This window comes from Stenotrophomonas sp. YJH_SMC_127 (assembly GCF_059372445.1).
Genome location: NZ_JCAFVO010000004.1, coordinates 1 through 55074, shown reverse-complemented (window position 1 = coordinate 55074; position 55074 = coordinate 1). Strand labels below are relative to the sequence as shown.

Annotated in this window: 52 protein-coding genes and 4 tRNA genes (1 of these 56 only partly in view); 29 read left to right on the top strand and 27 right to left on the bottom strand. The window is 67.5% G+C overall.

The genetic code is table 11. From position 1 onward, the window contains the following. The 5 genes from rlmM to AC5QAB_RS10875 form a co-directional block, all read right to left on the bottom strand. Positions 1–983, bottom strand: partial view of a 23S rRNA (cytidine(2498)-2'-O)-methyltransferase RlmM gene (gene rlmM / locus AC5QAB_RS10895; RefSeq protein WP_046428937.1) — the 5' portion only. Its footprint begins 85 nt before the window's first position; 983 of the gene's 1068 nt are visible here — the first part of the coding sequence; it begins with the start codon at positions 981–983; its stop codon lies off the left edge, out of view. Then, positions 967–1527, bottom strand: coding sequence for a nucleoside deaminase (locus AC5QAB_RS10890; protein ID WP_004154307.1), 561 nt, complete (start codon positions 1525–1527; stop codon positions 967–969). Before AC5QAB_RS10890 ends, rlmM begins: the two co-directional genes overlap by 17 nt. A 99-nt stretch (positions 1528–1626) precedes the next feature. Further along, on the bottom strand, positions 1627–2349 hold the full coding sequence (locus AC5QAB_RS10885) for a DUF6348 family protein (protein ID WP_014645997.1): 723 nt from the start codon (positions 2347–2349) through the stop codon (positions 1627–1629). 48 nt (positions 2350–2397) lie between these two features. Further along, positions 2398–3051: a hypothetical protein gene (locus AC5QAB_RS10880; protein WP_164167567.1), complete on the bottom strand. Its 654-nt coding sequence runs from the start codon at positions 3049–3051 to the stop codon at positions 2398–2400. A 43-nt stretch (positions 3052–3094) separates the two neighbouring features. Beyond that, the gene (locus AC5QAB_RS10875; protein WP_049440148.1) at positions 3095–4843 is read right to left on the bottom strand and encodes a glutamine--tRNA ligase/YqeY domain fusion protein; all 1749 of its coding nucleotides are present in this window, start codon (positions 4841–4843) and stop codon (positions 3095–3097) included. A 190-nt stretch (positions 4844–5033) separates the two neighbouring features. Here AC5QAB_RS10875 and AC5QAB_RS10870 point away from each other — a divergent pair, with 190 nt between their 5' ends. Further along, positions 5034–5297, top strand: coding sequence for a putative signal transducing protein (locus AC5QAB_RS10870; RefSeq protein ID WP_032956987.1), 264 nt, complete (start codon positions 5034–5036; stop codon positions 5295–5297). Positions 5298–5327: 30 nt separating this feature from the next. Next, the gene (msrA, locus tag AC5QAB_RS10865) at positions 5328–5993 is read left to right on the top strand and encodes a peptide-methionine (S)-S-oxide reductase MsrA (RefSeq protein ID WP_032956996.1); all 666 of its coding nucleotides are present in this window, start codon (positions 5328–5330) and stop codon (positions 5991–5993) included. Positions 5994–6636: 643 nt separating this feature from the next. On the opposite strand, the gene AC5QAB_RS10860 is transcribed toward msrA, so the two are convergent. From AC5QAB_RS10860 to ahpC, 5 genes are all read right to left on the bottom strand, one after another. After that, positions 6637–7593 (bottom strand): transaldolase, encoded by a 957-nt coding sequence (locus AC5QAB_RS10860; RefSeq protein ID WP_100449361.1) that lies wholly within the window; start codon positions 7591–7593, stop codon positions 6637–6639. 50 nt (positions 7594–7643) lie between these two features. Then, a complete protein-coding gene (rnk, locus tag AC5QAB_RS10855) occupies positions 7644–8048 on the bottom strand; it encodes a nucleoside diphosphate kinase regulator (RefSeq protein WP_014036052.1) in 405 nt (134 codons plus the stop codon). Between the two features lie 123 nt (positions 8049–8171). Beyond that, positions 8172–9134, bottom strand: a complete 963-nt coding sequence (locus AC5QAB_RS10850; protein WP_495233386.1) for a LysR substrate-binding domain-containing protein — start codon at positions 9132–9134, stop codon at positions 8172–8174. A gap of 85 nt (positions 9135–9219) precedes the next feature. Further along, the gene (ahpF, locus tag AC5QAB_RS10845; protein ID WP_049408707.1) at positions 9220–10812 is read right to left on the bottom strand and encodes an alkyl hydroperoxide reductase subunit F; all 1593 of its coding nucleotides are present in this window, start codon (positions 10810–10812) and stop codon (positions 9220–9222) included. 224 nt (positions 10813–11036) lie between these two features. Next, entirely contained in the window at positions 11037–11600 is a 564-nt protein-coding gene (gene ahpC, locus AC5QAB_RS10840) for an alkyl hydroperoxide reductase subunit C (RefSeq protein ID WP_005408159.1), read from the bottom strand. 322 nt (positions 11601–11922) lie between these two features. Between ahpC and prmC the strand changes: the two genes are divergently transcribed. From prmC to AC5QAB_RS10825, 3 genes are all read left to right on the top strand, one after another. Further along, positions 11923–12780: a peptide chain release factor N(5)-glutamine methyltransferase gene (gene prmC, locus AC5QAB_RS10835; RefSeq protein WP_046429016.1), complete on the top strand. Its 858-nt coding sequence runs from the start codon at positions 11923–11925 to the stop codon at positions 12778–12780. A gap of 48 nt (positions 12781–12828) precedes the next feature. Further along, entirely contained in the window at positions 12829–13770 is a 942-nt protein-coding gene (gene pip, locus AC5QAB_RS10830) for a prolyl aminopeptidase (protein WP_164166863.1), read from the top strand. 266 nt (positions 13771–14036) lie between these two features. Beyond that, positions 14037–14633, top strand: a complete 597-nt coding sequence (locus AC5QAB_RS10825) for a hypothetical protein (RefSeq protein WP_164166865.1) — start codon at positions 14037–14039, stop codon at positions 14631–14633. A 267-nt stretch (positions 14634–14900) separates the two neighbouring features. Here the strand turns inward: AC5QAB_RS10825 and AC5QAB_RS10820 are convergent, their stop codons facing one another. Next, positions 14901–15785 carry a LysR family transcriptional regulator gene (locus tag AC5QAB_RS10820; RefSeq protein WP_164166873.1) on the bottom strand — a complete coding sequence of 295 codons (885 nt, stop codon included), beginning with the start codon at positions 15783–15785 and terminating at the stop codon, positions 14901–14903. Between the two features lie 105 nt (positions 15786–15890). Here AC5QAB_RS10820 and AC5QAB_RS10815 point away from each other — a divergent pair, with 105 nt between their 5' ends. Beyond that, entirely contained in the window at positions 15891–17309 is a 1419-nt protein-coding gene (locus AC5QAB_RS10815; RefSeq protein ID WP_049408494.1) for an MFS transporter, read from the top strand. A gap of 136 nt (positions 17310–17445) precedes the next feature. Here AC5QAB_RS10815 and AC5QAB_RS10810 read toward each other — a convergent pair whose 3' ends face one another. The 4 genes from AC5QAB_RS10810 to AC5QAB_RS10795 are packed head-to-tail and all read right to left on the bottom strand — an operon-like array spanning position 17446 to position 20300. Continuing rightward, positions 17446–18243 (bottom strand): N-formylglutamate amidohydrolase, encoded by a 798-nt coding sequence (locus tag AC5QAB_RS10810; RefSeq protein ID WP_049408492.1) that lies wholly within the window; start codon positions 18241–18243, stop codon positions 17446–17448. Continuing rightward, the gene (locus tag AC5QAB_RS10805; RefSeq protein ID WP_049408489.1) at positions 18236–18790 is read right to left on the bottom strand and encodes an NUDIX hydrolase; all 555 of its coding nucleotides are present in this window, start codon (positions 18788–18790) and stop codon (positions 18236–18238) included. Before AC5QAB_RS10805 ends, AC5QAB_RS10810 begins: the two co-directional genes overlap by 8 nt. Continuing rightward, positions 18787–19722, bottom strand: a complete 936-nt coding sequence (locus AC5QAB_RS10800; protein WP_049408486.1) for a 5'-3' exonuclease — start codon at positions 19720–19722, stop codon at positions 18787–18789. The genes AC5QAB_RS10805 and AC5QAB_RS10800 overlap by 4 nt, the downstream gene beginning before the upstream one ends. After that, on the bottom strand, positions 19719–20300 hold the full coding sequence (locus tag AC5QAB_RS10795; RefSeq protein WP_014646012.1) for a nitroreductase family protein: 582 nt from the start codon (positions 20298–20300) through the stop codon (positions 19719–19721). Before AC5QAB_RS10795 ends, AC5QAB_RS10800 begins: the two co-directional genes overlap by 4 nt. Positions 20301–20631: 331 nt before the next feature. On the opposite strand from AC5QAB_RS10795, the gene pacR reads away from it, so the two are divergent. Together pacR and AC5QAB_RS10785 are read left to right on the top strand one after the other, a co-directional pair. Then, complete coding sequence (gene pacR / locus AC5QAB_RS10790; RefSeq protein ID WP_041863077.1) at positions 20632–22953, top strand: PacR family protein; 2322 nt, start codon at positions 20632–20634, stop codon at positions 22951–22953. Between the two features lie 52 nt (positions 22954–23005). Further along, positions 23006–24085 carry an NAD(P) transhydrogenase subunit alpha gene (locus tag AC5QAB_RS10785; RefSeq protein WP_049408483.1) on the top strand — a complete coding sequence of 360 codons (1080 nt, stop codon included), beginning with the start codon at positions 23006–23008 and terminating at the stop codon, positions 24083–24085. A gap of 120 nt (positions 24086–24205) precedes the next feature. Here AC5QAB_RS10785 and AC5QAB_RS10780 read toward each other — a convergent pair whose 3' ends face one another. The 3 genes from AC5QAB_RS10780 to AC5QAB_RS10770 are packed head-to-tail and all read right to left on the bottom strand — an operon-like array spanning position 24206 to position 25572. Further along, a complete protein-coding gene (locus AC5QAB_RS10780) occupies positions 24206–24658 on the bottom strand; it encodes a DUF3106 domain-containing protein (RefSeq protein ID WP_014646015.1) in 453 nt (150 codons plus the stop codon). Between the two features lie 3 nt (positions 24659–24661). Further along, complete coding sequence (locus AC5QAB_RS10775) at positions 24662–24991, bottom strand: membrane protein (protein WP_032956964.1); 330 nt, start codon at positions 24989–24991, stop codon at positions 24662–24664. Further along, positions 24988–25572 carry an RNA polymerase sigma factor gene (locus tag AC5QAB_RS10770; RefSeq protein ID WP_080354563.1) on the bottom strand — a complete coding sequence of 195 codons (585 nt, stop codon included), beginning with the start codon at positions 25570–25572 and terminating at the stop codon, positions 24988–24990. The genes AC5QAB_RS10775 and AC5QAB_RS10770 overlap by 4 nt, the downstream gene beginning before the upstream one ends. Before the next feature lie 98 nt (positions 25573–25670). On the opposite strand from AC5QAB_RS10770, the gene AC5QAB_RS10765 reads away from it, so the two are divergent. Together AC5QAB_RS10765 and AC5QAB_RS10760 are read left to right on the top strand one after the other, a co-directional pair. Then, positions 25671–25991 carry an NAD(P) transhydrogenase subunit alpha part 2 gene (locus tag AC5QAB_RS10765; RefSeq protein WP_014646018.1) on the top strand — a complete coding sequence of 107 codons (321 nt, stop codon included), beginning with the start codon at positions 25671–25673 and terminating at the stop codon, positions 25989–25991. Beyond that, positions 25988–27448: an NAD(P)(+) transhydrogenase (Re/Si-specific) subunit beta gene (locus AC5QAB_RS10760; protein ID WP_032956961.1), complete on the top strand. Its 1461-nt coding sequence runs from the start codon at positions 25988–25990 to the stop codon at positions 27446–27448. Before AC5QAB_RS10765 ends, AC5QAB_RS10760 begins: the two co-directional genes overlap by 4 nt. Positions 27449–28027: 579 nt before the next feature. Here the strand turns inward: AC5QAB_RS10760 and AC5QAB_RS10755 are convergent. Continuing rightward, positions 28028–28447 (bottom strand): hypothetical protein, encoded by a 420-nt coding sequence (locus tag AC5QAB_RS10755; RefSeq protein ID WP_032956958.1) that lies wholly within the window; start codon positions 28445–28447, stop codon positions 28028–28030. A gap of 122 nt (positions 28448–28569) precedes the next feature. On the opposite strand from AC5QAB_RS10755, the gene sufT reads away from it, so the two are divergent. The 3 genes from sufT (at position 28570) to AC5QAB_RS10740 (ending at position 32486) form a co-directional block, all read left to right on the top strand. Beyond that, positions 28570–29121 carry a putative Fe-S cluster assembly protein SufT gene (gene sufT, locus AC5QAB_RS10750; protein WP_005415385.1) on the top strand — a complete coding sequence of 184 codons (552 nt, stop codon included), beginning with the start codon at positions 28570–28572 and terminating at the stop codon, positions 29119–29121. Between the two features lie 59 nt (positions 29122–29180). Beyond that, positions 29181–30275 (top strand): branched-chain amino acid aminotransferase, encoded by a 1095-nt coding sequence (locus AC5QAB_RS10745; protein ID WP_049440133.1) that lies wholly within the window; start codon positions 29181–29183, stop codon positions 30273–30275. A 471-nt stretch (positions 30276–30746) separates the two neighbouring features. Continuing rightward, the gene (locus tag AC5QAB_RS10740) at positions 30747–32486 is read left to right on the top strand and encodes a S8 family peptidase (protein WP_046429039.1); all 1740 of its coding nucleotides are present in this window, start codon (positions 30747–30749) and stop codon (positions 32484–32486) included. 88 nt (positions 32487–32574) lie between these two features. On the opposite strand, the gene AC5QAB_RS10735 is transcribed toward AC5QAB_RS10740, so the two are convergent. The 3 genes from AC5QAB_RS10735 to wrbA all read right to left on the bottom strand — a co-directional run bounded on the left by AC5QAB_RS10735 (position 32575) and on the right by wrbA (position 34065). Further along, complete coding sequence (locus AC5QAB_RS10735) at positions 32575–33060, bottom strand: asparaginase domain-containing protein (RefSeq protein WP_010481766.1); 486 nt, start codon at positions 33058–33060, stop codon at positions 32575–32577. A gap of 79 nt (positions 33061–33139) precedes the next feature. Beyond that, positions 33140–33475 (bottom strand): DUF2069 domain-containing protein, encoded by a 336-nt coding sequence (locus AC5QAB_RS10730; RefSeq protein WP_014646024.1) that lies wholly within the window; start codon positions 33473–33475, stop codon positions 33140–33142. Further along, the gene (wrbA, locus tag AC5QAB_RS10725; protein WP_014646025.1) at positions 33472–34065 is read right to left on the bottom strand and encodes an NAD(P)H:quinone oxidoreductase; all 594 of its coding nucleotides are present in this window, start codon (positions 34063–34065) and stop codon (positions 33472–33474) included. Before wrbA ends, AC5QAB_RS10730 begins: the two co-directional genes overlap by 4 nt. 77 nt (positions 34066–34142) lie before the next feature. Here wrbA and AC5QAB_RS10720 point away from each other — a divergent pair, with 77 nt between their 5' ends. Continuing rightward, positions 34143–35417, top strand: a complete 1275-nt coding sequence (locus AC5QAB_RS10720) for a YihY family inner membrane protein (RefSeq protein ID WP_032956948.1) — start codon at positions 34143–34145, stop codon at positions 35415–35417. Then, positions 35414–35989, top strand: a complete 576-nt coding sequence (locus AC5QAB_RS10715) for a TlpA family protein disulfide reductase (RefSeq protein ID WP_049408756.1) — start codon at positions 35414–35416, stop codon at positions 35987–35989. The genes AC5QAB_RS10720 and AC5QAB_RS10715 overlap by 4 nt, the downstream gene beginning before the upstream one ends. A gap of 493 nt (positions 35990–36482) precedes the next feature. On the opposite strand, the gene ppk2 is transcribed toward AC5QAB_RS10715, so the two are convergent. Genes ppk2 through hemA form a run of 4 tightly spaced genes read right to left on the bottom strand, consistent with a single transcriptional unit; the run spans position 36483 to position 41367 of the window. Continuing rightward, positions 36483–37265, bottom strand: coding sequence for a polyphosphate kinase 2 (gene ppk2, locus AC5QAB_RS10710; protein WP_049406807.1), 783 nt, complete (start codon positions 37263–37265; stop codon positions 36483–36485). A gap of 46 nt (positions 37266–37311) precedes the next feature. Next, a complete protein-coding gene (locus AC5QAB_RS10705; RefSeq protein ID WP_197561405.1) occupies positions 37312–39018 on the bottom strand; it encodes an O-linked N-acetylglucosamine transferase family protein in 1707 nt (568 codons plus the stop codon). Between the two features lie 5 nt (positions 39019–39023). Then, entirely contained in the window at positions 39024–40106 is a 1083-nt protein-coding gene (prfA, locus tag AC5QAB_RS10700; protein WP_014646030.1) for a peptide chain release factor 1, read from the bottom strand. Continuing rightward, positions 40084–41367, bottom strand: coding sequence for a glutamyl-tRNA reductase (gene hemA / locus AC5QAB_RS10695; protein ID WP_014646031.1), 1284 nt, complete (start codon positions 41365–41367; stop codon positions 40084–40086). Before hemA ends, prfA begins: the two co-directional genes overlap by 23 nt. A 63-nt stretch (positions 41368–41430) precedes the next feature. Here hemA and AC5QAB_RS10690 point away from each other — a divergent pair, with 63 nt between their 5' ends. The 8 genes from AC5QAB_RS10690 to ychF all read left to right on the top strand — a co-directional run bounded on the left by AC5QAB_RS10690 (position 41431) and on the right by ychF (position 48535). Continuing rightward, entirely contained in the window at positions 41431–43116 is a 1686-nt protein-coding gene (locus tag AC5QAB_RS10690) for a tetratricopeptide repeat protein (RefSeq protein ID WP_197561404.1), read from the top strand. Beyond that, the gene (gene lolB / locus AC5QAB_RS10685; RefSeq protein ID WP_053495025.1) at positions 43113–43772 is read left to right on the top strand and encodes a lipoprotein insertase outer membrane protein LolB; all 660 of its coding nucleotides are present in this window, start codon (positions 43113–43115) and stop codon (positions 43770–43772) included. The genes AC5QAB_RS10690 and lolB overlap by 4 nt, the downstream gene beginning before the upstream one ends. Next, the gene (gene ispE / locus AC5QAB_RS10680) at positions 43769–44638 is read left to right on the top strand and encodes a 4-(cytidine 5'-diphospho)-2-C-methyl-D-erythritol kinase (RefSeq protein WP_014646034.1); all 870 of its coding nucleotides are present in this window, start codon (positions 43769–43771) and stop codon (positions 44636–44638) included. Before lolB ends, ispE begins: the two co-directional genes overlap by 4 nt. Positions 44639–44649: 11 nt before the next feature. Then, positions 44650–44726 (top strand) — tRNA-Gln (locus AC5QAB_RS10675). Positions 44727–44866: 140 nt separating this feature from the next. After that, a complete protein-coding gene (locus AC5QAB_RS10670) occupies positions 44867–45826 on the top strand; it encodes a ribose-phosphate diphosphokinase (protein ID WP_005415400.1) in 960 nt (319 codons plus the stop codon). Between the two features lie 108 nt (positions 45827–45934). Next, positions 45935–46552, top strand: coding sequence for a 50S ribosomal protein L25/general stress protein Ctc (locus tag AC5QAB_RS10665; RefSeq protein ID WP_010481743.1), 618 nt, complete (start codon positions 45935–45937; stop codon positions 46550–46552). Between the two features lie 48 nt (positions 46553–46600). After that, positions 46601–47179: an aminoacyl-tRNA hydrolase gene (gene pth, locus AC5QAB_RS10660; RefSeq protein ID WP_049416981.1), complete on the top strand. Its 579-nt coding sequence runs from the start codon at positions 46601–46603 to the stop codon at positions 47177–47179. 264 nt (positions 47180–47443) lie between these two features. Then, positions 47444–48535: a redox-regulated ATPase YchF gene (gene ychF / locus AC5QAB_RS10655; protein ID WP_014646036.1), complete on the top strand. Its 1092-nt coding sequence runs from the start codon at positions 47444–47446 to the stop codon at positions 48533–48535. Between the two features lie 614 nt (positions 48536–49149). On the opposite strand, the gene AC5QAB_RS10650 is transcribed toward ychF, so the two are convergent. Further along, entirely contained in the window at positions 49150–51888 is a 2739-nt protein-coding gene (locus AC5QAB_RS10650; protein WP_495233385.1) for a TonB-dependent receptor plug domain-containing protein, read from the bottom strand. 169 nt (positions 51889–52057) lie between these two features. Here AC5QAB_RS10650 and AC5QAB_RS10645 point away from each other — a divergent pair, with 169 nt between their 5' ends. From AC5QAB_RS10645 to AC5QAB_RS10620, 6 genes are all read left to right on the top strand, one after another. Continuing rightward, positions 52058–53077, top strand: coding sequence for a cyanophycinase (locus AC5QAB_RS10645; protein ID WP_164167447.1), 1020 nt, complete (start codon positions 52058–52060; stop codon positions 53075–53077). Positions 53078–53186: 109 nt separating this feature from the next. Continuing rightward, a complete protein-coding gene (locus AC5QAB_RS10640) occupies positions 53187–54203 on the top strand; it encodes an isoaspartyl peptidase/L-asparaginase family protein (protein WP_014646043.1) in 1017 nt (338 codons plus the stop codon). Positions 54204–54340: 137 nt separating this feature from the next. Next, positions 54341–54426: transfer RNA gene (locus tag AC5QAB_RS10635), tRNA-Tyr, on the top strand. Between the two features lie 24 nt (positions 54427–54450). Next, a tRNA-Gly gene (locus AC5QAB_RS10630) sits at positions 54451–54524 on the top strand. Between the two features lie 49 nt (positions 54525–54573). After that, positions 54574–54649, top strand: a tRNA-Thr gene (locus AC5QAB_RS10625). A 41-nt stretch (positions 54650–54690) separates the two neighbouring features. Next, positions 54691–55074 (top strand): GTP-binding protein (locus tag AC5QAB_RS10620; RefSeq protein WP_495233384.1); only part of this gene is annotated, 384 nt, incomplete at its 3' end.

Below are 55074 nucleotides of genomic sequence, written 5' to 3'. Positions count from 1 at the left end.
TGGTCCTGGAACAGGTCCAGGCACAGCCGGGTTTCGTCCCAGCGCTTCTTCATCGGCAGTTTCAGATTGAAGATCGCATGCCGGCACCAGCCCTCGCGGAACCAGGTGGCCATGCGTTCGGCCACGCGGCGCGGCTGCTCGACCATGTCGCAGACCATCCAGTCCAGCGGCTGTTCCGGGTGCCAGTGGAAGCCATCGGCGCGCAGGTGCTCGACCAGGCCGGTGTCCAGCACATGCTGGCGCAACGGGCCGTTGTCGATGCTCAGAACATGCATGTGTTGGCGCGTCAGCACCCAGGTCCAGCCGCCGGGGGCGGCGCCCAGGTCGGCCGCACGCATGCCGGGCTTGGCCAGTGCTTCGCGTTCTTCCGGCGTCAGCAGGGTCAGCAGCGCCTCGTCCAGCTTCAGCGCCGAACGCGAAGGCGCCTCGGGCAGCAGCTTCAGGCGCGGGATGCCCAGCGCCCACGGTGCGCTGTCGGCCGGGTCGGCCACGCAGACGAAGGCATGGGTGCCATCGACGAACACCACATGCAGGCGCGGCAGGCGGTTGTTCGGCTTATCAGTGAGCTTGCCGGCCTTGCGCAGCGCCGGGCGCAGTGCATTGCCGAAGGCACGGGCCAGACCGGACAGTGGCTTGCCGGCGTCCGAATCGGGGTGTTCCACCCACAGGTCGCCGAAGCGCGGCGCATCGGCCAGCACTTCCAGCATCGGGGTGATCCGGTCCGCCGGGTCCAGCTGCGGCAGTTCGGCCAGCACCACCAGCTTCTGCCGCGCGAAGATCAGCTCGCGCCAGCGCAGGCGCGGCGCCAGCGCGGCGGCTTCGTCGCACATGAAAAGCACGTAGCCGTCATTGCGCTGGGTGCGCGCATAGCCGGCGAAACCGGCTTCACCGGCGCGGAACTGCAGCTCGCCGGCCAGCTCGGGCTCGAAGCCCTGCCGGCACAGGCACAGCAGGCCGATGCCGGTTTCAGTAACGGGCGCCATCGCTTTCCCCATAGGCACGCAGCACGCTGCGCGCGGCGTCGCGGTTCAGGCCTTGCACCACTTCGATGCCGCGCTTGTTGAGTTCACCCACCCAGTCGGCCGGCAGCGGGCCTTCATCGAACGGGGTCAGTTCCTCGACGTCGGCCGAGTTGGCACCGATCAGCAGGCGGTCGATGCCGGCCCACACGGTGGCGCCGTAGCACTGGCAGCACGGCTGCGAGCTGGTGGCCAGGGTGACCGGCGACAGCACCGCGTTCAGGCGCGGGGTCTGCAGGCGCTGCTGGGCCAGCATGTAGGCCATGTTCTCGGCGTGCGCCAGCGAGGTCGCGTGCGGCATCACCCGGTTCACGCCGGCGGCGATGACCTTGTCGTCCGGTCCGAACACCACCGCACCGAACGGACCGCCACTGGCGTGCTCGACGTTCAGCCGCGACAGCTCGATCGCCAGCGCGACCTTGGCCTCATCGCCCGGATATCGACGATCCAGGTCGATCTGGTCGTGGATCCAGGCGGGAAGGGTCAGGTGGACTTGCGCGTACAGCATCGCGGGGGTGCCTCGTGTGGGATGGGAAAAAGTGCGGTTGCTTGGGGGAAACCGGCGCGCAGTGTAGCCGCACCGGCCTGTACCGGGTGTGGGCGTGGCTCAGCCCGGCGAGCCGGTGCGGATCACCACGTACTGCTTGCGGAATTCCAGCCCGGCCTGCGGCCAACTGGCAGCATAGGCGCGCAGCAGGGGCAGGGCGGCGGCGAAGTCGTGGCCGTTGACCCGGCAATCGGCCTCGCACAGGCCGTCGGCATCGCGCGAGGCGAACAGGCGGATGGCGAGGAAATGGCGGGCTTTCAGCAGCTCGTCGAAGGCCTCCATGCTGCGGGTGAACAGGCAGCAGGGGCAGGAGCCATGATCGTCTTCGCTGCAGGTGGAGGCATCCACGTCCTGTGCACGGTAGTGCGCCAACGGCCCCAGCACCACGGTGCGCTGATGTTCCTCACCCTCGTCGCCGACCGGATAGGTCAGGCCCATCATCGGCAGGCCCTGTGCGTCTTGGGCGCCGATCGCGGTCTGCAGGGTCACCAGGTCCACCCGGGCCCAGGCCTGGAAGCCGGACAACAGCGATGCCTGCTCATCGGCACCATTTGCGTGCTGGTACTCGAACAGGCCATCGGCGAACAACTGCGGATGCTGGCTTTCAATGACGGTGGAGGTCTGCCAGCCGCCGTTGTCACGCGCTTGCGCGGCCATTGCATGCGGGGTCAGGCGCAGGCCGCTGTCGAGCAGCAGCGCGTTGCCGTCGATGCGGCTGGCGGTGCCGGTGTCCTGCAGGGCCTGCTGCAGCAGCGGGAGGAGGGCGGTGGCGCTCGTGGTCATGTCAGGCCTGTGGATGGATGGGGCGGAACATCCAGGCAGGGCCTGGGGCTAGCGGTCGAGTGCGTCGAGCTCGGCGCGATATCGCTGCGCGTCGGATTGCTGCTGCGGATCGTTGCCGTGGTCGCGCAGCCAGGTTTCCAGCTCGCGGCGATAGTCGGCGCGGAACTCGGCATTGCCCGGGCTGAAGTGCAGCTTGCGCGCCGCCACTTCCACCCGCTCGCGCGCGCTGGCCCGGGCCTGGGCGATGCCGTGCGGTGACTCGTTGGTGAGGATGACGATGTTGCGCGGGAAGCCCGGCGTGTACTTCACCACGAACGGCTGGTCGCGCGCCGGGATGCGGATGGCGTTTTCCAGCGGCCACAGCGAAGCGGTATTGGTGTGGAACACCACGTCCACGTCGCGCCCCTCGGCCGTGCGCAGCACCGCTTCGTAGCGCCAGATGTACTGTTCGTTGAGCGTGGAGCTGGTTCGCTCGGCCTTGACGATCACCGCTTCACCACGCTCGCCCACCACGTTGAGGAAGGCGGCGTTGAGGAAGTGGCCGAGGAACATGTTGAGCATCGCCAGCGGGAACACCACGATGGCGTAGCCCGGAAAGCGCCGCCACCACGAGACCAGCCCGGCCAGCACCATTGCTGCAAAGAACGTCAGCAGCGGATGCTGCGAGATGAACCAGAGCAGGACGGAAAGGGCGGTGATCATCGTCGCGGTCCTGCGGGCGCCATCCAGGCGCCCGCGCAGGTCCTCAGGCCGACCAGGTATCGCGCAGGGTCACGCTGCGGTTGAACACCGGCGTGGCTGCGGTATGGTCGCGGCGGTCGGCCACGAAGTAGCCGGTACGCTCGAACTGGAACGACTGCTCCGGCGCGGCGCTGGCCGCGGCCGGCTCGACATAGCCGGTGACAGTGCGGCGCGATTCCGGGTTGAGGTAATCGCGGTAGGTCTTGCCTTCCGATTCGTCGTCCGGGTTCGGCACCGAGAACAGGCGGTCGTACAGGCGGATCTCGGCCGGCACGCCATGCACGGCGCTGACCCAGTGGATGGTGCCCTTGACCTTGCGGTTGGCGCCTTCCATGCCCGGACGCGATTCCGGATCCAGCCAACCACGCAGCTCGGTGATGGTGCCGTCGGCATCCTTGATCACTTCGTCGCAGCGGATGATGCCGGCGCCACGCAGGCGCACTTCGCCACCCGGGACCAGGCGCTTCCAGCCCTTCGGCGGCACTTCGGCGAAGTCCTCGCGGTCGATCCACACTTCGCGTGCGAACGGTACTTCGCGGCTGCCAAAGCTTTCGTCCTTCGGGTGGTTGCTGAAGGTCAGCTGCTCTTCGTGGCCCTCCGGCAGGTTGGTCAGCACCAGCTTGACCGGATCGACCACTGCCATGCGGCGCGGTGCAGCACTGTCCAGGTCCTCGCGCAGCGCGCCTTCCAGCACGCTGAAGTCGATCAGCGAGTTCTGCTTGCTGATGCCTACGCGTTCGGCGAACAGGCGCATCGCGGCCGGGGTGTAGCCACGGCGACGCAGGCCCTGCAGGGTCGGCATGCGCGGGTCCTCCCAGCCGTCCACCAGCTGTTCGGTGACCAGCGCCATCAGCTTGCGCTTGCTCATCACCGTGTAGTTGATGTTCAGGCGCGAGAACTCGATCTGGCGCGGCTTGGCCGCTTCGCGCGGCAGGCCGGCATCGACCAGCGGCTGGGTCAGCGCGTCGTCATGGGCGAAGTCGACGTTGTCCACGCACCAGTCGTACAGCGGGCGGTGGTCTTCGAATTCCAGCGTGCACAACGAGTGGGTGATGCCCTCGATCGAATCACCCAGCGCGTGGGCGAAGTCGTACATCGGGTAGATCGGCCACGCGTTGCCGGTGTTCTGGTGCTCGACGTGCTTGATGCGGTACAGCGCCGGATCGCGCAGGTTGATGTTGCCGCTGGCCATGTCGATCCTGGCGCGCAGGGTGCGCGCACCATCCGGGAATTCACCGGCGCGCATGCGGCGGAACAGGTCGAGGTTTTCCTCGACGCTGCGGTCGCGCCATGGCGACGGGCGGCCCGGCTCGGTCAGGGTGCCGCGGTAGGCGCGCACTTCCTCGGCCGACAGGTCGCAGACGTAGGCCTTGCCCTGTTCGATCAGCTTCTCGGCGGCCAGGTAATAGGCCTGGAAATAGTCCGAGGCGTGGCGCAGCTCGTTCCACTCGAAGCCCAGCCAGCGCACGTCGTCCTGGATCGCGGCCACGTATTCCGGATCTTCCTTGGCCGGGTTGGTGTCGTCGAAGCGCAGGTTGCAGACGCCGCTGAACTCGCCGGCGATGCCGAAGTTCAGGCAGATCGACTTGGCGTGGCCGATGTGCAGGTAACCGTTCGGCTCCGGCGGGAAGCGGGTCTTGATCGCCTGGTGCTTTCCGCTGGCCAGGTCCTCGCGCACGATCTGGCGGATGAAATCGCGCTTTTCGTGGCTGTCGGCGGGGGTCTCGGGGCTGGCGGGGGTGTGCTCGGACATGAGTCGGCGAAAAGAAAGGCAGAAAGACCAACAGTCTAGCGCGTACGGGGCAGGGCTGCCCGGTGGGGTGTGGGGATGCCGGCCCCGCCCTCTGGTAGTGCCGGCCGCTGGCCGGCAACTCTCCGATCCCGCCCCCGGCACCATTCAGCCCCCGGGCGTATGCTGGAGCCCTGCCCCGAGGAGCCGCCGCATGCACATCGTGTACAAGGCCGACAACCTGTTCGACGCCCATCTGGTCAAGCACGCGCTGGAAAACGCCGGCATCCCCGCCTTCGTGTTCGGCGAGCAACTGCTGGGGGGCATGGGCGAGCTGCCGTTGTTCGGCGTGTTGCGGGTCGGCATCCCCGACGCGGCGCGGCCGCAGGCGGAGGACATCATCGCGGCGCTGGACTTGGGCCAGGCCGCCGCCGACCCCATTTCCGATGCAGACGATATGGCCGGACTGCCGGCGTAGGAGCGCATCATGTTGGGAATTGGCCAGGGCATCCTCGGCATCGGGGCCTTCAAGCAGCGCCTGCCGCGCCCGGAAGAGGCATTGCCGGGGCGCGAGCAGCCATTGCCGCTGCACAGCAACCAGCACTTCGTGAACAGCCATCCGCTGAAGGACCGCTTCGCGGGCCTGCAGCAGATCCGCTTCGCGCTGGGCTGTTTCTGGGGCGCCGAGCGCAAGTTCTGGACCGAGCCGGGCGTGTACAGCACCTCGGTCGGCTACGCCGGCGGCATCACGCCGAACCCGACCTATGAAGAAGTGTGCTCGGGCCTGACCGGGCACACCGAAGTGGTGCAGGTGGTGTTCGACCCGGCGGTGGTGAGCCTGGAACGGCTGCTGCAGCTGTTCTGGGAAAGCCACGACCCGACCCAGGGCATGCGCCAGGGCAACGACACCGGCACCCAGTACCGCTCGGCGATCCACGCCACCGACGAGGCACAGTACGCTGCCGCGCTGGCCAGCCGCGAGGCCTACCAGGCCCAACTGGATGCGGCCGGCTACGGCCCGATCACCACCGAGATCGTGTACCCGGCACCGGCGTACTACTACGCCGAGGACTATCACCAGCAGTACCTGGCGAAGAATCCGAACGGCTACTGCGGCATCGGCGGCACCGGCGTGAGCTGCCCGATCGGGTTGGATGTGGAGGCGCCGCGCTGACGCGCGGTGGTCCGCCTGCGGCGGGCAGAAGCCAAAGCCAAAGCCAAAGCGGCTCTGGGTTGCTGACGGTTTGGCGGGACGGGGGCGGCTGGCAGGACACGCCGTAAACCCATCCCTGGGGGCTCGATGGCGCCTTGCTCGTGTGCGCTGTCCTGCGCACATGGCAAGACCGGGGTTGGGCGTCCTGCCCAACCCGCCCGAGGCATGCCTCGGGCCCATGGCGCCAACGGTCCTGCCAACCCACACCGCCCCACCCCCGACAGTTTCCCGGTGACGGTGGGAAAGAGCATTGGGTTACTGACGAACTGATGGAAAACAAAAAGGACGCGGCGTTCGCCGCGTCCTTTTTATTTGGTTCTGCATTGTCCTTGTAGAGCCGAGCCATGCTCGGCTCCGAGCAAGCGAAGCGCGCGACCCGCTGTTGCTCTTCTTTCTTTCTTCCGTGGCGGGTGGCCACCGAAAACTGTCAGAGGGCGGGCGGGTTGGGTTCGCGGGAGTGTCCGCCGCATGGATGCGGCGGCCAAGCCTCCAGGGATGGATTCACGGCGTCTCCCGCGAACCCAACCCGCCCGACCCAGCGCGGCTTTTTGCTCTTTGCGACCAACCGACCCGCCACGAGGGGCTCAGCCGTTGGCCGGAATCCTCACAGTGCCGCGCGGATCCGCTCGCGCAGTGCTTCCAGATCCTTGGCAAACGCATCGATACCGGTCGCCAGCTTCTCGGTGGCCATCGGATCGGCCGCCAGGTCTGCTGCGAACGTCGCCGCGTCGATCGGGGTCACCGCCGCGCCATCGGCGGCGCCGGCCACCAGCTTGCGCGGCAGTGCGCCGTGGTCGGCGTCCAGCTTCTCCAGCAGGTCCGGCGAAATCGTCAGGCGGTCGCAGCCGGCCAGCGCTTCGATCTGTGCGGTCGAACGGAACGAGGCGCCCATCACCACCGTCTTCGAACCGCGGCGCTTGAATTCGGCATAGACGCCGCGCACGAACTTCACGCCCGGGTCTTCGTCGATGCTGGCCGGGGTCTGGCCGTTGGCCACGTACCAGTCCAGGATGCGGCCGACGAACGGGGAGATCAGGAACGCGCCGGCCTCGCTGCAGGCCAGCGCCTGGGTCGGGTTGAAGATCAGGGTAAGGTTGCAGTCGATGCCTTCGGCCTGCAGGATGCGCGCGGCTTCCACGCCTTCCCAGGTCGCGGCGATCTTGATCAGGATCTTCTCGCGCGGCACGCCGGCATCGGCGTACATCTGGATGAACTGGCGGGCCTTGGCCACGGTGGCGGCGGTGTCGTGGGCCTGGTCGGCGTCCACTTCGGTGGACACGCGGCCCGGCACCAGCGTGCTCAACAGCGCGCCGACGCCGATGGTCAGGCGGTCGGCCACGGCGTGCACCACGGCTTCGCGGTCGCCCGCCTGCTGGCGGCCCCAGGCCAGTTCGCGTTCGATCAGTTCGGCGTAGACCGGCAGGTCCAGCGCCTTCTTCACCAGGGTCGGGTTGGTGGTGCAGTCCACCGGCTGCAGGCGCTTGATCGCCTCGTAGTCACCGGTATCGGCAACGACCACGGACAGTTCGCGCAGCTGGGACAGTTTGGACGGGGTACTCATTACGGCTCCTGGTGCAGGGGGATCGAATCGCGCGCGGTGCGCAGCGGTAATCAGGGGCGGTCGTTGTGGACCGCAGTCACGCGCAGGCGCAGCTTGCGGCCGCCGGGCGCGTTCCAGTCGATGCTCTGGCCGATGGCCAGGCCGAGCAGGGCACTGCCGACCGGGGCCAGCACGGAGACCTTGCCTTCATCGACATTGGCTTCGCGGGGGAAGACCAGGGTCAGGACGTGCTTTTCGCCCGACACTTCATCTTCGCACTCCACGCGCGAATGCATCATGACGATGCCTTCGGGAATCTGGTCCGGTGCCAGCACGGTGGCCCGGTTGAGTTCTTCAGCAAGCGCGAGCGCGGCAGGCGTCTGGCTCAGCGCAGGGGATTCGAGCATGGCGTCCAGGCGGTCCATGTCGAAGGTAGAAACGGTGATCGACGGCGGCAGGCCGCTGGCGGTGTTCATGGTGAAGCTCCTTGGTTGAAAGCCATGCAAAAGGCGGCACCTGCTGGCGCCGCCTGTCTGTATTGTGGGGACAAATGCGGCCGGAATCGACTCCTGCCGATTCCGGGCCGGTGCTGCGGGGGCTCAGCCGTTCAGCGCGGGGCCGGGCAGGGCCGGTGCATCGCTGCCGGCATCGAGCGCCTCCAGCGTGAACAGTGCCTGCGGCAGGCGCTTGAACTGGTCGGCCAGCTCCATCAGGAAGTCGTTCATGGCCGAGCTGCGGCGCCAGATCATGGCGATGCGGCGGCTGGGACGGCCTTCGCCGGTGAAATCGAGCAGCCGGATGTTGTTCGAGCGCGGCACCGGCGGCTGCACCGACAGGCTCGGCAGCAGGGTGATGCCGACGTCGGCGGCGACCATCTGCCGCAGGGTTTCCAGGCTGGTGGCGCGGAATTCGGACTTCTCGTTGGCGCCGAACAGTCGGCAGACTTCCAGCGCCTGGTCGCGCAGGCAATGCCCGTCTTCCAGCAGCAGCAGCTTCTGCGTGGCCAGTTCCTGCACGTCCAGGTGTTCGCGGCGGGCCAGCGGGTGGCGCCCGGACACGGCCAGCAGGAACGGTTCCTCGAACAGGAATTCGGCATGCAGCTGGTCGTCGATCACCGGCAGGGCCAGCAGTGCGGTGTCGAGCTTGCCTTCGCGCAGGCGGTCCAGCAGCACGTCGCTCTTTTCCTCGACCAGCAGCAGTTCCAGCTCCGGGAAGCGCTCGCGGATGCGCGGGATCACATGCGGCAGCAGGTACGGGCCGAGGGTCGGGAAGATGCCCAGGCGCACCGTGCCGGCTTCCGGATCGCGGCTGCGTCGCGCCGCTTCCTTCAGCTGTTCCACTTCGGACACGATCACCCGCGCCCGTGCCGCCGCTTCCTGGCCGGCCGGGGTCAGCATCACCTTGCGCGGTGCGCGTTCCACCAGCGGCAGGCCCAGCTCTTCTTCCAGCTTGCGGATCTGCGTCGACAGCGTGGGCTGGCTGACGAAGCAGGAGGCGGCAGCCCGGCCGAAATGCTTGTGGTCGGCCAGGGCTACCAGGTACTTCAGATCACGTAGGTTCATCCTTACACCCCAGGGGTAACGGACCGGCTGACGGCGTGGTTACCCGACAGGCAGACAATGTTCCCGGTGATCTGGGAACGGTGGATCAGGCTGCTTCAGCAACGGCACCGCTGCTGTTGCTCACCGACGAGCGGATCAGGTGGTCGAACGCACTCAGTGCGGCGGTCGAGCCGGCGCCCATGGCGATGATGATCTGCTTGTAGGGCACCGTCGTGCAATCGCCAGCGGCGAACACGCCCGGCAGGTTGGTCTGGCCGCGGTCGTCGATGACGATCTCGCCGCGCGGCGACAGCGCCACCACATCCTTCAGCCACTCGGTGTTGGGCAGCAGGCCGATCTGCACGAAGATGCCTTCCAGCTCGACGCGGTGGGCATCGCCGCCGACGCGGTCCTTGTAGACCAGGCCGGTGACGCGGCTGCCGTCGCCCAGCACTTCGGTGGTCTGCGCGCTGGTCAGCACGGTCACGTTGCCCAGTGTGCGCAGCTTCTTCTGCAGCACTTCATCGGCGCGCAGGCTGGAATCGAACTCCAGCAGGGTTACATGCGACACGATGCCGGCCAGGTCGATGGCTGCTTCCACGCCGGAGTTGCCGCCGCCGATCACCGCCACGCGCTTGCCCTTGAACAGCGGGCCATCGCAGTGCGGGCAATAGGCCACGCCCTTGTTGCGGTACTGGTCTTCGCCCGGCACGTTCATCTGCCTCCAGCGCGCGCCGGTGGACAGGATCACCGAACGCGACTTCAGTACCGCGCCGTTTTCCAGCTGCACCTGCACCAGGCCGTCCTCGCCGGCCGGCACCAGCGCACTGGCGCGCTGCAGGTTCATGATGTCCACCTCGTACTCGCGCACGTGCTGCTCCAGCGCCGTGGCCAGCTTGGGGCCCTCGGTCTCCTTCACCGAAATGAAGTTCTCGATCGCCATGGTGTCCAGCACCTGGCCACCGAAACGCTCGGCGGCGATGCCGGTACGGATGCCCTTGCGTGCGGCGTAGATCGCCGCTGCAGCGCCGGCCGGGCCACCGCCCACCACCAGCACGTCGAAGGCGTCCTTGGCGGCGATCTTCTCGGCATCGCGCTTGCCGGCGTTGGTGTCCAGCTTGGCCACGATCTGCTCGAGGGTCATGCGGCCCTGGTCGAAGATTTCACCGTTGAGGTACACGGTCGGCACCGACATGATCTCGCGCTTCTCGACTTCGTCCTGGAACAGGGCGCCATCGATGGCCACGTGCTGGATGCGCGGGTTGAGCACCGCGGCCAGGTTCAGCGCCTGCACCACGTCCGGGCAGTTCTGGCAGGACAGCGAGAAGTAGGTCTCGAACCGGTAGTCGCCTTCCAGGTTCTGCACCTGCTCGATCAGCTCGGCGGTGGCCTTGGACGGGTGCCCGCCGACCTGCAGCAGCGCCAGCACCAGCGAGGTGAACTCGTGGCCCATCGGCAGGCCGGCGAAGGTCAGGTGGATGTCCTGGCCCGGGGTGCCCAGGTCGAAGGACGGCACACGGCCCTGCCCATCGCGCAGCACCTGCAGCGAGATCTTGTCCGACAGGCTGTCCAGGGTCTGCAGCAGTTCCAGCATTTCCTGCGACTTGGCGCCGTCGTCGGCGTGCGCGGTGATCTGGATCGGGCGGGTCACGCGCTCCAGATAGGTCTTCAGCTGCGACTGCAGGTTGGCGTCCAACATCGGTCTTCTCCTGGCTTCAGGCAAACAGAGGGCGTGGCACCGCTGTACAAGGTAGCGGACCAGCTGGGGGTAGGGGTGAACCCAAGACAGCGACCGTGGAAGGGGCTGGCTGGCCAAGGCGGGCGAGCGTTGGCTGTCTTGGGTTCACCCCCACGCCGGCGGGGGGACCGGCACGGGGATGAAGGGCGCGCCGCGGCGTGGGGCCACGGCAGGCCGGTACTGCCTTAGATCTTGCCGACCAGGTCCAGCGACGGGGTCAGGGTCTTCTCGCCTTCCTTCCACTTGGCCGGGCACACCTGGTTCGGGTTGGCGGCGGTGAACTGGGCAGCCTTCAGCTTGCGCAGGGTCTCGGACACGTCACGGGCGATCTCGTTGGAGTGGATCTCCAGGGTCTTGATCACGCCTTCCGGATTGATGATGAAGGTGCCGCGCAGGGCCAGGCCTTCTTCCGGAATGTGCACGCCGAAAGCGTTGGTCAGCTGGTGGGTCGGGTCGCCGACCAGCGGGAACTGGGCCTTGCCGACGGCCGGCGAGGTCTCGTGCCACACCTTGTGCGAGAAGTGGGTATCGGTGGTGACGATGTAGACCTCGGCGCCGGCCTTCTTGAACTCGGCGTAGTGGTCAGCTGCGTCCTCGATCTCGGTCGGGCAGTTGAAGGTGAAGGCGGCCGGCATGAAGATCAGGACGGACCACTGGCCCTTCAGGCTGGCGTCGGAAACCTTGATGAACTCGCCGTTGTGGTAAGCGTTGGCTTCGAACGGTTGGATCTGGGTGTTGATGAGGGACATCATTTTTCCTCTTGGTGAAGGGGAGTGGGTGAATCGACAGGAGCTAGGTTACCCATTCGCTGGCGATAAGAACAATGCATTGATTGCATCTATTTGATAGATGGAGTCTATCAAAATGCACTGAGCAGGCACTGAACCCGGCCGCTTTCATCCTGCAACTGACTGTGTGACAAGGAAAATCTCGCCGGACCGCTGCCTGGGGCCGATAGCCCCTCCTTATCCCGTCCGGCGGAACCTGAACGGATTCCGATTTTGTAGAGCCGAGCCCGCGCTCGGCTGCTCCAGAAGCAGCCGAGCGCGGGCTCGGCTCTACAATTGCGGAATGTCTTTCCAAACCGAACCCACCCTGCGCCAGATCGTGGCCGAGGCCAGTGTCCGCCTCGGCAGCGTCGAAGCCCGCCATGAGGCGGAGCTGCTGCTGCTGCATGTGCTGGAACGCCCACGCAGTTGGCTGTTCGCGCATGCCACCGATCCGCTGGCCGCCGCCGACCAGGCCGCCTTCGAGACGCTGTTGGCCCGCCGCGTGGCCGGCGAGCCGGTCGCCTACCTGACCGGCCGCCGCGGATTCTGGACGCTGGATCTGGAGGTCGATCCGGCCACGCTGATCCCGCGCCCGGAGACCGAACTGCTGGTCGAGCTGGCGCTGGAACGCCTGCCGCAGGACCGTGCGCTGCGGCTGGCTGACCTGGGCACCGGCAGCGGCGCGATCGCCTTGGCGCTGGCCAGCGAGCGGCCACAGGCACAGGTGCTGGCCACCGATGCCAGCCCGGGTGCGCTGGCCGTGGCCGCGCGCAATGCTGCGCGCCATGAACTGCGCAACGTCCGCTTCGCCGAGGGCGGGCACGATTGGTACGCGCCGTTGCAGGGCATGCGCTTCGACCTGATTGCGAGCAATCCGCCGTACATCGCCAGCGACGACCCGCACCTGCGACAGGGCGACTTGCGCTTCGAACCGGCCTCCGCGCTGGCGTCCGGTGTGGACGGCCTGGATGACATCCGCCGCATCATCGACGGCGGCCAGGCGCATCTGCTGCCCGGTGGCTGGTTGCTGATCGAGCACGGATGGGACCAGGGCGCGGCGATCCGCGCGCTGTTCGACGCCGCCGGTTTTGCCGAGGTGCAGACCGTGCAGGACCTGGAGCAGCGCGACCGGATCACCCTGGGCCGGCGACCGGCCTAGAATGGGGGTTCTCCTGCCCCGGCAGGGCATCACCCTGGAGCTGCAAACATGCGTACGCTGTATCCCGCCATCACCCCCTACGACGTCGGCACCCTGAAGGTCGACGATCGCCACACGCTGTACTTCGAACAGTGCGGCAACCCGGACGGCAAGCCGGTGGTGATGCTGCACGGTGGCCCGGGCGGTGGTTGCAGCGACAAGATGCGCCAGTTCCACGACCCGACCAAGTACCGCATCATCCTGTTCGACCAGCGTGGTGCGGGTCGATCCACCCCGCACGCGGACCTGGTGGACAACACCACCTGGGACCTGGTCGCCGATATCGAGAAGCTGCGCGAGCACCTGAGGGTCGATCGCTGGCAGGTGTTCGGTGGCAGCTGGGGCTCGACCCTGGCCCTGGCCTATGCCGAGACCCATCCGCAGCGCGTGACCGAACTGGTCCTGCGCGGCATCTTCATGCTGCGCCGCTGGGAGCTGGAATGGTTCTACCAGGAAGGCGCCAACCGCCTGTTCCCGGATGCGTGGGAGCATTACCTGAAGCCGATCCCGCCGGTGGAGCGGCATGACCTGATCTCGGCCTTCCACCGCCGCCTGACCAGCGAAGACGAAGCCACCCGCCTGGAAGCGGCCAAGGCGTGGGCAGTGTGGGAAGGTGCGACCAGCTTCCTGCACGTCGATGATGACTTCATCAACAGCCACGAAGACCCGCACTTCGCCCTGGCCTTCGCCCGCATCGAGAACCACTACTTCGTCAACGGTGGCTTCTTCGAGGTGGAAGACCAGCTGCTGCGCGACGCGCACCGCATCGCCGACATCCCGGGCGTGATCGTGCACGGCCGCTACGACGTGGTCTGCCCGCTGGCCAACGCCTGGGACCTGACCAAGGTGTGGCCGAAGGCGAAGCTGGAAATCACCCCGGCCTCGGGCCATTCGGCGTTCGAAGCCGAGAACGTGGACGCGCTGGTGCGCGCCACCGATGGCTTCGCCTGATCGGTAGTGCCGGCCGCTGGCCGGCGAGGGGTCAGATCCCTTTCCCACGGAAAGGGCTTTGACCCCGGTCCGGAACCCCATCCACGCATGGCGTGGATCTACTGCACCCGGTAGTGCCGGCCGCTGGCCGGCAACGCTCTACCGGTAGCGCCGGGCCATGCCCGGCGGCGATTCTCCCCCTTGTTCGAGGCTGTCGCTATTGGCCTTGAACCGGGGCGAGGCGGGCTGGCACCGTGGACGTCCGTGCAATTTTCGGCGACCCCATCATGTACACCCGCCTGCTGTTGACAAAGGAAAAGGCATCTCCAACCGATGCATACGTTGGCGGCGGTGCGTTTCTTCCAGAGAGCATACCTTGGCCAGCCTGTGTTGAAGGCCGTGCGCTCTTTCACCTGATGGCACTCCCTGCACATTGGTTCTATCCGCAGGGCGTTGCTGAGGATTTCTGGTTCTCAGTCTTTATCCCCACCGATACCCGGGATCATTCCCACTTCCGTCGGCTGCGCGCGGTGCAGGGAACCAGCGAAGCAGTTGTGCTCGCATACAGGCGTGGCGCCGCATCCAGAAGCCGATGCATGAGCGACTCGCTCGAGCGCGGCCGTATCGAGCGTGTGGAGTGTTTGGAACCTGACGATGATGAGAACCTGGATTCCAAGCTGGATGGAGTCGATGCATGGCTGCAATCAACTTTGACGTGGAATGGCGGTCGCCGTCGCTTGATGCTCTACGGCGCGGACATCGACGGCATTCTGCCTTCGCACAAGGGCGTGCTGTCCGACGGCATGGCGTATCTGTTCCTCCGGGACAAGCCTGATTTTTCTCCGGGAGGACGCGTCGGGGCGTTCTTTCTCCAATTGGGCTGAATCAGTTTTTTGCTGCGTCCCGCGCTGGCTCAGCACCGAAGTCCACATCCACGCGCGGCGTGGATTTAATGCACTTCGTGGTGTCGGCCGCCGGCCGGCAAACCTGAAATGCTTGGATTCCTGCAGACGCCGGCCAGCGGCCGGCGCTACCGCGAAGCGGATCCCCATCCACGCATGGCGTGGGTCTACCGCAGCCTGGTAGTGCCGGCCGCTGGCCGGCAGACCGGGATCCATTGGAACCGTGCAGGCGCCGGCCAGCGGCCGGCGCTACCAATCCCCGGCCAGCAACGCGTCGGCCAGCACCTGCAGCTTCGGCGAGTGCTGGCGCGACGGTGGGTAGATCAGCGACAGCGCGCGGCTGCGGCCCTCGAACGGCTGCAGCACGCGTTGCAGGCGGCCGTCAGCGAGCGCGTCGGCCACGGCGAAATCCATCACCTGCACGATGCCGATACCGGCGATGGCCGCTTCCACCAGCGGATCGCCGCTGTCGAACACCATCCGCGTCGGTGGCGTGAACTCGCGCAGTTGGCCCTCCTGCAGGAACTGCCAGTCCACCAGCCGGCCACTGCGCAGGTTGCGCACCGCCAGGCACGCGTGGTCCCGCAGCGCGGCCACATCGTCCGGTGCGCCACAGCGGGCCAGATACGCGGGGCTGGCCACCGTCACCCAGCGCAGCGGACGCAGCGGGCGCGCGACGATGCGCTGGTCGGCGATGACGCCGGTGCGCAGGGCGGCATCGAAACCTTCCTCGACCAGATCGACCAGACGGTCACTGAGCACGGCCTCCACCTGCAGTTGCGGGTGCTGTTGCAGCAACGGCGCCAGCAGCGGTACCAGCACCTTGCGCCCGAACATCGAGGGCGCGCTGATCTTCAGGGTGCCCGCGGGCGTGCAGGGACGGTCGGCCAACTGGCGTTCGGCATCCTCCAGGCCACACAGCAGCGGTGCCACCTGATCGACGAACTGGCGGCCATCCGGGGTCAGCGCCACGTTGCGGGTGTTCCGCTGCAGCAGCTTCACCCCCAGCGTGGCCTCCAGCCGGCCGATCGCGCGCGACAGGCCGGACTGGCTCAGGCCCAGCTGCCCGGCGGCGACGGTGAAACTGCGGGCTTCGGCTACCTGCACCAGCATGCGCACTGCATTGAGGTCCATCGAGGTTCCATTCATGATGAAAATCATGACAGATATGGCTGGCAGGGGGTTTATTGATTCGGTCGCATCAATGAGACTGCGCTCCCCCACCGCACCAGACCGCCGATGCCTCCCCTCAAGTACCCGCGCTGGGCGCTGACCCTGCTGGCCACTGCCCAGCTGATCATCGCCCTGGATGCCACCATCATCTTCGTCGCCCTGCACGACATGGGCCGCGCGCTGCAGATCAACGCGCAGCAGCTGCAATGGGTAGTCAGTGCCTACACCGTGGCGTTCGGCGGCAGCCTGCTGCTGGGCGGGCGCGCCGCCGACCTGATCGGCCGCCGCCGCTTCTACCGGCTGGGCATGCTGCTGTTCGCGCTGGCGTCGCTGTTCGGCGCGCTGGCGCCGAATGCCACCCTGTTGATCATCGCGCGCGCGGCGCAGGGCATCGGTGCCGCGTTGCTGTTCCCGGCCACGCTGGCGCTGATCAACACGTTGTATGCGGAAGGCCCGGTGCGCAACCGCGCACTGGCGATCTGGAGCATGGCCAGTGCGGTCGGCCTGGCGCTGGGCACGCTGCTCGGTGGCGTGCTGACCCAGGCGTTCGGCTGGCCGGCGGTGCTGGCGGTGATCGTTCCGCTGGCCACCGCCTGTGCAGTCGCGGCCGGCGCGTGGTTGCCGGCCGATGGCCCGCGTGTGCAGGGCCGTTCCTTCGATCTGGCCGGTTGCCTCACCGTCACCGCCGGCGGCAGCCTGCTGGTCACCACCCTGGTGCAAGGGCCGGAGTGGGGCTGGACGGCCCGCGCCACGCTCATCTGCCTGCTGCTTTCAGCCCTACTGTTGACGGTGTTCGTACAGATCGAAAAGCGCAGCCGTGACCCGCTGATGCAGTTTGCGCTGCTGCGCCTGCCCGGCCTGCGCGCGGCACTCGGCCTGACCTTCGCCTTCATGAGCAGCTATGGCGTGCAGTACTACTTCCTGGCGCTCTACTTCCAGGATGGTTACGGCTGGAGCCCGCTGCAGGCCGGCATGGCCTTCCTGCTGCCGACCGTGGTGTGCACCTTCGGCATCCGCATTGCCGAACGCATGCTGCGGCGCCGTTCGCCACGGCAGGTGCTGGCCTGGGGCTTCGCGGCCGGTGCCATCGGCATCACTGCGGTGGCGCTGGCGATGCCGCATGGCGCCGGTTACTGGCCGCTGCTGCCGGGCATCGTGGTGCTCAGCGTGGGCCAGGGCATGAGCTGGACGGTGATGTGGATCGTGGCCGGGCAGGGCGTGCCGGGGCCGCAGCAGGGTGTGGCGTCCGGCATGGCCGCCACCGCACAGCAGATCGGCGGCGCGTTGGGACTGGCGGTACTGGTGATGGTGGCCAACGCCGCGCGTGGCACGCAGGAGGCAACCAGTCCTGATGCGCTGCAGGGCATGGTCAATGCGCAGTACGGCGCCGCGCTGTTCGCCGCGCTCGGCGTGGCCATCGCGCTGGGCCTGCGCCCGGCGCCGGTCGAATCGGCTGCTGCCGTCTGCCCGGTCAACGAGGCATGATTGAAGGCGCTGCCGTAGGTGGATGTGCCACGCCTGCGGTGGTGCCGGTCGCTGGCCGGCAACCTCGGGGTGGTTGGATCATTGAGGTTGCCGGCCAGCGGCCGGCACTACCGATCCGGGATGGGTCCAAGAGCGTTCAACCGAACGCCAGCAACTGTGGCTGCAAGGCGCTGAGGATCCGCGCCAGCCGCTCCGCCCACGCCTGCTGCCCGGCGGCATCGGCGATCAGGTCCTGGCGGATCTCCAGTTCCACGTGCACCAGGCCGCGCCCTTCGCCATGCACCGGTACCGCGTAGTCGCTGGTGCTGCTGACCGAATACGGTTCGTTGTCACCCACCACCAGGTCGCCTTCATCGCGCAGTGCCTGCAGCAGGGCATGCGCAAAGCGCGTGTCCTGGTGGTACAGCACGCCGGCGTGCCACGGCCGCTGCGTGCCGTTCATCACTGGCGTGAAGCTGTGCATCATCACCAGCAGGGTGGGGCGGCCGGCATCGCGGCGTGCATCCAGTTCCGCGTCGATGCGCGCATGGTAGGGCGCGTGGATCGCATCGATGCGCTGCTGCCGCTGTGCAGCCGACAGCCTGGCATTGCCCGGGACCACGGTGTGGTCGCTCACTTCCGGAATCAGCGTCGGCGAGGCCAGTGGGCGGTTGCAGTCGATCAGCAGCCGCGAATAGGTCTGTTCGATCGCCCAGGCATCCAATCGATCTGCCAGCGCGCGGGTGGTGCCGGCGATGCCGATGTCCCAGCCGATATGGCGGTCCAGCTCGGCCTGGGCCAGGCCGAGCCCGGTCAGCGCGCGTGGCACCTGCTGGCCGGCGTGATCGGCCAGCAGCAGGTACGGCGAGGCGCCCTGCGGCCGGTGGAGGGTATAGATCGCCGGGTCGTCGGCGCCCAGCAGCGCCGGCAGTACGTGCAGATCGGCGTCAGCCACGCGGGCGCCCGTCCAGGTGGTGCTCGATCATCCACAGGCCCGCCCACAGCTTGGCATCCAGCTCATAGCCTTCGCCCATCTTCTGCACCAGCCAGGCCGCCGCCTGCGCGCGCGGAATCTCGTGCACGGTGATGTCTTCGCTGTCATCGCCGCCACCGTCGCCGATCCGGCGCAGGCCGGTGGCGCGTACGAAGGCGATCTTCTCGCTGCTGGCGCCGGAGGACGTCGGGCCGATCATCAGCACTTCGGCGTGATCGGCGGTCCAGCCGGTTTCTTCTTCCAGCTCGCGCACGGCCGAGACTTCGATCGATTCGCCGGCGTGGATGTCGCCGACCAGGCCGGCCGGCATCTCGATGGTGGGGGCCTGCAGCGGCACGCGGAACTGTTCGACGAACAGCACCTTGTCCTCCGGGGTCACCGCGATGATGATCGCGGCCAGGCCACCGGCATGGGTACGTTCGCTGTATTCCCAGGTGCCGCGTACCAGCATGCGCTGGTACTTGCCTTCATAGACGACACGCGGGGCTTCGGTGTTGCGCTGGCTCATGCGGGCTCGCTGTGGGTGGGAAGAATATCGGGTACGCCGGCGGCATCGAACAGCCGGCGGCGGGTCATCGGGCCGAAGCGCAGGGTCTGGCACAGGCCGCCGAGCAGCTCGGGGTCGGCGGTCTGGCGCAGCAGGCCGGGTTGGCTGCCTTCCAGCGGCGCGTCCAGCGCGATGGTGGTCAGCTGGCGCCAGAGCAGGGCGTGCTCGCGCTGCTCGCGCAGGCGCACCGCCATCTGGGCGGCACCGCGCAGGCGCAGGAACGGCACTTCGTCCAGGCGTTCGTACAGCGCATCCAAGCTGCCGAAATGGGCCAGCAGCACGGCGGCGGACTTGCTGCCGACACCACTGACACCGGGAATGTTGTCCACCGCATCGCCGCACAGCGCCAGGTAATCGGCAATCTGGTGCGCATGCACGCCGTGCCGTGCCTTCACGCCGGCCACGTCCCAGCGCTGGTTGCGGGCGTAGTCCCACTGTTCGTCGTGATCCAGCAGCAGCTGCGACAGGTCCTTGTCGGCGGAGATGATCACCCCGCGATGGCTGCCGCGGTGCACGTGCAGTGCGCTGCCGATCAGGTCGTCGGCTTCGTAGTCGTGGTGGGCGAGGATGGCAAGGCCCAACGCCGCGCACAGCGCCTTGCAGTGCACGAACTGGCGCTTGAGCGCTTCCGGTGCCGGATCACGGTTGGCCTTGTAGGCCGGATACAGGCGGTGGCGGAAGCCGCTGTCGAGCGCTTCGTCGAAGGCAATGGCGATGTGCCGCGGGCGCTCGCGCTCCAGCAGGTCCAGCAGGAAGCGGGCGAAGCCGTGCACAGCATTGGTCGGCCAGCCCTGCGCGTCCTGGAACTGGTCCGGCAGCGAGTGCCAGGCGCGGAACACGTAGATGCTGGCATCGACCAGGTACAGCGACGGCGGCGGTGCCGGCAGGGTCATGCCGGCGGCGTCCAGTCCTGCAGCAGGGTCGCTGGGTCGGGGCGCTCGCGCTCGGGCACGTCGGCCTTGGCGGTGCCGATGTGGATGAAGCCGGCGATGCGTTCACCCTCGACCAGGCCCAGGTGGGCCTGCACGACAGGATCGAAGGCCATCCAGGCCGTCAGCCACTGTGCGCCGAAGCCAAGCGCCTGCGCGGCCTGCAGCAGGGCGAAGCAGACGCAGCCGGCGGTCATCAGCTGTTCCTGTTCTGGCACCTTCGGGTCCGGGCGTGGGCTGGCGACCACCACGATCACCAGCGGGGCGTGGCTGAAACGCTGGCGGTCCTTCTCGAACACGGCCTCGCCGGCATGCGGGTCGCGCTGGCGGCTGCGCTTGGCCAGGAAGTCGCCCAGAGTGTGACGTGCATCGCCGGCGATCTTCAGGAAGCGGAACGGCACGCGCTTGCCGTGGTCGGGCACGCGCACGGCCGACGCCAGCATCCGCTGCAGGGTGGCCGGGTCCGGGCCGGGCTCGCCCAGTTGCCGCGAAGGCACTGAGCGGCGGGCATCCAGGGCGAGCAGGGCAGCGGGGTCGGGCATGGAGTCTGAACCGGTCATCACGGGTGTTTGATTATAGTCGGGGTGGTCAATGACGCCGTCTGTGTCGCGTCCGGCCCCTGAATACCAAACTGTGATGAACATCATGCCACTGGCGGGAAACGGACAGCCGCTTCCCCTCGCCTCGTGGGCCTTGCACGGCTTACGATACCCCTCTTGCCGGGCCGCCGGTCATGAGGTTTGAAGTGAGGACTGTTTCACTGTCCGTGACGGGCTGGCCGGCCTACCATCGACGTTCCGGTACATGGGGTGTGCCGGTCGTCGCGATGTCCATGCTGTCTGTCGTACCAGAGAAGGTGGGGAGCCTTCCCGAATGATGAGCGTGCCCACACCGATGGGATCGCCGGGCCGTGACCCGGCCCAGCTCCAGCTTGCCCGGGACATGGTCCTGCCCGCGCTGTGCCAGGCCTTCGGGGCCGCGCTGGCGCGTTTCGACGATGCCCTGTTCGACCGCGCCGGCAATGCCGGCTCGTCGCAGTTGCTGTTCCTGGACGCGATGCGCGAACTGCGCCGCCGCCGTGAGGAGATCGCTGCCGCCTTCGCCGGCCACCTGCAGCAGGCGTGGGCCGCATTGGCGGCCGGTGAGCCGCTGTCGGCCGAGGCGACCCTGTCGGGGCCGGCCGAGGATGGCCTGAGCCTGCTGGCCGAACACGTACTGGAATCGCGGTTGGCGGTGCGCAATTTCGCCACTGTATTGCTGCGTGACTTCAAGCCGGTGCTGGCGCGGCTGGACCGCCGCCTGGGCCGGTTGATCGGCGGCGTGGAACTGGACGCCGACCACAATCCCATCAGCCCCGAACATCTGGGCGTGGCCATCCACGAGGCCTTTGCCGGCTGCGAACTGGCCCCGGAAGTGCATCTGGTGCTGATCAAGCTGTGCGAGCGCGACCTGCGTGCACCGGTCGGCCGCATCTACGAGAAGCTGGACGAGCAGCTGGCCGCAGCCGGCGTGATGTCGCAGATGGGGGCTCCGCAGCGCCCACAACCGCCGGCACCGGATCCGCGCATGACCGGGATGCTGGATGACCTGGTCGAGCATCGCCACGGCGCGGGCGTCGATCCGGGGTTCAGCGATGACGAGCAGGCCGCACCGGCTTGGGCGCAGCGCTTTGCCGCCCGCTGGTCCGAGCGCCGCGGGCATATGCAGCAGCACCTGGGCGGCGATGATGGCGCCGCCGGCGAGGCCTACGCCGGCCAGCAAGGCATGCTGCTGGAAGCGTTGCACGAACTGCTGCAGCAGACCCGCCATGTGCGTGAGGACGCCACGTCTGCGGCACAGGTGGCGGTCGGCCAGCAGCGCCCGCTCAGCCAGCGCGAAATGATGTCGGTGCTGTCGCTGCTGCAGGCCACGCCGAGCGCGACGCTGCGTGCAGCCATCGGCGAGGACGGCGAATCGCTGGCGCAGCGGCTGAAGAGCGAAGTGCTGTCCAGCGCCACCCAGCTCGGCGTCGATCCGGGCCAGACCCGGCTGGACCCGCAGGATGAAGATGCCATCGACCTGGTCGGCATGCTGTTCGACGTGATGCTGGACGAGCGTGAACTGGAAGGCCGCTCGCGCGAACTGATCGGCCGCCTGGTCGTGCCTTTCGTCAAGGTCGCCATGCTCGACCGCCGCATGTTCGTGCAGAAGACCCATCCGGCGCGCAAGCTGCTCAATTCGCTGGCCGAAGCCTGCGAGGGCAACACCGGCGAAAGCCAGGCCGAGCGCATGCTGATGGCCAAGGTCGAGGAGATCATCGAGCGCCTGGTGGCCGAGTTCAACGAGAACCTGGCGATCTTCCTGACCCTGGAAGAAGAATTCCGCGAGTTCCTGGTGCAGCATCGCCGCCGCGTGGAAATCGCCGAGCGTCGCGCCGCAGAAACGCAGCGCGGCCAGGAAAAGCTGGAAATGGCCCGCACCCGGGCCGGTGCGGAACTGGATCGTCGCATCGGTGATGCCACCCTTCCGCCGGCCATTGCCGAGTTCCTGCGCCAGCCCTGGCAGCACCACCTGACCCTGGCGCTGCTGCGCGAGGGCGAAGAAGGCGCGTCGGTGGCCGAGGCACTGAGCCTCGGCGACGGCCTGCTGGAGGAAGTTGCCGAGGCACGCCGGCAGATTGTCGGCAAGCCATGGCTGCAGGCCTGGCAGCCGGTGCTGGCCAAGGTGTTTGCCAGCGTCGGTGTGCACGGCGATGCGGCTACCGGCGCGATCGACGCCCTGCACGACACGTTGCAGGGCATCGCCGAGTCGCGGCCGGAACTGCAGCGCGCGCTGCCCGAGCTGCCGCAGGTCGCGCTGCCGGCACCGCCGGTGGCCGAATCGCCAGCGGTGGAACTCAGCGGGCAGATCGATGCCGACGATTTCGACAACGCCGATGCCGACCGCTTCCGACGCATGGAAATCGGCAACTGGTTGGACTTCGTCGACAAGGACGGCAAGGTCCAGGCGGGCAAGCTGTCCTGGGTCAGCCCGATTTCCTCGCGCCTGCTGTTCGTCAACCGTCGCGGCGTGCGCTTCTGCGTGGCCTCGCCAGAAGAGCTGGCGGTGATGGTGCGGCTCGGCCGCCTGCGTGCCCACGTTGACGATGGCGCCTTCGACAGCGCCATGCAGGGCGTGATCGACCGCCTCGACCCGGGCAGCACCACCCTGCACTGAGTGCTGGCTGCCTGCTAGGATCGGGAAAACTCACCGATCAGCGGGGACCTGCATGGCCGTGGCGTTGCTGGGGATCAAGGAGACCGCGCCGGGTGAACGGCGCGTGGCGTTGACACCGGAAACCGCGCGCAAGCTCGGTGCCCTCGGCATTACGGTCTGGTACGAGGCCGGCGCCGGGCTGGCCGCCGGCTTCACCGATGCCGCCTATGACGACGCCGGCGCACGTGTCTTCGACGCGGGCCGCTGGGCCGAGATCGATATCCTGCTGTGCGTGCAGGCACCTCCTGCGACGGTGCTGGAGCAGCTCAGGCCCGGTGCCAGCGTGGTTGGCCTGCTGGCACCGGCCAACGATCCGGCGCTGGCCGCGCTGGCGGCCGATGATCGCCTGCAGCTGTTCCCGCTGCAGCAGCTGCCGCGCACCACCCGCGCGCAGGCGATGGATGTACTCAGTTCGCAGGCCGGAATGGCCGGCTACAAGGCCGCGCTGATTGCCGCCGAACGCGCGCCGCGCTTCTTCCCGATGCTGACCACCGCCGCTGGCACCGTGCGGCCGGCCAAGGTGCTGGTGATCGGTGCCGGCGTGGCGGGCCTGCAGGCCATCGCCACCGCGCGGCGCCTCGGTGCACAGGTGGAAGGTTTCGATGTGCGCCCGGAAACCCGCGAGCAGATCCAGTCACTGGGTGCGCGCTTCCTCGACCTCGGGGTGAGCGCGGCGGGCGAGGGCGGCTATGCGCGGGCGCTGACCGATGACGAGCGCGCCGAGCAGCAGCTTCGGCTGGCCGACCACCTGCGCGGCGTGGACGTGGTGATCTGCACGGCTGCCGTACCCGGTCGGCCGGCGCCGACCATCGTGACCGCCGCGATGGTGGAGGGCATGGCCACCGGCAGTGTCATTGTCGATCTGGCGGCCGAGAGCGGCGGCAACTGTGCACTGACCCAGCCGGGGCACTGCATCGAACACCAGGGCGTGACCATCGATGGTCCGCTGGGCCTGGCCAGTCGCGGCGCGACCCAGGCCAGTGAGATGTATGCGCGCAACCTGCTCAACTTCGTTGCGCTGTTCGTGCGCGAGGGGCGGCTCGGTTTCGACTGGGACGACGAGCTGCTGGCAAAGACGCGCTGGCAGGCATGAATGACGTGGGGTCAGATCCCTTTGCCTCTGGCAAAGGGATCTGACCCCGATCTCCCGCAATCTGCCAGGGGTCGGATCCCTTTGCGTCAGCAAAGGGCTCTGACCCCGTTCCCCGGGGCCTTACCGCGGCTTCGCCGGCGGCGGGTTGTCGCGCACCCAGTCCCGGCGCTGCTCCGGCGTCATCTGCGACCAGCGCTCGCGCAGCGCGTCGCGCTGTGCCGGCGGCATGTTGCGCATCTGCCCGAACAGGGCGCGTGCCTGTTCACGCTGTTCCGGGCTCATGTGCTCGAAGCGGCGCAGGCCGCGGCGGGCCTTGTCGCGCTCCTCCGGGCTCATCGATTGCCAGCGCTGGCCGTGCGAGAGCATGCGCTGGCGCTGGCCGGCATCAGCGCTGTTCCAACGGTCGCGCAGCGGCGCCAGCAGGGACTCTCGCTGGGATTCGCTCAATTGCTCCCACGCAGGCAATGGCGCGACCGGTGCGGCAGGGGCGGGCGTGGCGTTCTGCGCCAGCGCCGGAACGGCCGGCAGAAGCGCCAGGGTCAACAGCAGTGGCAGGGCAAGCAGTCGGGACATGATTTACTCCATCGCCAGGTCGGTATCGCCCAGCCACAGGTACAGATCGGGATTCTCGTCGTAGAGCGCGCCGTTGTCTTCCACTGAAGCAAGCACGGGGTCCGGCGGCGGACCCGCAAGCGTGCCATGGCCGGTGAACTGCAGGCCGATGCCCAGTGCAACCACCAGTGAGCAGGCGCTGGCCAGCCACCAGCGCCAGCGCCCACGATGGGTGGTGGCCGTGGCGCCGTGGCGAGCTTGGCGCAGCCGGGCCAGCGTTGCCGGCGACAGCGCCTGCAGCGACTGCGCGTGCAGGCGGCGCAGGGTGTCATCGGAAGGCAGGGAGCGGTTCACGGGTGGGTCTCCAGGTAGTCCTGCAGCGCCTGCCGGGCGCGTGCCAGATGGGTTTTTACCGCGCCTTCGCTGCAGCCCATGGCGCGGGCGGTGGTGGCCCCGTCCAGGTCCTGCAGCACGCGCAGGGTGAAGGCCTCGCGCTGGCGGGCGGGCAGGGTGCGCAACGCGTCCACCAGCTGCTGGTACTGCTGGCGCTGCTCATGTGCCTTTGCCGGGTCCGGGCCGGGATCGGCCCAGTCGATCTCGCCGCCTTCCGCGTCCTGGTTGTCGCGCCAGAACGGCAGGCGGAAGCGGCGCCGGCGCTGCAGGTCGATCACCCGGCGGCGCAGGATGCTCCAGAACAGCGGCGCCCATTCGGCGGCCGGCTTGTCGGTGTAATCCAGCATGCGCAGCAGCGCGTCCTGCACCGCATCCATGGCGTCTTCGCGCTGGCGCAGGCCGGCCTCGGCGAAGCGGAACGCACGCGGGCCGACGCTGGCCAGGAATGCCTCCAGCGATGCCGGCAGGGCATCGGTCTCGGCGCTCGGGGGGGCGGGGCTGCTCACCAGCACAGGGTACGGTTCCTCGCTCGGGGTCACCATCGACAACGCGTGAGCGGCGCTCCGGTTGACGCCGGGTGCGCGCCGGGTTCAGCCCATGGTTATGATGGGCCGACGAAGACAGAGCAGGAGCGTTGCCGGTGAGTGACGGGTTCGTAGCGCTGTACATCTTCATGCTGGCAGCCATCGCCGGCCACGTGATCATTTCGCGGGTGCCGGTGATCCTGCATACCCCGCTGATGTCGGGCTCCAACTTCATCCACGGCATCGTGCTGATCGGCGCGATGGTGGTACTGGGGCATGCGCAGACGCCGCTGGAGAAGGCACTGGGCTTCCTGGCCGTGGTGCTCGGCGCCGGCAATGCCGCCGGTGGCTACGTGGTCACCGCGCGCATGCTGGAAATGTTCAAGCCGAGCGCGCCCAGGGGCGGCAAGGACGAACCGAAGGAGCCGCAGGCTTGAACATCAGCACCGTCGAACTGCTCGACTGGCTGGTCAAGGCCAGCTACCTGGTCGCCGCCACGCTGTTCCTGCTCGGCCTGCAGCGCATGGCCTCGCCGCTGACCGCGCGCAGCGGCATCCGCTGGGCCGGGCTGGGCATGCTGCTGGCCACCGCGGCCACCTTCTTCCTGCCCGAACTGCACAACGTGCCGTTGATCCTGGTGGCACTGCTGCTGGGTGCGGGCCTGGCCTGGTGGTCGGCCGGCAAGGTTGCCATCACCGACATGCCGCAGATGGTGGCGCTGTACAACGGCATGGGTGGTGGCTCGGCGGCGGCGATCGGTGCGGTGGAACTGCTGCGCTATGCCTTCCTGGCCCACCGCGATACCAGCCACTGGAGCGCGCAGGCGCTGGCCGACCTGGCCGCGCGCCAGCCGTCCGGCACGATGCTGCTGCTGGCGGTGGTCGGCGCGGCGATCGGCGCGGTGTCGCTGTCCGGCTCGGTGATCGCGTGGGCCAAGCTGGATGGACGCCTGGACAAGCGCGTGACCTGGCCCGGCCAGCAGGTGATGAACCTGCTGGTGGCGCTGGCGGTGGTGGTGCTGGCGATCATCGCGGCCAGTACGCTCAGTGCCTGGGCGATCGTTGCCTTCTTCGTGCTGGCACTGGCGCTGGGCGTGCTGATGACGCTGCCGATCGGCGGTGCCGACATGCCGGTGGTGATCTCGCTGTACAACGCGTTCACCGGCCTGGCAGTGTCGTTCGAAGGTTATGTGCTGGGCAACGAGGCGCTGATCATCGCCGGCATGATGGTCGGCGCGGCCGGCATCCTGCTGACCCGGCTGATGGCCAAGGCGATGAACCGGCCGATCCGCAACGTGCTGTTCTCCAACTTCGGCGGCGGTGCTGGTGGCGAAGCGCAGGCGATCAGCGGCGCGCAGAAGCCGATCGAAGCCCCGGATGTCGCGGCGATGATGGCCTACGCCGAACGCGTGGTGATCGTGCCTGGATACGGCATGGCCGTGGCCCAGGCCCAGCACAAGATCTGGGAACTGGCGCAGCGGCTGGGCCAGCGCGGGGTGAAGGTGAAGTTCGCCATCCACCCGGTCGCCGGGCGCATGCCCGGGCACATGAACGTACTGCTGGCCGAAGCGGGCGTGCCCTACGACCTGATCGCCGACATGGATGACATCAATCCGGAGTTCACCAACACCGACGTGGTACTGGTGATCGGTGCCAACGACGTGGTCAATCCGGTCGCGCGTACTGATCCGGCCAGCCCGATCTACGGCATGCCGGTGCTGGACGTGGTCAACGCGCGCAACGTGGTGGTGATCAAGCGCGGCAAGGGCACCGGCTTCGCCGGTATCGAGAATGCGCTGTTCTACGCTGACAATACCCGCATGCTCTATGGCGACGGCGCCGAAGCGGCCGCCTCGCTGGTGAGCGAGCTGAAGGCGCTCGACGGCGGGCATTGAAGACCGGGGTCGGATCCCTTTCCGCAGGACAGGGCTCTGACCCCTTTACCGGCCAGCGGCCGGCACTACCGGATCCGCGCGTGGCGGCTGCATCTGGTAGGTGCGGACCTGGGGCCCCACGCTTTTGCCGGCCAGCGGCCGGCACTACCGGATCCGCGCGTGGTGGTTGCATCTGGTAGGTGCGGACCTTGGTCCGCACGCTTTTGCCGGCCAGCGGCCGGCACTACCCTCCATCGGCGCGTGGCGGCTGCATCTGGTAGGTGCGGACCTTGGTCCGCGCGCTTTTGCCGGCCAGCGGCCGGCACTACCGGATCCGCGCGTGGTGGTTGCACCTGGTAGGTGCGGACCTTGGTCCGCGCGCTTTTGCCGGCCAGCGGCCGGCGCTACCCCCCATCCGCGCGTGGTGGTTGCACCTGGTAGGTGCGGACCTTGGTCCGCACGCTTTTGCCGGCCAGCGGCCGGCACTACCGGATCCGCGCGCGGTGGTTGCATCTGGTAGGTGCGGACCTTGGTCCGCACGCTTTTGCCGGCCAGCGGCCGGCACTACCCCCCATCCGCGCGTGGCGTGGATCTACGCGCTCAGCGCGCCAGCCAGGCGCCGACGACCACGGCCACGGCCAGCCACAGCCATTCCACCGCGCCATTGGCCAGGGTGATCAGGGTCCAGGCCAGGTGCGGGCCCATCCGCGTGGTGGCGTCCCACAGGTCCAGACCGATCGAGCCGCCCATCCAGGCACTGGCGATGGCCCAGTTGGCCACGGCGGCCACCAGCAGGGTGCCGAGCACCACCAGGGCGATGCGCAACCGGCCCGGGCCCAGTGTGCCCAGGCGCAGCATGAACACCAGTTCCAGGGCGGACACTACCGCCATCCAGCCGACCTGCCGGCCGGTCATCAGCGCCAGGACCATCCAGGCGAGGGGAGCAACAAGCAGACCCAGCAACAGCATGAGGGACCAGAGCCAGGTGACGGTCCTGGCACGCGTGGCAATGGAGGACATCGAAGCTCCCTGAAGATCACCCACAGGATACTGTGGTTTGCCGCAGTGCACCGGCGGTGCCGGGGCGGCTGGGCTAGAATGCCGTCTTGCGTGGCCCCGGCCACGGCCCCATATCGGTCCCCATGTATTCCCGTAGCAGCGAACCTGTCCACTTCGAACGCGATTGCGAGGCCGTGATGGTCCCGCAGGGCGATACCGTGACCCTGCCCGCCGGCAGCTATGGGTACATCACCCAGGCGCTGGGCGGCAGCTATTCGGTGTTCGTCGAGGGCAACCTGTTCCGCATCGCCGGCAAGGACGGCGACGCCATCGGCAAGGAGGCGCCGGCACCGCTCGAGCTGCCGGCCGACGCCACCGATGAGCAGGTGGAACAACTGGTGTGGCAGCAGCTGCGCACCTGCTTCGACCCGGAGATTCCGGTCAACATCGTTGAACTGGGCCTGGTCTATGAAGTCGAGATCAAGCATCTGGACGAAGGCAAGCGCGAGATCGACGTGAAGATGACCCTGACCGCACCGGGCTGTGGCATGGGCGAGATCCTGGTCGACGACGTGCGCAGCAAGCTTGAAATGATCCCGACGGTGGCCGAGGCCGACGTCGACCTGGTGTTCGACCCGCCGTGGAACCAGCACATGATGTCCGAGGCGGCGCGGCTCGAGACCGGCATGCTTTGACCCAGGGCCCGCAGTGACGCGGGCCCGGCACTACCCGCAACCAGAACAGGAATCCTCCGGTGTCCCAGTCCATTCCCAGCTTCGCCGTCACCCGTTCGGACCACCCGCGCAGCGCTGAAGAGCGCGCCAAGATCCTGGAGAAGCCGGGCTTCGGCCTGCACTTCACCGATCACATGGTGGAAGTGCGCTGGGACAAGGATGCCGGCTGGCACAACGCCAGTGTGCGTGCCTACGGCCCGCTGCAGCTGGACCCGGCCGCGGCCGTGCTGCACTACGGCCAGGAGATCTTCGAAGGCATCAAGGCCTACCGCCATGCTGACGGCTCGATCTGGACCTTCCGCCCGGATGCCAACGGCCGTCGCCTGCAGCGTTCGGCGCAGCGCCTGGCGCTGCCGGAACTGCCGGTGGAGATCTTCGTCGAATCGCTGAAGCAGCTGATCGCCGTCGACAGCGAGTGGGTGCCGTCGGCCGACGAGTCGAGCCTGTACTTCCGCCCGTTCATGATCGGCGACGAAGCCTTCCTCGGCGTGCGCGGCGCGCACAAGGCCGGCTACTACGTCATCGCCAGCCCGGCCGGCCCGTACTTTGCCAAGGGCGTGGCCCCGGTGTCGATCTGGCTGTCCACCGAATACGCGCGCGCGGCCAAGGGCGGCACCGGCGCCGCCAAGTGCGGTGGCAACTACGCCGCCTCGCTGCTGCCGCAGCAGAAGGCGCAGGCGCAGGGCTGCTCGCAGGTGCTGTTCCTGGACCCGGTCGAAGGCAGGTACCTGGAAGAACTGGGCGGCATGAACGTGTTCCTGGTCTACAAGGACGGCACGCTGGTCACCCCGGAACTGTCCGGCAGCATCCTCGAGGGCATCACCCGCGAGAGCATCCTGCAGCTGGCGCGCGACCGTGGCATGAAGGTCGAAGAGCGCAAGGTCAGCATCGACGAGTGGAAGGACGGCGTGGCCTCCGGTGCGATCAGCGAAGTGTTTGCCTGTGGCACTGCGGCGGTGGTCACCCCGATCGGCCAGCTGAAGGGCGAGGGTTTCTCGGTGGGCGACATCAACGCGCCGGCCGGCGAAGTGACCATGTCGCTGCGCAAGGAACTGACCGACATCCAGTACGGCCGCCTGCCGGACCGGCACAACTGGCTGGTCAAGCTAGGCTGATCGCCCGCACCGGGTTGTAGACCCGAGCGCGCGCTCGGCTGCGTTGTTCCTGGAAAGCCCGTCCCTGTGACGGGCTTTCTGCGTTTTGGACAGGTGGGTGGGGTCAGATCCTTTTCCGTGGGAAAAGGGATCTGACCCCGGCTCCGACCCCGAATCGGCGGATGCCGATGTCGGCAAAGTCATCGCAGGACAGGTGGTGACCCAGTCAGGTGTGTGCAGGAGATGAGAAAGTTCCTTCACCTTCACAAACCCTCGACCCGGGAAGTCTCAGAACGAACATTTCATCTTGCTGAAAAGACGCTGAAAATCTTGTGGTGTCCGGTTTTGGTCATTAGCGTCATCTGCACGGCGGATCGATAGGGGGATCCGCTGACTCGCCGGACTTCGAACCTCGCCAACGCAAGCCAGCCCATGGTTCGGGCCGGTGCTTCTGCCGATTCCGGCATTCACACCACTAGAAAGGGAAATACGATGTCCCAGGTAACGCAACCGCGTGTGCGTCGAGTGTGGGTGGTCCTTGGTGCGTCCGTTCTGTCATCGCTGCTGCTGGCCACGCCTGCGCTGGCCGGTGACGTCCAGCTCAGCGGCCTGCAGTCTGCGCCGACGCACCAGCGCTTCATCGTGAAGTACCGCGACGGCAGTGCGCCGGTGGCCAACACCACCGCACTGGCCTCTTCGCTGAAGAGTGCCGCCGCCGGCCTGGCCAGCAGCCAGGGCCGTGCGCTGGGCCTGCAGCAGGTCCGCAAGCTGGCCGTCGGCCCGACCCTGGTCAGGACCGACCGCCCGCTTGACCAGGCTGAATCCGAGCTGCTGATGCGCAAGCTGGCCGCCGACCCGAACGTGGAATACGTCGAAGTCGACCAGATCATGCGTGCGACGCTGACCCCGAATGACACCCGCTTCAGCGAACAGTGGGGCTTTGGTACCTCCAACGCGTCGATCAACGTGCGGCCGGCCTGGGACAAGGCCACCGGCACCGGCGTGGTGGTGGCCGTGATCGATACCGGCATCACCAACCATCCCGATCTCAACGCCAACATCCTGCCCGGCTATGACTTCATCAGCGATGCCGCGATGGCGCGCGATGGCGGTGGCCGCGACAGCAACCCGAACGACGAGGGCGACTGGTATGGCGCCAACGAGTGCGGCTCGGGCATCCCGGCGTCCAACTCCAGCTGGCACGGCACCCACGTCGCCGGCACCGTGGCGGCGGTGACCAACAACAGCACCGGCGTGGCCGGCACGGCGTTCAACGCCAAGGTCGTCCCGGTGCGCGTGCTCGGCAAGTGCGGCGGCTATACCTCCGACATCGCCGATGCGATCGTGTGGGCCTCCGGCGGCACCGTCAGTGGCGTGCCGGCCAATGCCAATCCGGCGGAAGTCATCAACATGTCGCTGGGCGGCGGCGGCACCTGCTCGGCCACCTACCAGAACGCGATCAACGGCGCGGTCAGCCGCGGCACCACCGTGGTGGTCGCCGCCGGCAACAGCAACACCAACGTGTCCTCGTCGGTGCCGGCCAACTGCGCGAACGTGATCGCGGTGGCGGCCACGACCTCGGCCGGTGCGCGTGCCAGCTTCTCCAACTATGGTGCCGGCATCGACATTTCCGGCCCGGGCCAGAGCATCCTGTCCACCCTCAACACCGGCACCACCACGCCGGGCAGCGCCACCTATGCGTCCTACAACGGCACCTCGATGGCGGCGCCGCATGTGGCCGGTGTGGTGGCCCTGATGCAGTCGGTGGCGCCGAGCCCGCTGAGCCCGGCACAGGTCGAGAGCATCATCAAGAGCACCGCACGCCCGCTGCCGGGCGCCTGCTCGGGGGGCTGCGGCGCCGGCATCGTCGACGCCAACGCGGCCGTGGATGCGGCGATCAATGGCGGTGGCCCGAACCCGGGCGGCAACGTGCTGCAGAACAACGTGCCGGTGACCGGCCTGGGCGCCGCGACCGGTGCCGAGCTGAACTACACCGTCGCCGTTCCGGCCGGCAGCACCCAGCTGCGCGTGGCAATCAGTGGCGGCAGCGGTGATGCCGACCTGTACGTTCGCCAGGGCAGTGCCCCGACCGATACCACCTACACCTGCCGTCCGTACCTGAGCGGCAACAGCGAGACCTGCACCATCAACAGCCCTGCCGCCGGCACCTGGTATGTGCGGGTGAAGGCGTACAGCACCTTCTCGGGCCTGACCCTCAACGCCCAGTACTGAGCCCAAGTCCCTCTCCAAGGGCACGCCCTGGCTTCGGCCGGGGCGTTTTTGTCCGGGTGGGTGCCGACCTCGGCCGGCACGCTGTTCCTCAGACCGACTCGAAACGGTTCGCCGCCACGTTCTTGCGCACATGCTGCGGGTCGAAGATCCGCCCGTTCATCGCGATGTACACGCCGCTCGGCAGCGACTGCACCGCACCGATCGCACAACCGATGTTGAACTCCGCATCCGAGCCGCGGAAGCGTGCCGGGCTCAGCGCACCGGTCATCACGATGGTCTTGTCCGGGATCGTCGCCAGCACCTTGCCTGTCTGCACCATCGAATCGGTGCCGTGGGTCACCAGCACGTGCCGGGTGGGCTGCGCGGCGATGGTGGCGCGGATCAGCTCGCGGTCTTCGTCGTTGATGTGCAACGAATCCTTGCGCAGGATCGGAATCACGTTGAAGCGGAACGTCACGCCCAGCTCGCGCAGGATCATGCCGATCTGCGGATCGCCGATCTGGTAGTCCGACTTGTCGTCGAAGTAGATCTTGTCGATCGTGCCACCGGTGGTGACGACCAGGAGCTCTTCCATCATGTGCATGCGCGAAACCAGGACAGGGACTGCGGCGCGGGGCCAGGAATGCAGATGATAAGGCCCTGGGCGCACAGCGTCAGCGCCGCTTGCCGAAGCGGGCGCGCAGGCCGGGCAGGCTGGCGCTGAAGATCACCAGCAGCGCCAGCGCGATCTCGATCAGCGCCAGCCAGCGCGTCTCCGGGTGGCTCCAGGCGCTCATCACGCCGTGGCTGAACCACCCCAGCGCCAGCACCGAGGCCCAGAAGCCGGCCTTGCGCCAGCCCAGGCGCACGGCGATGGCCAGCGCCAGCGGTGGCGCGGTGAACACCAGCTGGGTGGCCAGCCAGTGCCTGTCATTGATGAACCAGCCTGCGAACAGCGCGGCCAGCCCCATCAGGGCCAACAGCAGGACCGTGCGCGGCGCGCGGTTCATCGGGCCAACCGCTGCGCGATGTCGGCCACCCGGCGCCCCAGCGCGCGCGCCAGCACCGCTTCGTCGTCGGTCGGCTGCGGATCGTCGGCGGCACCGGCCACGTGGCTGGCGCCATAGGGCGTGCCGCCACTGGTGGTGTGGCTCAGCGCCGGTTCGGTGAACGGGATGCCGACGATCACGCAGCCGTGGTGCAGCAGTGGCACCTGCATCGACAGCAGGGTCGATTCCTGGCCGCCGTGCATCGAGGCGGTGGACGTGAACACGCCGGCCGGCTTGCCGGACAGGGTGCCATTGACCCATTCGGCGCCCAGCCCATCCAGGAAGTGCTTGACCGGCGCGGCCATGTTGCCGAAGCGGGTGGGGCTGCCGAGCAGCAGGCCCTGGCAGTCGACCAGGTCCTGCACGCTCACGTAGGGGGCGCCATCGTCGGGTACCGGTGGCTGCGCGGTCTGGGTCACGGCGGCCACCGGCGGCACCGTGCGCAGGCGCGCGGTCATGCCCGGCACTTCGCCGATGCCCCGCGCGATCTGGCGCGCCAGCCGTGCCACCGAACCGCCCCGGCTGTAGTACAGCACCAGAATCTCGCCCATCGTGCCCGCTTCTCCTCGTCGTGTGGCTACCAGTATGGCTATCCTGCCAGCATTCCGCATCGGGTACCCTTCCACCGATGGAACCTTTGGATACGCTCAACCTGTGGATGGAGCGCGCGCGGGATCGCGCACGGGCCATCAGTTTCGGCCGCTTCCTGTGGCATCGCTTCCTCGACGACCGCCTGTTCCAGGCAGCGGCGGCGCTGGCCTACACCACGGTGTTCGCGCTGGTACCGCTGGCGATCGTGGTATTCGGTGTGCTGTCGGCCTTCCCCGTCTTCGACCGCTGGAGCGATCAGCTCAGCGACTACGTATTCTCCAACTTCGTGCCCTCCGCGGCGCGTGCGGCCGAGGGCTACCTGCGGCAGTTCTCGGCCAGTGCCGGCCAGCTGACGGCGGCCGGCTTCATCGCACTGGTGGCCTCACTGCTGATCACGCTCAACAGTGTGGAAGAGACCTTCAACCAGATCTGGCGGGTCGGCTCGACCCGGCCCAAGCTGACCCGCTTCCTGGTCTACTGGACCGTGCTGACCTTGGGCGCGATGCTCGCCGCCGCATCGCTTGCGGTATCGGCGCGGGTGTTCGCGATGCCGTTGTTCGGTACCCAGGAGGGCCGTTGGTTGGCCGAGCTGGCGCTGCGGCTGGCGCCGATCCTGATCGAGTTCGTCTGCATCACGCTGATGTTCCGGGTGGTGCCGCACCACACGGTGAAATGGCGGCATGCCGTGCCCGGCGCGATCCTGGCGGCGGTCATCCTGGAACTGGTGAAGTGGGGCATCGGTGCCTATCTGGGCAGCTTCCAGTCCTACCAGAAACTGTATGGCACGGTGGCGTTCGTGCCGATCCTGCTGCTGTGGATCTACCTGTGCTGGGTGGCGGTGCTGCTGGGGGCGTCGCTGGCTTCTTCGATGGCCGCCTTCCGCTACCAGCCGGTGGAACTGCGCCTGCCGCAGGGGTATGAGTTCTATGGACTGCTGCGCCTGCTTGGCCGCTTCCAGCATGCACGGGCCAAGGGCAAGGGCCTGGCCGATGACGAGATCCTGCGGCTGGAGCCGATGCTGACCGATTCACTGCTGCAGGACCTGATCTGCAACCTGCAGGAGATCGACCTGCTGCGCCGCGACGAGCGGGGCGAGTGGCTGCTGTCGCGTGACCTGGACCAGGTCAGCCTGGCCGATCTGTACGAATGCACCCAGCTGCGCATCCCGGTGGCCGAGCAGCACCTGCCGTACCGTGATGACAGCCTGGGCCGTGCCGCACTGGCGGCGCTGGACGATCTGCGGCTGCCCCTGCGCGAACGCCTGAAGCGCAAGGTCAGTGATATCTATACCGACTCTGGAGACATGCCATGACCCGCAAGACGCCGTTGCCGCTGCTGCTCCCGTTGACCCTGCTGCTGGCCCTGGCGGCCTGCAAGCCGGCCCAGGAGCCGACACCGGCCAGCAGCCAGCCGCCGGCACAGGCGCCGACGCCGACCACTCCGGCACCGGTCGATGAAACCCCGGCCGAGCGCACCACTGCCGAATTCCCGACCTTGAAGATGAAGGCGGTGGATGGCAGCGACTACGATCTGGCCGCGCATCGTGGCAAGTGGGTGGTGGTGAACTTCTGGGCGACCTGGTGCGCCCCGTGCCGCAAGGAGATGCCCGAGCTGTCGGCGCTGCATGCGATGCGCAGCAACATCGAGGTGGTCGGCCTGGCCTACGAGGACATCGAAGTGCCGGAAATGCAGTCGTTCCTGACCAAGCATCCGGTGACCTATCCGATCGTGATCGTGGACCCGTTCGATCCGCCGGCCGACTTCGCCACGCCGCGAGGCCTGCCGTTGACGCATCTGCTGGATCCGCAGGGCAAGCTGGCCCACACCTTCCTTGGCCCGGTGACCGCCGCCGACATCGAAAAGCAGATCGCTGCTGGCAAATAGTGGGGTGGTCGGCAGGGCCTGCGGCCCTGCACCTCGGTACGCGCCATCGCATGCGCGCTGCCGCTCCCACGCTTCGCTGCGCGAACCGCGGGCCCCACTTACCAACACCCAAACCCCCGCCGCTTCGCGGCCGCCCCCTGACTCAGGGGGCTCTGCCCCAGACACGATCCGACGCCCGCCAGGCCAATGGGATTGCCGATGGGGTCAGATCCGCTTTCCGCAGGAAAACGGATCTGACCCCGGTTCCATTTCGATATCTGACAGATGTGTCGACCAAGGTCGACACCTACCAACAGCCGCAGGGATCTGTCAGAGGCGGGGCGGTTGGGTGGGTAGGACACGCCGTAGACCCGTCCATGGGGGCTCGATGTCGCCATCCATGGCACCAACGGTCGTGCCCACCCACCGCGCCGCCATCCCGCGGATGCCCGCTGTTGCTGTTGCCGTTGCCGTTGCGTTGAGCAGGTGCAGGGTGCAACCCTGCCGACCCACCCTATTCTTCGACCGGGAAGTCCTCGATCGGCTTCAGCACATCGTAGTGCTCGCGATGCAGCTTGCCCTTCAGCTTCGGCAGCTCCGGCAACGGCGCGTCCACCCGTGTGTCCGGCAACCGGTCCAGCAGGTTGCGCACCAGGGTCAGTCGCCCCAGCCGCTGGTCGTTGAAATCCACCAGCGTCCACGGCGCAGCCTCGCGATGCGTCGCGCGCAGCATCGCCTCGCGGGCTTCGGTATAGGCGCTGTACTTGCTGCGCGATTTCAGGTCGACCGGGGACAGCTTCCAGCCCTTCAGCGGATCGAGGTGGCGTTCGGCGAAGCGCTTCTCCTGCTGCTCCTGGTCCACGCACAGCCAGTACTTGAACAGCAGGATGCCGTCATCCACCAGCAGCTGCTCGAACACCGGTGCCTGGCGCAGGAACTGCTGGTACTCGGTTTCGCTGCAATAGCCCATCACCCGCTCGACGCCTGCGCGGTTGTACCAGCTGCGGTCCATCAGCACGATCTCGCCGGCGGCGGGAAGATGCGAGGCATAGCGCTGGAAATACCACTGCGTGGCTTCGCGGTCGGTAGGCTTGGGCAGTGCTACCACCCGGCATTGGCGTGGATTGAGATGCTGGCTGATGGCCTGGATCGCGCCGCCCTTGCCTGCCGTATCCCGTCCCTCGAACAGCACCAGCAGGCGTTGCCCGCTGAGCTGCACCCAGCGCGCCATCGCGGTCAGTTCCAGCTGCAGCGGCAGCAGCAGTTCGTCGTAGTCCTTGCGCTTGAGCTTGGCCATCGTCACACCACGCGGGGAGGAAGCCCGAGCGTAACGCAGGGGTCGCTCAGGTGTTGTCGACACCTTGCCAGCCGTGTTCACCGGCAAGCCGCTGCAGCAGGGCCGACAGGTCGCGGGCAAACCCGGCCATGTCGAACAGGCCACTGCATTCGCGCGCCTGCACCAGCTCGGCGCGAAGCGAGGCCAGTGCTGCGGGGTCATTGCCCAGTGCGCTGGCGGTGGCGATGAACGCCGCATCATCGGCGACATTCATCCGGGCCAACCCCAGATGGTGGTTGAGGCTGCCGGCCACGCGCGCGGCGAAGGTGTCGCCCGGGCAGGTCAGCACCGGGCAGCCGGCCCACAGTGCATCGGAGGCGGTGGTGTGCGCGTTGTACGGATGCGTGTCGAGGAACAGGTCGGCCAGTGGGTAGCGGGCCAGGTACTGCGGATGCGGCAGCTTGGCCATGAACACCAGCCGCGCCGGGTCCAGGCCGGCAGCCTGCGCGGCGGTGCGCAGGCGGGCGTCGGCCTGGCCGGGGCCGGACAGCAGCCACAGCACGCTGCCGGGCACGGCCTGCAACACTGCGAAGGCGCGGCCCATGCTGCGCGGGTTGAGCTTGTAGCTGTTGTTGAAGCAGCAGAACACCACGCCGTGCTCGGGCAGCCCGCACTCGGCGCGGGACGGCGACGGCTCCAGCGTGCGGGTGTTGTCCGAGGGCTGGAAGGCCCGCGGAAGGCGCAGGACGCGTTCGCTGAAGTGCGGTTCCAGCGCTGCCGGCAGTACGAATTCGTCGGCGACCACGGCGTCCAGCCATCGCGCGCCCGAGGTGCCGGGGTAGGCCAGCCAGTTTAGCTGCAGCGGGGCCGGGCGCATCGCCAGCACTTCGGGCGCGCCGCCGCCGCCCCAGCCGCGCAGGTCGAACAGCAGGTCGATGCCCTGTGCGCGGATGCGGGCCGCGATGTCGGCATGCCGCAGTGCGGCCACCTCATGCAGCCGGGTCGCGGACTGCAGGCGTTCGCGGATGCCGCTGCCATCGGCGCGGTTCAGCGCGAACAGGTGCAGCTGCAACGCCGGGTCATGACGCAGGTGTTCGAGCAGGGCCACGGTCAGCAGCCCGGTGGGATGGGCGCCGAAGCCATTGGAAAGGAAGCCGACGCGCAACGGGCCGCGCGCGCGTACCGTCACTGCCGGCAAGGGCCGGACCGAGGCGGCGATCAGTGCGGCGCGCGCACGTGCACAGGCCAACTGCTCGCCCGCGCTGGCGTCTTCGCTGAGGAAGGCGAAGGGTTCCACCGCACCGTGGCCGGCGGCGAGCGCGGCGCGTACCTGCGCAGCCAGCGTGTCCACGTCCTGCCAGTCGCACAGGCGGCGCTGCCACGCCAGGCGCTGCGCGGCGATGTAGGGTTCATCCGGCATCAGCGCATGCGCGCGGCGATAGGCCGCTGCTGCGCCTTCGGCATCGTCGGCGTCTTCCAGCGCATGGCCCAGCCACAGCGCGATGCCCGGGTGCTGCGGGGCCAATGCCGAGGCCTGGCCGAGCAGCTTCGCCGCGTCGGCGTGCGCGCCGGCCATCCAGGCCACGCGGCCCAGGCGCGCCAGTGCCTCGGGGTGGTTCGGGCGCAGCTGCAGCGCGCGTCGTGCCGCCTGCTCGCCGGCGGCGATGTCGCCGGCTTCCAGCTCCAGGTCGGCCAGCATCACCCAGGCGACGAAATCGCCGGGCTGGCGTGCGATCGCCTGCTGCAGGTGCTGTCGCTGCTGCCAGGACGACATCGTGCTCAGCCCGCCGACAGCTGGGCCAGGGCATCGACCTGGTGTTCGTGGCTGAGCCGCTGCAGCAGCGGGTCGAGGTCGCCGGCGAGGATGTTGGGCAGGTCGTACAGGGTCAGGCCTTCCACGCGGTGGTCGGTGATCCGGCCCTGCGGGAAGTTGTAGGTGCGGATGCGCTGGCTGCGGTCGCCGCTGCCGACCTGCAGGCGCCGCGATTCCGCCTGCGCGGCGTCCTGGCGCTGGCGCTCGGCATCGAGCAGCTGCGCCTTCAGGCGCTTCATCGCCTTGTCGCGGTTGGCGTGCTGGCTGCGCTCGGTCTGGCACTCCACCACCACGCCGGTCGGTACGTGGGTGATGCGGATGGCCGATTCGGTCTTGTTGACGTGCTGGCCGCCGGCACCGGACGAGCGGAACGTATCCACCTTCAGGTCGGCCGGGTTGATGACGATGTCATCGACCTCGTCGGCCTCGGGAATGATCGCCACGGTGGCCGCCGAGGTGTGGATGCGGCCCTGCGATTCGGTGGCCGGCACGCGCTGCACGCGATGCGTGCCCGATTCGAACTTCAGGCGCGAGAACGCACCACGGCCGACCACGCGCGCCACCACTTCCTTGTAGCCGCCATGCTCACCGGGGTTGTCCGATTCGATCTCGACCTTCCAGCCCTGGCGCTCGGCATAGCGGGCGTACATGCGGAACAGATCGCCGGCGAAGATCGCGGCTTCATCGCCGCCAGTGCCGGCGCGTACTTCCAGGAACAGGTTGCCTTCGTCGCGCGGATCGCGTGGTACCAGCAGCAGGGCCAGTTCTTGTTCCAGTTCCTGCAGGCGCGCCTGCGCCGCGGCGATTTCCTCGTCGGCCAGTTCACGCAGGTCGGGGTCGGCGCGCATGCCTTCGGCGGCGGCCAGGTCGGCCTTGGCACGGGCTTCCTCGGCGAGCGCGGCAGCGACCGGTTCAAGTTGGGCGAATTCGCGCGAAAGGTCGCGGAAACGGGTGTTGTCGGCGACCACATCGGGTTCGGCGAGCAGGCGTTCCAGTTCTTCGCGGCGCTCGGCCAGCGCTTCCAGCTTACGGCGCAGGGTCGGCGTCATCGGGTCTCACGGGTGGGTGGCGGTAACCCGGCGTGGCCGGGAACAGGCGCTCGGCGGCGCGGGTCAGGTCGGCATCGCCACTGAGCGCGGCCGCGCGCAGTGCGGCGGTCGGCGGATGCAGCAGGCGGTTGGTCAGGCCATGGGCCAGCAGTTCCAGCACTTCGTCGGCGGGCTTGCCGTTGGCCAGCTGCTGCCGTGCGCGCTCCAGCAGTTCGGCGCGGGTCGCTTCGCCGAACGCACGCAGCTGCCGCAGCGGTGCCTGGTGGGCGCTGGCCTGCTGGGTCTCGATGAAACGCGACACCTGCAGGTCGATGATCGCCTCGGCCTCGGCGGCGGCCTCGCGGCGGCCACGACGGTTGTCTTCCACCGCGCGTTCCAGGTCATCGACGGTGTAGAGGAAGGCGTCGTTGAGCGTGCCGACCTCGGCTTCGATGTCGCGCGGCACGGCCAGGTCGAACAGCAGCATCGGCTTGTGCCGGCGCGCGCGCAGTGCCTTGGCCACCATCTCGCGATGGATCACAGGTTCGCGCGCGGCGGTGGCCGAGAACACGATGTCGGCCTCGCCGAGGTGGCGGTCCAGTTCGGTCAGCGGCAGGGCCACGCCGCCATGGCGGCTGGCCAGTTCCTGCGCGTGGGCAAGGGTGCGGTTGGCGATCAGCAGCCGCCGCACCTTGCCCTCACTCAGGTGGCGTGCAGCCAGCTCGATGGTCTCGCCGGCACCGACCAGCAGCACGGTGGAGTCATCCAGGCGCGCGAAGGCGTTCTGCGCCAGGCGCACCGCCGCCGAGGCCACCGACACCGGGTTGGCGCCGACCTGGGTATCGGTGCGCGCACGCTTGGCTACCGAGAAGGTCTGCTGGAACAGGCGGTCCAGGCGCTGGCCGAGCAGGCCGTGGTCACGCGCGGTCGACCAGGCATCCTTTACCTGGCCGAGGATCTGCGGTTCGCCCAGCACCATCGAGTCCAGCCCGGTGGCGACCCGGAACAGGTGGCGCACGGCCTCGGCATCGGCATGCTGGTACAGGTAGCCCTGCAGGTCGCCTGCCTGGCTGTGCAGCCACTGGTCCAGCGCCTGTGCCGACTCGGCCACGGCATACAGTTCGGTGCGGTTGCAGGTGGACAGCAACACTGCCTCGGCGATCTGCGGGGTATCGCGCAGCGAGCCCAGCGCACGCGGCAACGCCTCACCGGCGAAGGCCGCGCGCTCGCGCAGCTCCACCGGTGCGGTCTGGTGATTCAGTCCGAGCACCCACAGGGTCATTGTTCAGTTGCTTGCGATAAGCTGCTGGCCATTGGACGACATTTTAAGGCCCCGATGCCGACGATGCCCGCATTGATTCGCATCCCCAGTGTTCTGCTGCTGTCCCTGGCCTGCGCCCAGGCCCTGGCGGCGGTGCCGGCCAAGGCCCCCGTGCGGGCCGCGGCCACTGAGGAACTGGCGCTGGAACCGGTGATGGCCGGTGAGTTCGCCCTGCAGGCCGGCAAGCTGGCCGAGGCCGCGCGCTGGTACCTGCAGGCCGCGCAGCAGACCGACGGCGACGCCGGCCTAGCCGAGCGCGCGACCCGTATCTCCATGCTGGCCAACGATGATGCCAGCGCCGCCAAGGGCCTGGCCCTGTGGCAGCAGCGCGCCCCGCGCTCGTTGACCATGCGCAGCGCCGCCGGTGCGCTGGCCATGCGCCAGGGCGATGTGAAGGCTGCCCGCACCGAGCTGCAGGCGCTGCTGGCCGACCCCGACGAGCGCGGCTGGAAGTTCGCCCTGGCCGCGCTGATCGGCGGTGGCCGCGACCCGGCGGTGCCGGCGCAGGTGCTCGGCGAGCTGGTCGATGCCAATGCGATTCCGCCGAAGATCGAGGCCTGGCAGGAGTTCGGTCGCCTGGCCCTGCGCATGGACAAGCCCGAGTTGGCGCGGCGCATGATCGAGGAAGTGGTCAAGCGCTTCCCGGAAGAGCCGCGCGTAGCGTTGCTGCGTGCCAGCCAGCTGCAGCAGGCGGGCGAGACCGACAAGGCATTGTCGCTGCTGCACGACGTCGAGCCGAAGACCCGCCAGGACCCCGAGCTGCGCAATGCGGTGGCCATCGCCTACGACAGCCTGGGCCAGCCGGCTGCGGCCGAGCGCGTGTTGGCGTTCGGCCCGCAGGACGTACAGACCTGGGGCATGCGCGCCTCGCTGCTGGCCAAGCAGGGCGACAAGGCGGCGCTGTCCAACCTCTACAACGAGCTGTCGCGGCAGGCGGCCAAGCCGGATCCGGCGCAGCGCCTGTTGCTGGGCAAGATCGCCGAATACCTGAAGCGTTACCCCGAGGCGGTGCAGTGGTACCACAGCGTGCCCGGTGGCGATGAGCTGAGCGAAGCGCGCCTGCGCGCGGCCAATGCCCAGGCCCTGGCCGGGCGCCTGCCGCTGGCGCTGGAGGAAGTGCACGCGATCCAGTCCGACGCGGTGGTCGACGACGACGTGCGCCGTGACGCCTACCTGCTGGAAGCTGAACTGCGCCAGCGTGGTGACGACAGCGCCGGTGAACTGGATGCGCTGGCCCGCGGCCTGGCCGCCTACCCGGACGACAACGGCCTGCTGTACGCACGTGCGCTCACTTGGGAGCGCCGCGACGACATCCCGCGCGCCGAGGCCGACCTGCGCAAGATCCTGGTGACCGACCCGGAAAACGTGCCGGCGCTGAACGCGCTGGGCTACACCCTGGCCGATCGCACCGGCCGCCTGCAGGAAGCGCTGGAGCTGATCGACCGCGCCCGCGTGGCCGAGCCGGACAACGCCGCCATCGTCGACAGCTATGGCTGGGTGCTGTATCGCCTGGGCCGCAAGGAAGAGGCACTGGTACAGCTGCGCAGGGCCTGGACCCTGGCCAAGGACCCGGAGATCGCTTCCCACGTCGGCGAAGTGCTGTGGGTGCTGGGCAAGCATGACGAGGCCCGCCACTTCTTCGACGAAGCGGCCAAGCTCGACCCTGAAAACCGCGCGCTGCTGCGCGCCCGTGAGAAATTCAATCCATGAGTGGTTCCCTGATCCGGCCGCTGTTGTTGGCGGTCGTGACCCTGGCGGTGAGCGCCTGTACCAGTGTCGGCACGCAGAAGACCCCGGCGCCAGCGGTGGTCGAGATTGTTTCGGCTGAAGCGGCGCAGGCCGAGGCAGCGCGCGTGGCCGCGCTGCAGGCACAGCCGGACTGGGCCTTCCAGGGGCGGGTGGCGGTCAGCAAGGGCAAGGACGGCGGCAGCGGTCGCATCGACTGGAAGCAGGACGGCCGCCGCTACGTGGTCGAACTGAGCGCGCCGGTGACCCGGCAGAGCTGGAAGCTGACCGGCGACACCCATTCCGAAGCCGGTCGCCTGGAAGGGCTGTCCGGCGGTCCGCGCGATGGCGAGGACGCCCAGCAGCTGCTGCTGGAAGCGACTGGCTGGGACATCCCGGTCAATCAGCTGCCGGAGTGGATCCGCGGCCTGGTGGCCGGGGATGCTGCCGGTCCGGAAAAGGTCGAGCGCGACGGTGAAGGCCGGCCGCGCCGCATGCAGCAGATGGGCTGGCAGGTGCAGTACCTGGACTGGTACCCGGCCGACGCCGGACGACCGGCGCTGCCGCGACGGATCGAGGCCAGCAATGGCGACGCCAAGGTGCGCCTGCTGGTGGACCAGTGGGGGCAGGGCACGCCATGAGCGCCGGGCGCGACGACGCGGGCTGGTCCTGGTGGCCGGCCCCGGCCAAGCTGAACCTGTTCCTGCACATTACTGGCCGCCGGGCCGACGGCTACCACGAGCTGCAGACCGTATTCCGCCTGCTGGACTGGGGGGACCGCATCGGCCTGCGCCTGCGTGAAGACGGTCAGGTGCGTCGGCAGGGCGAGGGCCTGGCCGGCGTGGCCGAGGCCGATGACCTGGCGGTGCGGGCCGCGCGCCTGCTCCAGGATGAGGCGAAGGGCGCGCAAGGTGCTGACATCATCGTCGAAAAGCACGTTCCTGCCGGTGGTGGCTTCGGCGGCGGTTCGTCCGACGCGGCCACCGTGCTGGTGGTGCTGAATCGGCTCTGGCGCGCCGGCCTGGACGAGGATGCCCTGGCCGCGCTGGCCCTGCGCCTGGGCGCCGACGTGCCGGTGTTCGTGCGTGGCCACAACGCCTGGGCCGAAGGGGTGGGCGAGCGCCTGCAGCCGATCACGCTGGCGCCGGCCTGGTATGTGGTGGTTGAACCGGGTGTTCATGTTCCTACGCCGGTCCTGTTTGCAGACCCGGATTTGACGCGCGACAGCCCAGTGGCGAAAATAGAGGACTTCGCTTCCGGGACCCTGGTCGGGAACGCGTTCGAACCGGTGCTGCGCCGCCGTGAGCCTGCCGTCGAGGCAGCGCTTGCCGCGTTGAGCGACATCGGCGCGGCGCGGCTGACCGGTTCGGGAAGTGGTTGTTTCGTCGAGTTCGCATCGCAGGCTGCTGCAGAGCAGGGGCGGTCGAAGTTGCCGAAGGAGTTGCGGGCAAGGGTGGCAGCGGGCGTTGCGCGTTCGCCACTGCTGGATGCACTCGAGCAACACTGATTTATCAATGCAGGGGCGTCGCCAAGAGGCCCAAGGCACCAGGTTTTGATCCTGGCATTCGTAGGTTCGAATCCTACCGCCCCTGCCAATAGCGGCTGTGTCCGCGCCTTCCAGCGCATCGCCCGCGCGGGACGTGGAAACAACCGCGGTGTTGTCAGCAGCAAGGGTCCATCGGGGTCCTTGCCGACTCCGGATCCCCGCCACTCGTCCCCGCCCGAGACAATCATGATGCAAGAGTCCCCGAACCTGCTGGTCTTTTCCGGCAACGCCAACAAACGTCTGGCGCAGAACATCTGCAAGGAACTGGGGGTCCGCCCGGGCAAGGCGCTGGTGTCGCACTTCTCCGATGGTGAAGTGCAGGTGGAAATCGAAGAGAACGTCCGCAAGCAGGACGTGTTCGTGATCCAGCCGACCTGCGCGCCGAGCGCGGAAAACCTGATGGAACTGCTGGTGCTGATCGACGCGCTCAAGCGCGCATCGGTGGCCAGCGTGACCGCCGTGGTGCCGTACTTCGGCTACTCGCGCCAGGACCGCCGCATGCGTTCCTCGCGCGTGCCGATCACCGCCAAGCTGGCGGCCAAGATGTTCAGCACCGCTGGCGCTGATCGCGTGCTGACCGTCGACCTGCACGCCGACCAGATCCAGGGCTTCTTCGATATTCCGGTGGACAACGTGTATGCGTCCCCGCTGCTGCTGGCCGACATCTGGCGCGCCTACGGCACCGAGAACCTGATTGTTGTCTCGCCGGACGTGGGCGGCGTGGTCCGCGCCCGTGCGGTGGCCAAGCGCCTGGATGACGCCGACCTGGCGATCATCGACAAGCGCCGCCCGCGCGCCAACGTCTCCACCGTGATGAACATCATCGGTGACGTCGAAGGCAAGACCTGCGTGATGGTCGATGACATCGTCGATACCGCCGGCACCCTGTGCGCCGCTGCCGCTGCCCTGAAGGCGCGCGGTGCGCTCAAGGTCGCCGCCTACTGCACCCACGCGGTGCTGTCGGGCCCGGCGGTGGACAACATCACCAATTCCCAGCTCGACGAGCTGGTGGTGACCGACACCATCCCGCTGAAGGACGCAGCGCGGGTGTGCAGCAAGATCCGCCAGCTGAGCGTGGCGGAAATGCTGGCCGAAACGATGCGCCGCATCGCCTTCGGCGAGTCGGTCAGCTCGCTGTACGTCGACTGAGTTTTCGTCCCTGCCGGCAACGGCGGGGACATACCCGGATGCTTCTGGTCGCGGAAGCATCTTCAACCGCCACGCCGCAGGGCGCGGCAACAACCTGAGTAGTCGAAAATGTCGAAGACCCATGAAATCAAGGTCACCAAGCGTGAACTGCAGCGTAAGGGTGCGAGCCGCCGCCTGCGTCACGCTGGTGTGATCCCGGCCATCGTGTACGGCGGCAACGCCGAGCCGGTCGCCATCAGCCTGGACCACAACGAAATCTGGCTGGCCCAGCAGAACGAGTGGTTCTATGCCTCGATCCTGGACCTGAACCTGGATGGCCAGGTGCAGAAGGTCCTGCTGCGTGACATGCAGCGCCACCCGTACAAGCAGCTGATCATGCACCTGGACTTCCAGCGCGTGAACGAGAACGAAGCCCTGACCGCTTCGGTCCCGCTGCACTTCGTCAACGAAGACACCTCGCCGGCCGGCAAGGCTGCCGACGTCGTGGTCACCCACGAACTGAAGGAAGTGACCATCACCTGCCTGCCGAAGGACCTGCCGGAGTCGATCGAAGTCGACCTGGGCGAGCTGAAGGCCGGTGACGTCGTGTACCTGTCCAACATCAAGCTGCCGAAGGGCGTGGAAATCCCGGCGCTGGCGCTGGGCAAGGACCACGACGACGCCATCGTCACCGCCAAGGCCGGCAAGGCCGACGAGGCTGACGAAGAAGCGGCTGCCGCCGAGTAATACCGTTACGGTGCCTGCCTCCGGGCAGGCACCGTACTGGAAGGAACCATGGCAGGACTGCGACTGATCGTCGGTCTGGGCAATCCCGGATCGGAACACGCCCGGACCCGGCACAATGCCGGGTTTCATTTCGTTGAGGCCCTGGCGGAAAAAGCCGGTGCGCGATGGAATGTGGACAGCAAGCTGTTCGGTGAGACCGCCAAGGTCGAGATCGCCGGGCAGACGGTGTGGCTGCTCAAGCCCGCCACCTTCATGAACCTCAGCGGCAAGTCGGTCACCGCCGCGCAGCGGTTCTGGAAGATCGAGCCGGAAGAAACCCTGCTGGCCCACGACGAGCTGGACCTGCCGCCCGGTGCGGCGCGACTGAAGTTCGACGGTGGCCACGGCGGCCAGAACGGCCTGCGCGATACCATCCGCCTGCTGGGTCATGGCAAATTCCACCGCCTGCGCGTGGGCATCGGCCATCCCGGCCACAAGGACCGCGTGGTGGGTTGGGTGCTGGGGCGCCCGTCCAAGGAGGATGACGTGCTGATCGCACGCGCCATCGACGATGCGATCGACGTGCTGCCGCTGGCGGTGCAGGGCGATTTCAACGAAGCGATGAAGCGGCTGCACACCCCGAAATAACCGGTAGGTACCGACCGTTGGTCGGTACGGAACCAACCAGGCCGGTAGGTATCGACCGCTGGTCGGTACGGAACCAACCAGAGCGGTAGGTATCGACCGCTGGTCGGTACGGAACCAACCAGGCCGGTAGGTATCGACCGCTGGTCGATACGGAGCCAACCAGAGCGGTAGGTATCGACCGTTGGTCGATATGGAGAATGATTGGAAAAGCAGCGCCCAGGCCGCTGTTTCCCCAATCACTTTCACCCCAGAGAGCTGTCACCCATGGGTATCAAATGCGGCATCGTCGGCCTGCCCAACGTCGGCAAGTCGACCCTGTTCAATGCGCTGACCAAGGCGGGCATCGCCGCGGCGAACTTCCCGTTCTGCACCATCGAACCGAACGTCGGCATCGTGCCGGTGCCGGATCCGCGCCTGAACGAGCTGGCGGGCATCATCAACCCGCAGAAGGTCATCCCGACCGCGGTCGAGTTCGTCGACATCGCCGGCCTGGTCGCCGGTGCCGCCAGCGGTGAGGGCCTGGGCAACAAGTTCCTGGCGCACATCCGCGAAGTCGATGCGATCACCCACGTGGTGCGCTGCTTCGAGCACGGTGACATCGTGCACGTCGCCGGCAAGGTCGACCCGATCTCGGACATCGAAACCATCGACACCGAACTGGCGCTGGCCGACCTGGACAGTGTCGAGAAGGCGCTGAACCGTGCCGAGCGTGCGGCCAAGGGTGGCGACAAGGATGCGGCGGCGCGCAAGCCGGTGCTGGCCAAGCTGCAGGCTGCGCTGTCGGAGGGCAAGGCTGGGCGCTCGGCCGGGCTGGACGAGGAAGAGAAGGCGCTGGTGCGCGACCTGTTCCTGCTGACCCTGAAGCCGGTGATGTACATCGCCAACGTGCTGGAAGACGGTTTCGACAACAACCCGCACCTGGAAGCCGTGCGTGCGCATGCTGCCGCCGAAGGCGCGCAGGTGGTGCCGGTGTCGGCCGCGATCGAAGAAGAGCTGTCCCAGCTCGACGACGAAGACCGCGATACCTTCCTGGCGGACCTGGGCCTGAGCGAGCCGGGCCTGAACCGCGTGATCAACGCGGCCTACAGCCTGCTCGGCCTGCAGACCTACTTCACCGCCGGCGTGAAGGAAGTCCGTGCGTGGACCGTGCGCAAGGGCGCCACCGCCCCGCAGGCCGCGGCGGTCATCCACACCGACTTCGAGAAGGGCTTCATCCGCGCTGAAACGATCGCGTATGACGACTTCATCAAGTACAAGGGCGAAGCCGGCGCGAAGGAAGCCGGCCGCCTGCGCCTGGAAGGCAAGGAGTACCGCGTGCAGGAAGGCGACATCCTGCACTTCCGCTTCAACGTCTGATCCTGCGGCATCGGATCGACCCCGGACGCCCCGCCCTGTGCGGGGCGTTCGCGTTTCCGGTGATGGACAAAAAAACACCAGGCTGCGAAACGCTTGCGGTGTGACGTTCGCCGGTACTTGTCCACAGCAAACTCCCATCGCTTTCCACGCCAGGTGTGGAAAACCGACGAACCTGATGTAGAGCCGAGCCCATGCTCGGCTGATGCCAGCCGGAGCCGAGCGTGGGCTCGGCTCTACAAGGGGCTCGCCCGCGCGACCTGGACAAATTTTCACCACGCTTCGAAACGCCTGCGCTGCAATGCTCGCACCCACTTGTCCACACCAAGTTCCCATTGCTCTCCACGTACCGTGTGGAAAACAATCGGGGCCGTGGACAAAGAATCACCACGTCCGGAAACGCCTGCACTGCAACGCTCGAACCCACTTGTCCACACCAAGTTCCCATTGCTTTCCACGTGCGGTGTGGAAAACCCCAGATGGCCCGCTCTGGTAGTCGCCCACCTTGGTGGGCGCGGCGAAACAGTGCCCACCAGGGTGGGCATCTACCAGAACCGCAAACAACAAGGCCCGCCAGTGGCGGGCCTTGTCGTCCACGTTCTGCAATGCGGCGTGCCTTACAGCGCGCTGCCACCGAACTTGTGGGTGTACTGCAGGTTGATCGTGCGCCCCACGCTGTCGAACCAGGACACGTCGTAGTACGGGTATGCAGTGTAGGTACGGTCCTTCGGCGGCATCTTGTTGAACACATTGACCACCGACAGCGACAGGCGCGAGTGGTCGTCGAAGCGGTACTGCAGCGAGGCGTTGTAGCGATAGGTCGCCTTCACGTACGGGCTGTCGCCGCTGTCCCAGTCGAACACCTGGTCGTAGCTGTCCGAGGTCGGCAGCTTGCCCAGGCGCGAACCGTACACCGTTGCCGACCACGCATCCTTTTCCCAGGTCACGCTCAGGCTGGTCTTGGTGCGTGGGATGTCGAAGCCGCTGTTCACTGCGAACTGGTCTTCGGTGCGGTCGCCCGGGTAGCGCTGGAAGTCATGCTTCTTCACCCAGGTGTGGGTGCCGTTGAAGATGAAGTCGCCGATGCCCGTCTGCAGGCGGTAGCGCAGGCCGACGTCGATGCCGGAGGTGGATTCGCGGGCGACGTTGATCGGCGCCACGCGCACGCCATACAGGCGCCCGTCGTTGCTGCGGGTGATGCGGGCGAGTGCATCCACGCAGGTCGGCGAGGTGATGTCGGCGCTGCCCAGGCGGCAGTTCGCTTCGTTGGCCAGGATCGTGCGCACGTCCATGTCCTGCACCTGGTCGCGCATGTCGATGTCGAACCAGTCCACCGACAGGTCCAGGCCGACGGCCGGCGACCAGACGAAGCCGGCACTCCACGAGGTGCTGGTTTCCGGGTCGAGCTGGCGGTTGCCGGTGCGGCTGCGGATCAGGTTGCGCTCGTAGTCGGCGCAGTCGGTGGCGCCGTCGGCGCGGCAGCTGTACAGGTCTTCGGCGGTGGTCTCATCGTTGCCCGGGCCGGCGAATACATAGTGCAGGTCCGGCGCACGGAACGCGGTGCCATACGAACCGCGCACCAGCAGCGTGTCGATCGGGCGCCATTCCAGGCCACCGCTCCAGGTCGCCTTGCCGATGGTGTGGCCGGAATAGCGGTACTGGTCGTAGCGGCCGGCCACGCTCAGGTTGACCGTTTCGTGCAGCGGCATGCGCAGCTCGGCCGCCGTAGCCCAGCGGTTGCGCGAACCTTGGCCGTCCGAATCCTTCCAGCTGTAATAGTAGTACTGGGTCGCCAGCGGATCAGGATTGAGCGAGTACGCCTGCTGGCCCACTTCCACGGTCGCGGCGAAACCGGCGTCACCGCCGGGCAGGCCGAACAGCGCGGAATTGGTCAGAGTGAATGCCGCCGTCTCCGTGCGCGACTTCGGCGTGTAGGTGGTACGCGCGGCGATCGAATCGTACTCGGCGCGGGTCAGCGGCCGGTACAGGCGTGACGGGTCGGCGTTGTAGATCGGGAAACCGTCGTCATCCACGCCCAGCTGCGGGCCGAGGAACAGGTCATTGGCCTTGGCGGCGATGATCTGCGCCCAGCTGATCCGCGACTGGTACTGCGAATGGCTCAATGCCGCTTCGTAGTCCCAGTTGCCGGCCAGGTTGCCCTTGAAGCCGGTGGTCACGCTGAAGGTCTTCTGCGTGCTGCGCACCATGGCATTGCGCAGGCCACCCATTTCCTCGGGCGAGAACTGGCGCTGCCAGAACTCGATCTCGCCGGTGGCTTCGTTGTTGAAGTAGCCCGACTCATCGCCGTTGGCGTCCATGCGGCCCCACTTGGTGACGTCGCGCATCAGCGACATCGTGTGGTAGCCCAGCTGCACGTCGGCGAACCACTGCTGGCCATTGTCGAAGTCATGGCTCAACGACGCGTAGCCGTTGGCACCGCGGCGCTTGCTGAGGATGGTGCCGTAGCCGATCGAGCTGTCGCTGCCACAGTAGTAGCCGTACTTCGGGCGGTAGGCGCGGTAGGTGCTGCCCTGGTTCTGGCCGGACAGCGCTTCGCAGGTGGCGGCGCCGGGGTCCAGATAGTCATCGTTGTAGTCGGTGCGCAGGTACGCACGGCGCGCGATGCGCGAACCCTCGGTGGGGCCGTCCTGGGTCGAGTCCTGGATGTCGCGCTCATAGGCCCACAGCGGCGTCTGCGACTGCAGTTCGACGCTGTATACCGCGTTGAAGTTGCCACGGCTGAAACCGCTGGCGATGCTCATGTCGAACGACTCGCCACCGCCTTCAGTGGTGGTGCCCATGCGCATGTCGATCGTGGTGCCGTCGGCCTTCTTCTTCAGGATGAAGTTGACCACGCCGGCGATCGCGTCCGATCCATAGATGGCCGAGGCGCTGCCGGTCAGTACTTCAATGCGCTCGATCATCCCCAGCGGAATGTTGGAGACATCGGTGAAGTTGCTGCGGCCCTTGAACGGCATCGGGAAGTCGGCGATACGGCGGCCATTGACCAGCACCAGCGTGTGGTTAGGGCCCAGGCCGCGCAGGTCCACCTGCTGGGCACCCGGCGAGAAGTCTGCGCCGCTGGAAGACTGCTGGCTCTGCGTCTCACCGCCGTTCTGGGTCATCGCACGCAACACGTCCGGCACGCTGGTGAAGCCACTGGAGCGGATCTGTTCGGCGTTGACCACCGTGATCGGGGCGGGGCCTTCCACCTGGGCGCGCGGAATGCGCGAACCGGTGACCTGCACCGCGTCCAGTTGTTGTACCGGAGAGGACGCCGGAGCCTGGGCGGCCGCGGAAGCAGCCACACCCATCAACGCTAGCTGGATCGACCACGCCATCGCCTTTCTACGCATGAGGAATTCTCGGAAATGAAGCCGGCCCGCAGAGGAGGGGCCTGTCCCCCATTCAGATTTCCGGAATGGGCGCGCGCATTTAACGCCTTTTTTATGTCCTTGACTACTGGGTCCCCATCTGGCAAAGAGTGAAAACGCTTGCAAGTCGATTTTGTTCAGGGAGATCAAGATGCAACGCGTTCACCGGACCCTGCGTACCCCTGTTGCCTGGCTGGCGCTGCTGGTGCTGGCCTGGCCGTTGGCCGCGCCCGCGCAGGATCTGCAGGGCCCGGGCTTTTCCTATTACGAGGTCGGCGACCTTGAGGCCCCACGTCCCGGGCCGCGTGCATCCGCGATGATGCTGATGGGCGGTGGCGAGTGGGTGCCGGAGGCCTTCCAGTGGTGGTTGAAGCAGGCCGGCAATGGCCGTGTACTGATCCTGCGTGCCTCCGGTGGCGATGAACTGCAGGACCGCCTGTACCGCGAGATAGGCGGCACCACCGCGGTACAGACGCTGGTCTTCGACAGCCGCCGCGGTGCCGATGATCCAGCCGTGCTGCGCGTGGTCGCTGCGGCCGATGCCATCTTCATTGCCGGCGGCGACCAGTCGCGCTACATCCGCTTCTGGAAGGGCACCGCACTCAACCGCGCGCTCAACGCCCATGTACGCGCCGGCAAGCCGATTGCCGGTACCAGCGCTGGCCTGGCCATCCTCGGTGGCTATGCCTATGGCGCCATGGATGGCGGCAGCATCAGCTCGGCCGGTGCGCTGGCCGATCCGATGGGCAGCGCAGTCACCATGGACAGTGGCTTCCTGCAGATGCCCTACCTGCAGCGCGTGGTCACCGACACCCATTTCGACAAGCGTGACCGCCTTGGCCGCCTCATCGTGTTCGTGGCACGCGCCGCGCAGGACAGCGGCGACCCTGACATCGTCGGCATCGGCGTTGATGAGGACACCGCCCTGTGCGTGGAGCCCGATGGCCAGGCCCAGGTCTACAGCGCTGATGGCGAGGGCAAGGTCTGGGTGATCAGCCCCGGTCGTGATGCCGATCGCCTGGTCGAGGGCGAACCATTGCGCTTCCATGCCGTTCCGGTGACCGTGGTCGCCAGTGGCAGCCGCATGCGCCTGGACGATTTCCAGGCCGAGGCCGACTACCAGGCCGTGGCCGACATCAGCGACGGCGAGATCGAGTTCACGCTTCGGTAGCGCCGGCCGCTGGCCGGCAACTCACCTTCCCTGACCTGATGCGCCCCTTGCGGCCAGCGGCCGGCGCTACCCTGCAATCCATTCCCTTGTCCTGCTGGAGACGTACCCGATGAAACTGCGCCTGGCGCTGTCCGCGCTGCTGTCCTTGCCATTGATCGCCCAGGCCGCCCCGGCTGCGTCGCCATTGCTGGTCATCCATGGCGGCGCCGGCGTCGAACGCAAGGACCTGTCGCCGGCCGAAGAGAAGGCTGCGCGCGATGCGTTGCGCGCCGCACTGCTGAAAGGCCATGCCGAACTGGCGGCCGGTCGTCCGGCGCTTGCAGCGGTCACTGCGGCAATCACCGTGCTGGAGGACGATCCGACCTTCAACGCTGGCAAGGGCGCAGTGTTCACCCATGACGGCCACAACGAGCTGGATGCGGCGGTGATGGACGGTGCCACCCAGGCAGCAGGTGCGGTGGCCGGCGTGCAGCGGGTGCGCAACCCGATCCTGCTGGCGCAGACCGTGATGCAGAAGTCCAGGCACGTGATGATGGTAGGGCAGGGTGCCGAAGCCTTCGCGGTGGAGCAGGGCATTGCTCTGGTTGATCCCTCCTACTTCCGCACGGAGAAGCGTTGGCAGCAGCTGCAGCGCGCGCTTAAGGAAGAGGCCAATGGCCAGGCCCATGCGGACCTGGAGACCGCAAAGCACTTCGGTACCGTCGGTGCGGTCGCGCTGGATGCGCAGGGGCAGCTGGCCGCCGGCACCTCCACGGGCGGCATGACCAACAAGCGCTATGGCCGGGTGGGTGACTCGCCGATCATCGGCGCCGGCACCTGGGCCGATGCGCGCTGTGCGGTGTCGGGCACCGGCTGGGGCGAGTACTACATCCGCACCGCGGCCGCGCATGAGATCTGCGCGCGCATGCGCTACCAGGGGCAGAGCCCGGAGCAGGCCGGCAAGGGCGTGATCAACGAGACGATTCCGCAGATGGGCGGCGACGGTGGTGCGATCGTGCTTGCCGCGGACGGCAGAATGGCCACGCCGTTCAACACCCAGGGCATGTATCGGGGCTGGATCGGCGCCGACGGAGTCCCCCATGTCGCAATTTTCGCCAGCGAGACCCTGCCTGTCCCCGGCCAATAACCTTGCGTATCAATGGGTTTGCGACAACGTGTGAAAAAGATGGAAAAAAGCGTTGACAGCCCCTCGTCCCATCAGCAGAATAAGCGGCTCACCACCACACACCGCAACGCTTCGGCGGCAACGGAATGGGGTGGTAAGGAGGGATACCCAAGCGGCCAACGGGGGCAGACTGTAAATCTGCTGGCTTACGCCTTCGGTGGTTCGAATCCACCTCCCTCCACCAGTTTCACGTTGTGACATTCCCGGCGCGGGAGTAGTTCAATGGTAGAACCTCAGCCTTCCAAGCTGATGGTGCGGGTTCGATTCCCGTCTCCCGCTCCATTGAATGAACTTTGAATCTTATCGAGTTCATGTCATAATGCAAAACTCGGCTCACGTAGCTCAGTCGGTAGAGCACTTCCTTGGTAAGGAAGAGGTCGAAGGTTCGATTCCTTTCGTGAGCACCATCTTAAGCATCACCTCTCAGACGAATTCGAGATAAGCAGCCATGGCCAAGGGTAAGTTCGAGCGCACCAAGCCGCACGTCAATGTCGGCACCATCGGTCACGTCGACCACGGCAAGACCACGCTGACCGCCGCACTGACCAAGATCGGTGCCGAGCGCTTCGGTGGCGAGTTCAAGGACTACTCCTCGATCGACGCCGCGCCGGAAGAAAAGGCTCGTGGTATCACGATCTCGACCGCGCACGTCGAATACGAATCCCCGATCCGTCATTACGCCCACGTTGATTGCCCGGGCCACGCTGACTACGTCAAGAACATGATCACCGGTGCCGCCCAGATGGACGGCGCGATCCTGGTGTGCTCGGCCGCTGACGGCCCGATGCCGCAGACCCGTGAGCACATCCTGCTGTCGCGCCAGGTCGGCGTG

Bases quoted from the DNA above. Each gene is read 5' to 3' on its own strand.
- AC5QAB_RS10740 (WP_046429039.1), top strand. From the start codon at position 30,747: ATGTCCCAGGTAACGCAACCGCGTGTGCGTCGAGTGTGGGTGGTCCTT.
- prmC (WP_046429016.1), top strand. From the start codon at position 11,923: ATGTCTTTCCAAACCGAACCCACCCTGCGCCAGATCGTGGCCGAGGCC.
- sufT (WP_005415385.1), top strand. From the start codon at position 28,570: ATGTATTCCCGTAGCAGCGAACCTGTCCACTTCGAACGCGATTGCGAG.
- AC5QAB_RS10705 (WP_197561405.1), bottom strand. From the start codon at position 39,018: ATGTCGTCCTGGCAGCAGCGACAGCACCTGCAGCAGGCGATCGCACGC.
- ychF (WP_014646036.1), top strand. From the start codon at position 47,444: ATGGGTATCAAATGCGGCATCGTCGGCCTGCCCAACGTCGGCAAGTCG.
- lolB (WP_053495025.1), top strand. From the start codon at position 43,113: ATGAGTGGTTCCCTGATCCGGCCGCTGTTGTTGGCGGTCGTGACCCTG.
- pacR (WP_041863077.1), top strand. From the start codon at position 20,632: ATGATGAGCGTGCCCACACCGATGGGATCGCCGGGCCGTGACCCGGCC.
- AC5QAB_RS10640 (WP_014646043.1), top strand. From the start codon at position 53,187: ATGAAACTGCGCCTGGCGCTGTCCGCGCTGCTGTCCTTGCCATTGATC.
- ispE (WP_014646034.1), top strand. From the start codon at position 43,769: ATGAGCGCCGGGCGCGACGACGCGGGCTGGTCCTGGTGGCCGGCCCCG.
- AC5QAB_RS10715 (WP_049408756.1), top strand. From the start codon at position 35,414: ATGACCCGCAAGACGCCGTTGCCGCTGCTGCTCCCGTTGACCCTGCTG.
- AC5QAB_RS10795 (WP_014646012.1), bottom strand. From the start codon at position 20,300: ATGCCCGACCCCGCTGCCCTGCTCGCCCTGGATGCCCGCCGCTCAGTG.
- AC5QAB_RS10755 (WP_032956958.1), bottom strand. From the start codon at position 28,447: ATGTCCTCCATTGCCACGCGTGCCAGGACCGTCACCTGGCTCTGGTCC.
- AC5QAB_RS10770 (WP_080354563.1), bottom strand. From the start codon at position 25,572: ATGGTGACCCCGAGCGAGGAACCGTACCCTGTGCTGGTGAGCAGCCCC.
- AC5QAB_RS10815 (WP_049408494.1), top strand. From the start codon at position 15,891: ATGCCTCCCCTCAAGTACCCGCGCTGGGCGCTGACCCTGCTGGCCACT.
- AC5QAB_RS10890 (WP_004154307.1), bottom strand. From the start codon at position 1,527: ATGCTGTACGCGCAAGTCCACCTGACCCTTCCCGCCTGGATCCACGAC.
- AC5QAB_RS10730 (WP_014646024.1), bottom strand. From the start codon at position 33,475: ATGAACCGCGCGCCGCGCACGGTCCTGCTGTTGGCCCTGATGGGGCTG.
- AC5QAB_RS10690 (WP_197561404.1), top strand. From the start codon at position 41,431: ATGCCCGCATTGATTCGCATCCCCAGTGTTCTGCTGCTGTCCCTGGCC.
- AC5QAB_RS10875 (WP_049440148.1), bottom strand. From the start codon at position 4,843: ATGTCCGAGCACACCCCCGCCAGCCCCGAGACCCCCGCCGACAGCCAC.
- AC5QAB_RS10800 (WP_049408486.1), bottom strand. From the start codon at position 19,722: ATGACCCTGCCGGCACCGCCGCCGTCGCTGTACCTGGTCGATGCCAGC.
- AC5QAB_RS10780 (WP_014646015.1), bottom strand. From the start codon at position 24,658: ATGTCCCGACTGCTTGCCCTGCCACTGCTGTTGACCCTGGCGCTTCTG.
- AC5QAB_RS10645 (WP_164167447.1), top strand. From the start codon at position 52,058: ATGCAACGCGTTCACCGGACCCTGCGTACCCCTGTTGCCTGGCTGGCG.
- wrbA (WP_014646025.1), bottom strand. From the start codon at position 34,065: ATGGGCGAGATTCTGGTGCTGTACTACAGCCGGGGCGGTTCGGTGGCA.
- AC5QAB_RS10665 (WP_010481743.1), top strand. From the start codon at position 45,935: ATGTCGAAGACCCATGAAATCAAGGTCACCAAGCGTGAACTGCAGCGT.
- rnk (WP_014036052.1), bottom strand. From the start codon at position 8,048: ATGAACACCGCCAGCGGCCTGCCGCCGTCGATCACCGTTTCTACCTTC.
- AC5QAB_RS10860 (WP_100449361.1), bottom strand. From the start codon at position 7,593: ATGAGTACCCCGTCCAAACTGTCCCAGCTGCGCGAACTGTCCGTGGTC.
- AC5QAB_RS10785 (WP_049408483.1), top strand. From the start codon at position 23,006: ATGGCCGTGGCGTTGCTGGGGATCAAGGAGACCGCGCCGGGTGAACGG.
- AC5QAB_RS10735 (WP_010481766.1), bottom strand. From the start codon at position 33,060: ATGGAAGAGCTCCTGGTCGTCACCACCGGTGGCACGATCGACAAGATC.
- ppk2 (WP_049406807.1), bottom strand. From the start codon at position 37,265: ATGGCCAAGCTCAAGCGCAAGGACTACGACGAACTGCTGCTGCCGCTG.
- prfA (WP_014646030.1), bottom strand. From the start codon at position 40,106: ATGACGCCGACCCTGCGCCGTAAGCTGGAAGCGCTGGCCGAGCGCCGC.
- AC5QAB_RS10820 (WP_164166873.1), bottom strand. From the start codon at position 15,785: ATGGACCTCAATGCAGTGCGCATGCTGGTGCAGGTAGCCGAAGCCCGC.
- AC5QAB_RS10885 (WP_014645997.1), bottom strand. From the start codon at position 2,349: ATGACCACGAGCGCCACCGCCCTCCTCCCGCTGCTGCAGCAGGCCCTG.
- AC5QAB_RS10650 (WP_495233385.1), bottom strand. From the start codon at position 51,888: ATGCGTAGAAAGGCGATGGCGTGGTCGATCCAGCTAGCGTTGATGGGT.
- AC5QAB_RS10850 (WP_495233386.1), bottom strand. From the start codon at position 9,134: ATGAACCTACGTGATCTGAAGTACCTGGTAGCCCTGGCCGACCACAAG.
- AC5QAB_RS10805 (WP_049408489.1), bottom strand. From the start codon at position 18,790: ATGAGCCAGCGCAACACCGAAGCCCCGCGTGTCGTCTATGAAGGCAAG.
- AC5QAB_RS10670 (WP_005415400.1), top strand. From the start codon at position 44,867: ATGCAAGAGTCCCCGAACCTGCTGGTCTTTTCCGGCAACGCCAACAAA.
- AC5QAB_RS10880 (WP_164167567.1), bottom strand. From the start codon at position 3,051: ATGATCACCGCCCTTTCCGTCCTGCTCTGGTTCATCTCGCAGCATCCG.
- hemA (WP_014646031.1), bottom strand. From the start codon at position 41,367: ATGACCCTGTGGGTGCTCGGACTGAATCACCAGACCGCACCGGTGGAG.
- pip (WP_164166863.1), top strand. From the start codon at position 12,829: ATGCGTACGCTGTATCCCGCCATCACCCCCTACGACGTCGGCACCCTG.
- AC5QAB_RS10825 (WP_164166865.1), top strand. From the start codon at position 14,037: ATGTACACCCGCCTGCTGTTGACAAAGGAAAAGGCATCTCCAACCGAT.
- ahpC (WP_005408159.1), bottom strand. From the start codon at position 11,600: ATGTCCCTCATCAACACCCAGATCCAACCGTTCGAAGCCAACGCTTAC.
- pth (WP_049416981.1), top strand. From the start codon at position 46,601: ATGGCAGGACTGCGACTGATCGTCGGTCTGGGCAATCCCGGATCGGAA.
- AC5QAB_RS10870 (WP_032956987.1), top strand. From the start codon at position 5,034: ATGCACATCGTGTACAAGGCCGACAACCTGTTCGACGCCCATCTGGTC.
- ahpF (WP_049408707.1), bottom strand. From the start codon at position 10,812: ATGTTGGACGCCAACCTGCAGTCGCAGCTGAAGACCTATCTGGAGCGC.
- AC5QAB_RS10720 (WP_032956948.1), top strand. From the start codon at position 34,143: ATGGAACCTTTGGATACGCTCAACCTGTGGATGGAGCGCGCGCGGGAT.